We start from the raw sequence: 54,913 nt of genomic DNA on the forward strand, positions 1-54,913 counted from the left end.
CGTAGAGCGTGAAGGCGGTCGGCCCGACGATGGCCCGGCCCGGCTCGACGGAGATGCGAGGGGTGCGCAGCTTGGCGGCCTCGCACTCGCGGCTGACGATCTCGGTGAGCGCCTTGGCGATCTCATGCGGCTCGCGGGGGTCGTCGTCGCTGGTGTACGCGATGCCGAGCCCGCCGCCGAGGTCGATCTCGGGCAGCTCGACGCCGTGCTCGTCGCGGACGTCCTTCAGCAGCCCGACCACCCGGTGGGCGGCGACCTCGAACCCGGACATGTCGAAGATCTGCGAGCCGATGTGGCTGTGGATGCCGACGAGTTCCAGGCTGTCGAGCTGGAGGGCGCGCCGAACGGCCTCGGCGGCCTGCCCGCCGGCCAGCGGGATGCCGAACTTCTGGTCCTCGTGGGCGGTGGCGATGAACTCGTGCGTGTGGGCCTCGACGCCGACCGTGATCCGGATGAGGACCTTCTGCCGCCTGCCCAGCTCCCGGGCGATGTGGGCGACGCGGACGATCTCCTGGAAGGAGTCGAGCACGATGTGGCCCACGCCGGCCTCGACGGCCCGGGTGATCTCGTCGACGGACTTGTTGTTGCCGTGGAAGGCGATGCGCTCGGCGGGCATGCCCGCGGACAGGGCGGTGGCCAGCTCGCCGCCGGAGCAGACGTCGACGTTCAGCCCCTCCTCGTGCAGCCAGCGCACCACGGCACGGGACAGGAACGCCTTGCCGGCGTAGTAGACGTCGGCCTCGGTCCCGAAGGCGCTGCGCCAGGCACGCGCGCGGGCCCGGAAGTCGGCCTCGTCGAGGACGTAGGCCGGGGTGCCGAACTCCTCGGCGAGCCGTGTGACGGGAATCCCGCCGACGGTGACCACACCGTCCTCGTCGCGGGTCACGGTCTGGGCCCAGACCTTGGGGTCGAGCGCGTTGAGGTCGGCGGGCGGGGCGGAGTAGTGGCCCTCGGGGAGGACATCGGCGTGACGGGGCCCGGCGGGGTGTGCGGAACGGCTCATTCTGCGTGCTCTTTCAAAGATGGTCGGGTGCGTCGATGCCGAGCAGGGACAGGCCGCCGGCCAGCACCGTCCCGGCGGCTTCGGCGAGGGCGAGCCGGGCACGGTGGGCGGCCGAGGGTTTCTCCTCCCCGAGGGGCAGCACAGCGGGGAGCAGGGGCAGCGCGGCGTCGGCGACGGCGAGGAGGTGCCGGGCCAGGCGGTCGGGGGTGTCCTGGGCGGTGGCGAGGACGCGGGGGTGGTCGCCGAGCAGGGCGACCAGCGCGTCACCACCGCCCACCGGGCCGGGCTCGGGGTGAAAGCCGAGGTCGGCGGCGTTGCGCGACAGCGCCCGGGTGCGGGCGTGGGCGTACCGAACGCGGAAGAGGGGGTTGGTCTCCCGCTGGACGAGGTGCTCGGGGGTGATCCGGGGCCGGTCGTGCGCGGCGGGGTACAGCAGGGCCCAGCGGGCGGCGTCGCGGCCGAGGGGAAGGGGATCGGCGGGGGCGGGGACGGGGCGCACGGTGAGGTCGACGTCGGCGAGAGCACGGGGCCCGCGGGAGTCGTCGATGTCGACGCCGAGGACGGGCTCCCACTCCGGCGCGGGCGGCCCGTCGTAATGGACGCGGACGAAGTCACCCTGACTGCGCCGCACGCGGCCGATGGCATCCGCGACCACGACGGCACGGACCTCGGCCGGGCACCGGAGCTGGACGATGTTCCCGCTGACCCCCGCGGCGTGGCCGTACCGCCGCCCACGGCTCAGGATCTCCTCGACGAGGTCGGCGGAGGCGGTGCTCTCCAGGCTGAGGTTGAGGAAGCCGGGACCGGTGACGACGACGTCGGTGACGCGGTCCTCGTGGAGCAGTCGCGCGCGGAGGATCTCGGCGACGCGCCGCGGCGGCTGCCCGGCCGCGCCGGCCAGCTGGAGCGCGATGTTGGTGGCGTAGTCGCCACACCCCCCGGGCCCCGGCGGCGTGACCACGGCCCGCTCCGGCACGGTCACGCTCAGCTCCCCCTCGTCGACAGCGCGACGCACGGCGTGCAGCACGGTGCGGGAGAGCTCGACGGGGGTCACGGGGACAAGCGTATGGGAGGAGGGGGGTGGGTAGGCGAGCCGGTTTGGGGGAGGGTCCGGGATGTGGACGCGGGGTGGTGTGCGGCGACTCGGTCCCGCGCGGTACGGCGGGATGATCGACGGCCGGCCCTTACGGGGACGGCTTGCTGATCCTGCCTGGCCCTACGGGTACGGCCTGCCGGTCGACTGCCTGCCCCTACGGGCACGGCGTGCCGGTCGACCACCTGCCCCTACGGGCACGGCCTGCCGATCGACCACCTGCCCCTACAGGCACGGCCTGCCGATCGACCACCTGCCCCTACAGGCACGGCCTGCGGATCGACCACCTGCCCCTACGGTACGGCCGACTGATCGACGGCGGGTGCCTGGGCACCGCCGCCGACGTCGGGACCGGCACCGCCCTGTCGCCCCCGGCTCCGGGCCCGCTCCATCAACTGCCGCACCATACCGACCAGTTCGGCCGGCTCGAAGGGCTTGGCGAGGAAGGCGTCGACGCCCACGTCGAGCCCGGCCTCCACCTCGTACTGGGTGCAGGCACTGACGATGGCGAGGGGCACGTCCCGGGTCCGCGGATCGGCCCGCAGCCGGGAGGCGGTCCTGAGCCCGTCCAGCCGCGGCATGGCCACGTCGAGCGTCACGACGTCGGGCCGCACCTGATGAACGACATCGAGACACTCGGCACCATCAGCCGCGGTCACGACCTCCAGCCCCTCAAGCTCGAGGTTGACCCTGATCAACTGCCGGATGACCTTGTTGTCGTCCACAACAAGCACCCGGCCCGACGCGCCTGGCACAACTCGAGAGTAGGTCGGCCCCGGCCACCGCGTCCCGGTTTTCCCCACTTCCACCCCGCACGAGCGACCCGCACCCCCGCCCCCGGCAGCGGAAACCCGTTCATGACCACCCCGAGGGAGCTGGTAGTGTTCTACCCGTCGCCGCGAGCAACGCGACCGACACGCCCCCGTAGCTCAGGGGATAGAGCAACGGCCTCCGGAGCCGTGTGCGCAGGTTCGAATCCTGCCGGGGGCACCTTGGATGAGGTGCCCAAAGACCCCGCCATCAGCGCTTTCGCTGGGACGGGGTCTTCGCGTGTGTGCAGGTGTGTGCGGTCCGGAGCGGCTGTATGTCAGGGGCCGTGGAATATTCGTGGACTGGCGGCCGGCGACACCGCCCAGGTCAGCGGGCAATCCTCACGTCATGGTCCGAGCTTCCACAAGCGACCGCTGCACGTCACCCACCAGGCCCCGGAGACGCCCGGGCTGCACGCCCTCATGTCCCATCCACTCGTCGAGGCGAGGACGCAGGTGCCGCGCCATGTCCAGCCCGTGGCGACGCAGCACCGAGCGATTGATCGAGATCTCTGCCTGCACCTCTCTTCGGAGATCATCGGTCCAGCCCTGCGCCCGGTCGTCCTCTCCCAGAGGAGCCTTGAGAGTGGCCACAGCTTCATCAAGCACAGCGAGCAGGTCCATGGCCCTCCGAACTCCACAAGGCAGACGCACAGCAGCAGGGAACGGGCCAGAATGCCGAAGGCCCCACCCGCTCATTGCGCAGGTGGGAGCACGGTACCTTCGGCCGGCCTTAGTCAGTTGTTTATTTCCTCCTGGTCATCGCCCTCCCCGAGGAGTTCCGCGATGCGGCGGTCGGCCACGTCCTGGCGAACGTCGAGGCACTTCGCGTACCGGCTCAGCAGCACTTCGACGCTGTTGCCCGCGCGCTCCGCGACCTCGGTGGGGTCGGCGCCGGCGTTGAGCCAGGAGGAGAGGGGAAGAGCGCGGCGGGCCTCAGGTCGTACGGCCGAGCGGCCAGCGGCGCGGCCACCTGTTCCGGTGTGAGCGCCAGGTGCCGGGCTCGCCCCAGACGGGCCAGTACGGTCCAGAGGCGACCACTCCCTCGGGCCGTCTCCGGGCCGTCCGAGGCCGCTCCGCAGTGGTCCGTGACCAAGCATTCCGGAGTGGCCAGCCGCTCACCGCCCTGTGCATACGGTGGTGGAGGGGAGTGTGCGGTACCTAGTGCTCTGCCTTGCCCTCGGCGGCGACTGCCGCGCGGCGCTTCTTCCAGGCTTGGACGGCAGCGGCTGTGACTGCTGCCACCGCGGCTGTGACGAGTTGGGCGGGCAGCTCCGTGAGCAGTCCGTGGACAGCGAGATCGAAGGCGTCTTGAAGGGCGTTCATCGAGTTGGGCTCCTGCAAGGCTGAGGCCGAACGGCCGGATGCGGTGTGGTGACGCCTTTACGCTCCTGGGGTGTATGGGGCCTGGTCTACTTGTTCGGGCCTTGTTCTGGACAAGCCCGGACAAGGGCGGGTTGTTCGCTGGACAAGGGGGTTGCGTGACCAGTGCGGGCAGACGGACTCGTCCGTGGGGGCCTTTGAAAGGGCCATCTGCTGAGGCCAACGCTGTCGCTCGGGTGCTGAGGCAGTGGCTGGATCGGGCAGGGATGCGGGTGGATGACGTGCTGAGGCAACTGACGCCTGAGCACTTCGCTGAGGGACGCGTCCCTGGCCGATCCACGGTGTCTGAGCGTCTGGCCGGTGTCGGGTTGCGGGAAGACTTTGTCCAGGCCATAGCCGATGTCTGCACACGGAGCGCTGCTGACAGAGATCGGCTTCTTGAGCAGGCAGACGCTGCCCGACAGGGCGCGGCCGGGGCTGCGAGCGGTACAGGGGCCGACAGCTCCGCTGGGGAAGCGGAGCTTGTGCTCCTGCAGCAGAGGTCGCTCGCGGTCTCCGACAAGCTGGTTCGGGCGATGGAGCGCGCCGCGCAGCTGGAGCGCGAGCGCAATGATGCCAACCAGATGGTGCTCGTGCTGTTGGCCATGGTGGACAAGTTGCACCGCGACGTCGACGCGCTGGGCCGAGAACGGGACCGGCTGCGTGCCTTCCGTTCCATGGACACCGAGTTGGAGCAGGTGCATGGGCGTCTGGCACGGAGTGAGCAGCAGCGGATAACCGCGGAGACGGAACTGGAACGTGCTCGTGCCGAGCGTCAGAAAGCTGACCAACTCGCCGAGGAGGCTGCCGAACAAGTCCGTCTGCTGGCCGAGGAACTCGAACGCCTCCGCGGTCAGGTGCCGGGCACAGACGAGGATGACTCTGTGCCCGGGCCCACCACGACACCCGATTTACGGGACGCGCTGAGCGGCTCGACCGACGACATTGATCTGGCACTCATCAAGGCCGCGCGTCACTTGGATGACCGTGCCGACCGCCTCGATCAGCTCGCCAGCGAGCTCCACATGGACAACCCGCCGGACAACTCCGCCAGCTCGGACGTTACGGCGGACAACTCCTCGGACGACGGCTTGGACTCCGAAACCGAGAACGCCGCGCCATCCCTGGTGGAGCGAGGTCCGCGCGACTTCGAGGCATTCTGCCGAATGCACTACCCGGCATATCTGGCCTGGGCAAGCACGTATCTGAACAACGCGGTCGATGCCGAAGCCGCAGTCGACTCGGCGCTCGAGGCGCTGCTCAGAATCTGGCCGAGAGTGCTGAAGACGGAGAGCCCAGCGGCATACGCCTGGAAGTTGATGAAGTTCCATACCGTCAGCCTTGCCAAGACCCGAGGCCGGCACGATGCACTCATCGACTCGGCCTTCGAGACTGTCGCGCTGCGCGAGGCGGTTGACCCCGTCGGGCAACTGGAGGAGGCGATCAACCTCTTCCAGGCCATCAAGGAACTTCCCGAACGGCAGCGGGACGTCGTCGTGCTGATCTACCTCCACGGGCACTCGATCCACGATGCCGCCTACCACCTCGGCATCTCTCCTGCGACAGCGCGCCACATCGACTTCCAAGCCCGGCGCGCCATGCAGCGCTACCTGCGACTGGCCGGGGAGTGACATAGATCAAATCCAGGTGTCCAGCCACATCCTGGCCCGCCAGTCGGCGTACGGGATCGTCTGCCCGGTGTAGATCGGGAAGAAGTAGATGAAGTTCCAGGCGATGAGCAGCACGAGCGCGCCTGCGGCCACCGCACCCCGTGTGCGGCGTTTCTCCGTCGCCCCCGGGGGACCCAGCAACGCTGCCAGCATCATCGTCACGGCCAGGCTCAGGTACGGCACGAAGACGACTGCGTAGAAGGAGAAGATCGTGCGGTCCTGGTACAGGAACCAGGGCAGATAGCCGGCAGCCACCGCGCACAGGATGGCTCCGGCGCGCCAGTCGCGGCGCATCGCCCATCGGTAGAGCAGGTACACCAGGGCGCAGCATGCCGTCCACCACAGCAGTGGTGTGCCCAGGGCGAGGATCACCTGTGAGCAGTCTGCGGTCGTGCGGCAGCCGGCCTTGCCGGGTTCCGGCGCGTCGTAGTGGAACAGCACGGGGCGGCCGAGGACCGGCCAGCTCCACGGGTTGGACTCGTACGTGTGGGGAGTGTGCAGTCCCACGTTGAACTGGTAGACCCCGTACTCGTAGTGCCACAGGCTGCGCAGCGGGGCCGGAATCCATGACCCTGTGCCGCCGCGGCCGTCCGCCCGGTGCCGTCCGTAGCCGTTGTCGGACAGGAACCAGCCGGTCCATGTCGCCAGATACGTCAGCACGGTGACCGGAACGAGGGACAGCACCGACCAGCCGAGGTCCCTGCGCAGCACCGCTCGGTAGGGGTGGTGCGCCCCTGCCACGCGGCGGGCGCCGACATCCCACAGCACCGTGAGCGCCAAGAACAAGGCGAGGAAGTACAGGCCGTTCCATTTGGTCGCGGCCGCCAGTCCCAGGAAGAAGCCGGCGGTGAGCCGCCATGGACGCGCTCCCGTCCCGGCGCGGTCGCCGGTGACATGGTTCGGGCGCGTGTGGCCGTCTCCGTCGACCGGTAAGGCTGCCGCGAGCCGGGCCCGTGCCTGGTCCCGGTCGATCAGCAGGCATCCGAACGCCGCCAGGACGAAGAACATGACGATGAGGTCGAGCAGGGCGGTGCGGCTCATCACGTAGTGCAGGCCGTCCAGCGCCATCAGTGCTCCGGCCAGGCAGCCCAGCGCCGTCGAACGGAACAGGCGGCGTCCTGTCCGGCACAGCATCAGCACCGACAGCGTGCCCAGGACCGCCGTCATGAAGCGCCAGCCGAACGGGTTGAGACCGAACATCCACTCGCCCAGGGCGATCACCCACTTGCCCATCGGCGGGTGCGCGACGAAGGAACCGGTGCCGGAGAGCGGGATCACCTGAGGGTCCGCCAGGATCTGGGGATCGGCGATCTCACGGTCCGGCCAGGTGCCCTCGTAGCCGAGCCGCAGCAGGGACCAGGCGTCCTTGGCGTAGTACGTCTCGTCGAACACGACCGCCCGCGGGCTGCCCAGCCGCCAGAAGCGCGTCAGTCCGGCAAGGAGCGCCACCAGCAGCGGCCCGCCCCACCCCGACCACCGAGCCAGCCGTCCCGCCGCTGCCGGGGACAGTCCGAGGGTGCGCCACAGCCGTGAGCCGGGTTCGGGAAACGGCACCGCCAGGCGGTCGCGTGTGGACGTACGAGGCGGCTCCACGTGCCCGAAGCGGCGCAGCCGCAGCTCCCATGAGGTCGGCCGGCGATTCGCCGCCTTCGGCGGCACGTCGGCAGACGCGGGCGTGTTCTCACGGATCACGTGGTCGGCTTCCAAATCGGCGGGAGCAGGGCGAGCCGGGGGGGCGGCTGCCTGGAGGTCGGTGGCGGTCACGCCCGCTCAGGCAGTCCCCGGGCACCGGGACCGCTCGAACCTGGCCAGGGCGCTACCTGGTGGTCGAGGTCCGTGTCGGCATAGGGACCGGCTCGGGGGTCGAGGGGCGGTACGGCATCGGCACCGGCCTGATGGTCGACGTGCAGGTGGGCATCGGCATCGCTGCGGCAGTGGAGCCGGGGCGGGCCGTCGACGGCACCGGCGCCGGTTCGGTCGGCGGCGTGCAGGTGGGCATCGGCATCACTGCGGCGGTGGAGGCGGGGCGCGCCGTCGACGGCATCGGGACCGACCCGGCAGAGGTGACGGGGCGGTGCTGAGGGCCGGTGGGCCCGCCCTGAGCGAAAGAGCTCGGCAGGACCGTCAGTCCGACCGCGAGTCCGGCAAGGGTCAGTGCGGATCCGGTGGCCATCCAGGCGGTCCGGGCCCGCTGCCGGGCGCGCACGCCGGCTTGCAGTCGGCGTCGGTGCCGGTCCTCGTAGGGCGTGTCCTCCTGGCTGTCACGCATCATCCGTGCCAGCTCCTGCTCGAAGTGATCCATGGCTCCTTCTTCACTCCACCGGCTCTGTCGCCTCGGCCAGTAGCTGCCGCAACCGCGCAACGCCGCGTGCCGTGAGTGAACGGGCGGTACCCACTGGACACCCCAGCACCTCCGCGACCTGCCGCTCGGGCAGGTCTTGGTAGTAGCGCAGCACCACAGCGGCCCGCTGCCGCGCCGGCAGGAACGCCAACATGGCCTCCAACCGGGCCCGTTCGTCCACGGCGGCGGTCTCGTCTCCCCGCTCGGGCGGGTCGGGCAGCTGCTCCACGGGGTGCTCACCCCACCAGCGACGCCGTGCCGAGCGAGCCGCGGCACGGGCCAGGACCCTGCGCACATAGGCCTCGGGCGCCTGCTCGGCCACCCTCGGCCAGACGAACCACAGCTTGACAAGCGCCTCCTGCAGCAGATCCTCGGCCCGGTGCCGGTCTCCGCCGGTGAGCAGCCGCGCCAGGTGAAGCAACGCCGACCACCGAGCCGCCACGAACCGGTCGAACTCCTCGGCCCGCAACTCCCCCATCAGCGTCGTCCCTTACCTAGACACGCCCCTACACCCTCAATAAAGGCGCCGGCCCGTGCCCCGCTATGCACCCCGGACGTGTGTCCTGGCTCACAGACTTCACGGCCATCGCTGGAGGTGTCGTGCGTGGGTCGCCGTCAGGGCACGGACCACGGCCCCATCACCGAGGACGAGGTGCGGGCCCTGGACATACTGACGTCCTGTCAGGTGCGGCGGCCGGCGCGGCTCCTCGCGTGGCGGCGGGCCGCCGTCGCCAGGAGGGCGACGCCCGCGCAGCCGTCCCCACTCGGGTACGTGGGCCGCGCGCAGCAGGCCCCCGACGCCGAAGCTCGTGTCCCAGCCGGCCTCCGTGACGGCCGAGCCGAAGCCCTGGATGGTGAGGATCGCGCCGAAGAGCCAGAGGAGGCTCTGGGCCGGGCCGGAGTTACGAGTCCTGGGGTGGTTGGGCATGACGGGATCCCCCTGCGGTGGTGAGTTTTTCCGATGCGGTTGCATCACATCGTGCAACGCGAGGGGATACGATGCAAGTGCATCGGAAAGGGAGGAGGATGGGGCTTGCCCAAGCAGGTCGACTACGAGGAGCGGCGGGCGCGGATCGCCGACGCGGTCTGCGCGCTGATCGCGCGTTCCGGGATGGAGTCCGTCAGCCTCCGGGATGTCGCCGCCGAGGCGGAGGTGTCCATGGGGGCCGTGCAGCGGTGCTTCCGGACCAAGGAGGACATGCTGCTCTTCGCGCTGGAGCATGTCTCGCAGCACGTCAGTGAGCGCGCCGACCAGCGCATCGCCGCGGCCTCGGAGCCACAGGCCGCGGCCACCCTGCTGTGGCACACCCTGACCCAACTCGCCCTGCTGGACGCCGAGTCGAGGGAACAGGCGCATGCCTGGGTGACCTTCGTCGGTCATGCGGCGGCCAGTGAGAGGCTGGGCGCGGTGCTGCGGGAGACGTACGCCAGGCTCCACGACCTCGTCGTGTGGATCGTCCGCTACGGGCAGGACACCGGGGAGATCCCCCGGCACTTCGACGCCGTCCAGGAGACGCGGAGTCTGCTCGCCGTGGCCGACGGGCTCACCGTGCAGGTCCTCGCCGGACATCAGTCACCCGAGACGGCGAGGGACGTGCTGCAGCGTCATGTCCGTCATCTCCTGCAATGACTTCGGCACTTTCGCCCCTTATGCCCCATTGTTCTACCGTGGAGGAGAACGAGGCTGCTCATATCCCCCGCACCGATCATCGAGCCATCGAGGTGACGGCCATGACGGAGACCACTCAGCGCAGTAACGCCGCCGGCGGCAAGGGGGGCCAGGCTCCCCCGGAGGCCCGCGGGAAGACCGAGATCGCGGACGCGGTCGTGGCGAAGATCGCGGGCATGGCGGCCCGGGAGGTACCGGAGATCCACCACCTCGGCGGAGGGATGACCAGGGCCCTCGGTGCCGTGCGTCAGCGCGTGCCCGGTGGGGGCGGTGGGGCCACTGGGGTCACCCAAGGGGTGAAGGTGGAGGTCGGTGAGCGCCAGGCCGCCGTCGACCTCGACGTGGTCGTGGAGTACGGCGCCGCCATCGCCGACACCGCCGCGGACGTCCGGACCAGCGTCGTCGAGGCGGTGGAGCGGATGACCGGTCTGGAGGTCGTGGAGGTCAACATCTCCGTCGACGACGTCCATCTGCCGGACGAGCCGGACGAGGAGTCCGGGCAGGAGGAGCGGCGGGTGGCCTGACGCCCCTGGGGCGGTGCGGCGCTGCGTCAGCCGGGTAGCCGGGGTGCTGGGCTCGAGACGCGGGCGCATCACCGTGCGGTCGCCGTGGCGCACCGGCAGGAGCAGCCGGGGCGGCGGCGTCTCACGGCAGCCCCGCCATCCGCAGCAGCGCCGCCGTGCCCGCCGCCGCCAGTACGACGACGAGGAACGGTGCCCTGCGCCAGGCGAGCACTCCGCCGACCAGGACCCCGAGCGGGCGGGCGGGGCCGGTGAAGGCGTGTCCCTCGGTGAAGGCGGACGTGGCGGCGAGAGCGGCGAGCAGGAGGACCGCCGAGACCTCCAGCAGCTTCTCGGCGCGCTCCGGGAAGCCGATCCTGGCCCGCAGGGCCGGGCCCGCGAGGCGGAGCAGGAAGGTTCCGGCCGCCAGGGCGAGCATCGCCGTCAGCGTCGGGAGCATCGGCAGGGCGTCGCCCGTCTGCTCCGCCGTCATCGCACAGTCCCTTCCCTCGCCCCGGCAGTGGAAAGGGGCAGTGCGGGCGCCGTCATCGCACCGCCCCTTCCTTCGCCCCGGCCGTGGAGAGCGGCAGCGCGGCCAGGGCCGTCAGGACCGGCAGGCCCGTCGGCAGGAACGGGCTGACGGTCAGGGCCAGCGCGGCGCCGGCGAGTGCGGTCCGTCGTAGCGGCCGGGTCGTCAGCGCGGGCAGGATCAGGGCCAGGATCACCGCGGGGAACATGGCGTCCAGCCCGAGGGCGTCGGTGTCCCGTACGACGCTGCCGAGCAGGGCGCCCAGCGCGGCGCCGGCCGGCCAGCAGACCAGGATGCCGAGGCCGCAGAGCCAGTACGCGGCCCGTCCGCGCTCCGGCTCGTCCTGGGCGAGGGCGAAGACGACCGTCTCGTCGTTCATCAGATGCGTGCCGAGCACCTTGCGCCGGCCCCGGCCGAGGACGTCGGGGACCGCCAGCCCGAACGGCAGGTGACGCGCGTTGACCAGCAGCCCGGCCAGCAGCGCCGCGAGCGGGCTGCCGCCGGCGGCGATGATCCCGACGAACAGGATCTCGGACGAGGCGGCCAGGACGAGCGCCCCCATCAGGACGGGGAACCACCAGGGAAAGCCCGAGGTGACCGCGAGGGCGCCGTACGAGACGCCGATCACCCCGACGGCCAGGCAGACCAGCGCTATGTCGCGGGGGAGGGTCCCGTCCAGTGTCAGTGTTCTGCAGAACGAACGCATGTTGTTTACAGTGAACGCCCGGCGTATTGTTCGTCAAGACGAACGCATCGACCACTGGAGCGAACACGCCGTGTCCGACACCGATCCCTCCCCCAAGCCCCCGATCGAGATGATCGCCGCGTCGTTGCGGACGGAGCGCGTCCGGGCCGGGCTCTCCCTCACCGAGGTCGCGCGGCGGGCCGGGCTCGCCAAGTCCACGCTGTCCCAGCTGGAGTCCGGCACCGGGAACCCCAGCCTGGAGACGCTGTGGGCGCTCTGCGTGGCGCTGGAGATCCCCTTCGCCCGGCTGCTGACGGCCCCCCGGCCGCAGGTGCAGGTGATCCGGGCCGGGCAGGGGCCGGCGGTCGGCTCCGAGCAGAGCGACTACCGGGCCACCCTCCTCGCCGCCTCCCCGCCCGGGGCACGGCGGGACGTGTACGGCGTCGCCGCCGAGCCCGGGCCGCGGCGCTCCTCCGCGCCGCACATGCCGGGTGTCGTGGAGCACGTCGTGATCAGCGCGGGCCGGGCCCTGGTGGGCACCGCCGACGAGCCGGTGGAACTGCACCCGGGCGACTACATCTGCTATCCGGCCGACGTCCCGCACGTCTTCCAGGCACTGGAGCCGGGCACGCGGGCGGTGCTCGTCTCCGAGCACCACTGAGCACGGCCCTCGCGGTTCCGGTGCGGCGGCGCGGTCAGGCCGAGCGTTTGCGGGGCGTCGACTTCTTCGCCGTCGACTTCTTCGCGGTGCTCTTCGCGGCCGTCTTCTTCGTCCCCTGCGCCGACTTGGCGGTCGTCTTCTTGGCCGCCGCCGTCTTCTTGGCCGCCGTCTTCTTCGCCGTGGACGTCGACTTCTTGCCGCCGGTCTGCTTGGGGGCCGCGCGGGACGTCTTGCGCTGCGGCAGCGGCTGGACCTCGGCGTGGTCCCCGGCCTCCTCGCCGCGGGACTCACGGGCCGCGCGGACACTGTTCTCCAGGGCCGCCATCAGGTCCAGGACCTTGCCGCCGGCGGCCGGCTCCGGGGCCTGCGGCGGGGCCTCGCCGGCGGCCTTCGCGGCGATGACCTCCTCCACGGCCTCGCGGTACTCGTCGTGCAGGTCCTCCAGGTCGACCTCGCCCAGGGTGTCCATCAGCGCGTCGGCGAGGTCCAGTTCCTTGTCGCGGACCGTGACGTTCGCGTCGGGGGCGACGCCCTCGGGGGCGCGGACCTCGTCCGGCCAGAGCAGACCGTGCATCGCGATGGCGTCGCCGACCACCCGGAGCATGCCGAGACGCTCCCGGCCGCGCAGGGCGAACTTGGCGATGGCCACCTTGTTGCTGCGCTTGAGCGCCTCCCGGAGCAGGGTGTAGGGCTTCGCCGCGGGGGCGCCGCTCGCCTGGAGGTAGTACGCGGCGTCCATCTGGAGCGGGTCGATCCGGTCGGCCGGCACGAAGGCGACGATCTCGATCGTCTTGGCCGTCGGGATGGGCAGGCTGGACAGGTCCTCCTCGGTGATCGGGATGATCGTGCCGTCCGCGTCCTCGTAGCCCTTGCCGATCTCCCCCTGGGTGACCTCGCGGTCCTCCAGCTCGCAGAACTTGCGGTAGCGGATGCGGCCGCCGTCCTCGGTGTGGATCTGGCGGAAGGAGATCGAGTGGCTCTCGGTGGCGTTGACCAGCTTGATCGGAATGCTGACCAGGCCGAACGAGATGGCGCCGTTCCAGATGGATCTCACGTGCAGCACCCTTCCGGTCACGCTCGGGAGTGTTCGTCACGGTTTGCGTGGGATTCTTATCGTATGGCGCCTATCACAGTGGTGGAGGGGCGACGGCTCCCGCTCAGCAATCTGGAGAAGGTGCTGTATCCCGCCACCGGCTTCACCAAGGGCGAGGTGCTGCACTACTACGCGACCGTCGCCGAGGTCCTGCTGCCGCATCTGCGCGACCGGGCGGTGTCCTTCCTGCGGTATCCGGACGGGCCGGACGGGCAGGTGTTCTTCACGAAGAACGTGCCGCCGGGTACACCCGAGTGGGTCACCACCGCCGAGGTGCCGCGGGTGGAGGGGCCGTCGCGGATGGTGCTGGTGCAGGATCTGCCGAGCCTGATGTGGGCGGCCAACCTCGTCGCCGAGTTCCACACCCACCAGTGGCTGGTCGGCACGCCGGACGAGGCCGACCGGATCGTCTTCGACCTCGACCCGGGGGCGCCGGCGAGCATCGTGCAGTGCTGCGAGGTCGCGCTGTGGCTGCGGGAGCGGCTGGCGGCGGACGGCATCGAGGCCTACGCCAAGACCTCCGGGTCGAAGGGCCTGCATCTGCTCGCCGCCGTGCGCGGGGCGTCCTCCGAGCGGGTGTCCGAGTACGCCAAGGAGCTGGCCGTCGAGGCGGAGACGGCCATGCCCCGGCTGGCGCTGCACCGCATGACCAGGAGTCTGCGGCCCGGGAAGGTCTTCGTCGACTGGAGCCAGAACGCCGCCCGCAAGACGACGGCGACCCCCTACACCCTGCGGGCCCGCCCCGAGCCGGCCGTCTCGGCGCCCGTCACCTGGGAGGAGGTCGAGGACTGCGGCGCGCCCGGACGCCTGGACTTCCACGCGCGGGACATCGCTCCCCGGGTGCAGGATTACGGCGACCTGCTGGCTCCCCTGCTGGACGGGGGGCGGGCGGGGCGGCTGCCGTAGCTCTGGGCCGGGGGGACCGGGCCCTGTCGGAGGTGCTGGACGGGGGGACCGGGTCGGGGTAGCGGGCCGGGAATGCCAGACGGGGAGTTACCGGACCGGGGGCGCCAGACAGGTGGTTACCGGCCCGGGGGCCCCGGACGGGGGGTTACCGGGATGGGGGTGCCAGACAGGTGGTTACCGGCCCGGGGGCCCCGGACGGGGGCACCGGGAGAGGCGCTAGACGGGGGGTTACCGGGATGGGGGTGCCAGACAGGTGGTTACCGGCCCGGGGGCCCGGACGGGGGTACCGGGAGGGGCGCTAGAGGGGGGGTTACCGGGATGGGGGCGCCGGACGCGGGTTACCGGCCCGGGGGCCCCGGACGGGGGCACCGGGAGGGGCGCTAGACGGGGGGTTACCGGGATGGGGGCGCCAGACAGGTGGTTACCGGCCCGGGGGCACCGGGAGGGGGCACCGGGAGAGGCGCTAGACGGGGGGTTACCGGGATGGGGGCGCCGGACGCGGGTTACCGGGCCGACGGCGCCGAGCGGGGGGACCGGGCCAAGGGGACCCACCCCGGGATACCGGACAGGCCCGCCTCAAACCCGCCCCCACGTGCTCCGGTCGCGGGCCATCGCGTGGAGGGCCTCGACGTCCGCCGGTTTCAGGACGCCGCCCTGGTGGGACAGGGCCTCCAGGTCCGTGTCGGTCAGGACGCGGACCTCGCGGGGCGGGGCCGGGATCGACACCCTCGCCGGGCCGACCAGGGCGAGCACGGGGCGGACCTCGGCCGTCAGGGCGTAGGAGGCGCGGGCGGCGTCTGAGCGGACGCGGCGGAGCAGGGGGTACGGGTCGCGGCGGCCCAGGGTGACCAGGGGGTCGGCGACCGTCACCCGCTGCCTGCGCGCGTACAGCGTGTGCACGGCGAACAGCCCGCCGGGGCCGATCAGCAGGTGGTGGACGCGGTCGCCGCCGGGGAGCGGGACGGAGTGCAGGGCGTGCCAGCCCGCGCCGTCCAGGCGGTCCAGGGCGTCCCCGACCGCCTGCTCGGCCTCCAGGGCCCGGCGGCGCGGGTCGGCGCGCAGCCGGCGGGCCGGGCCCGGATCGCGGTCGAGGGCGACGAGGAGGGCCTCGCCGGGGCGGTTGGGGGCCAGGTCGTCGTCGGGGTGGAGGGCCAGGCGGGCGAGTTCGGCGGGGGTCGGCACGGGGGGCGGTCCCACCGTCACGGGGCCGGTGATGAAGGGTCCGAGGGCCCGGAGCACCTCGTCCTCGCGGTCCTCGCCGAGCAGGTTGACCCGGGCCGCCTCACGGTCGTACCAGGCGATGTTCCTGCCGTCCGGGAGGCAGACGTACAGCCGCTCCTGACCGTGCCGCCAGGCCGGCACGACACGCAGTCCGTCCATGCACCATCACCCCCGACCATGGGAACAGGCGGGGTGCTGCGGGGGCAAGAACCCGGCTACCTTTGAGAGGAGTTGGGCCTGCCCGGCGGACCCTTCGGGCGGTGATGGTGGGGAGGCTCCGTTGCGTACCCGCAGGAAACCTGACGTGCCGGCTCCCGAGAGCCCGTGGAGCGAGGTCGCCCCCGGCCTGTGGATGGGCGGCCACGAGTACACGGGAGCGTTGGGCCATCCGGAGTTCGCGGTCGTGCGGGACGAGTTCGATCTCGTGCAGACGCTGCTCCGGCTGCCGGGGCACGGCCCCGATCCCGGCGTCCGGCACCACGTCTGGCCGATCCCCGACGGGCCCCTGGACGGGACGCAGCTGGCCGGGGTGATCCGGCTCGCCGAGGCCGCGTGCGAGGCGCTGGACGAGGGCCGCCGGGTCCTGGTCCGCTGCTACCACGGGTACAACCGCTCCGGCCTCGTCGTGGCGCACGCGCTGATCCGCCGGGGCAGCTCCGCCGAGGCGGCGATCCGGCTGATCCGGGACCGCCGCTCGCCCTGGGCACTGCACAACGACCTGTTCGTCGAGTACCTGCGGGCCGGTCTGTCCACGGCCCGGCTGCTGGAGGAACTCACCGAGTGACACAACACGGCAGTGGCCCGCGCAACAGCACGGCAGAGGCCTACCGAGCAGCACGGCACGCACGGCACACGCCCCCACCCGACCGCCCTCTCGCGCAAATGGGACGTCCCCGCGAATAAGGTGTACGCGGCCGGCGGTCGCGCCCGAGCCGCGTGACGACCCACGAACCGCAGGAGTGCAGTGCCCCTCAGCCGCCCTGGAAAGGCAGCCCGCCGCGCCGCGGCCGTCGTCCTGCTGCTGGCGACCGCCGTGGGCTGCGGGGACGCCGGCGGTCTGGAGGGCGCCGGGCCGACCCCGACGGCGGTCGGTCCGGCCCGGCTCTGGCCGGAGCTGACACCGGCGTCGAGCCCGGCCTTCGAGATCGGCGAGGTGAACACCGAGGTGGTCAAGGGGGTGAAGGTCCCCGCCGGCGACGACATCCGCCGGGCGGACCCGGTCGGGATCGTCCGGGCCGAGATCGCCGCGAGCCCCGGCGACTACGACGGGGCGAAGGCGCCCTACCGGGACACCAAGCGGCGGATGGCCGACTGCGTGAAGGGGCCGGAGCACGGGAAGTGCCCGGTCCTCAGGCCGTACTACCGGGATCTGACCGGCGACGGGCGCGACGACCTGACGCTGGGCTTCAGCCTGCTGCCCGGGAAGACGACCGCGGTGCGCGTGTACACCGTCGAGAAGCACCGGCTGGTACAGGTGATGACCTGGGAGGACGCGCTCAGCGGTGTCGAGCTGGCCGGGCGCTCCCTCGTCATCCGCTCGCCGTCGGAGGTCGCCGGCTACGAGTACCGCCTCCAGTGGACCTGGGACCGGGACCAGCGGGCCATGCTCCTCACCCACGACGAGATGCTGCGCACCGGCCCGCGCACCCACGCCCCGCGCCCGTCGGCCTCCCCCTCGCTCTCCCCTTCGGCGGGCACCGGATGAGGCGCAGGCTCCCCCAGTGGTCCGGGACGCTCGCCGTGAAGGCCGCCGCCTTCATCACGGTGATGTGCTGCGCGCTGGCCGCCCTGCTCGGCGTCCTGGTGCACGTGCAGGTGACCAATCAGACCGTCGGCCAGGCCCGGGACCAGGCACTGCAGCGGCTGACGCAGGCGGCCGAGCGGTACGAGGCCGGGGACACGCTCCGGCGGGGCGCCGGGGTGGATCCGCCGGGGCTGCCGCGGCAGCTGCGGGAGCTGGCGGTGGCCGGGGACCGGGGCACGATGGTCGCCGACTTCGCGGGGCGCCCCACGATGTGGGCGGCGGGGCCGGCCGACGGTGACCGGGCGCTGGCCGTGGCGGTCGACTACTCGCAGCAGGCGCGCACCATCGCGGGCCTGGACCGGGCGATCCTGTGGTCGTCGGGGCTGGCGATCGGAGCGACGCTGCTGGTCGGCGCGTTCGCGGTGACGCGGGTGACGCGGCGGCTGCACACCACGGCTCGGGTGGCCCGGCGGATCAGCGCGGGCGACCTGGACGCGCGCGTGAACGACCCCCGCGCGGATCCGCGGACCAGGGTCCCGGCGCGCCCGCAGGACGAGGTGGCCGCGGTCGCCGCCGCGCTGGACTCCATGGCGTCGTCGTTGCAGGGCAAGCTGCTCGCCGAGCAGCGGTTCACCGCGGACGTCGCCCATGAGCTGCGCACGCCGCTGACGGGGCTGCACGCGGCGGCCGAGCTGCTGCCGCCGGGCCGTCCGACCGAGCTGGTGCGGGACCGGGTGGCGGCGCTGCGCACCCTCACCGAGGACCTGCTGGAGATCTCCCGGCTGGACACCGGGCGGGAGCGGCTGGAGCTGGACACCGAGCAGTTGGGTCCGCTGGCCGAGCGGGTGGTGCGCGCGTCGGGGAGCGGCACGGAGGTCGTCGTCGTGCGGGACGTGTGCGTGGAGACGGACCGGCGGCGGCTGGAGCGGGTGCTGGGGAACCTGGTGGCGAACGCGCACAAGCACGGCCGGGGGCCGGTGGTGCTGACCGTGGACGGGCCGGTGGTGACGGTTCGCGACCACGGGGACGGCTTTCCGGAGTACCTGGTGGCGCACGGGCCGCAGCGGTTCCGTACGGAGGGCGGTGCCCGGGGGCACGGGCTGGGGCTGACCATCGCGCGGGGGCAGGCGGAGGTGCTGGGGGCGCGGCTGGAGTTCGCGAACGCGCCGGACGGCGGGGCGGTGGCGACCCTGGAACTGGCGGCGGACTGAGGGCCCGGGCGGCTCCTCCTATGGCCCACTGTGAGGGGCGGCCCCTGGAGAGCACTCCTAATGTGGCGATTAGTCAGCTTCGGCACTTTCGCCCCCACATGGAGGTCATCCCCATGTCCCTGCGCTCCCGTCTCTCCATAGCCACCGCCGCCGGGCTCCTCGCCGCCGCGGCCGCCGTCACACCCGCCACGGCCGCCGCGCACGACGACTGGGACCCGACCGGCGGCAACGGCAACCACCACCACGACCCGAGCGGCGGCAACGGCCACCACCACGACCCGAGCGGCGGGAACGGCCACCACGACCCGCGCCTGTACAAGGGCGTCGTCACGGCGAACACGCTGGCGCTGCGCAGCGCCCCGAACCGCGGCTCGCAGATCATCCGGTACGCCCACAAGGGCGACATCGTCAGGATCTTCTGCAAGACCGGCGGCGAGACCGTGAAGGGCAACCCGCTCTGGTACCTCCTGACGGACGGCACCTGGGCCTGGGGCGCCGCCCGCTACATCGACAACATCGGCCCCGCGCCACGCTGGTGCTGACACTCGGTCCCCCAAAGGCACACAAGACGCACTGTTTGGGTAGGTTCCGGACATGAGCAAGGCCGGAATCACCGTGGCGACGGCGGACCCGCCCGCGCCCGCCGTCCGCCGCCTCCCCCGGCGCCGGGGCATCGAACTCGCCCTCATCGTCCTCGCCGTCCTGCTGTCGGTGTACGGCTACTGCGCCGTGGGCCTCGCCCGGAACGGCACCGTCCCGCCCGGCGCCGCCGGCTACGGCGCCGGGCTCGGTGTGCTCGCGCTGCTGGCGCACCTGGCGGTGCGCCTGCGGGCCCCGCACGCCGACCCCCTCCTCCTCCCGATCGGCGTGCTGCTCAACGGGCTCGGCCTGGTCCTCATCTACCGGCTCGACCTGGAGACCCCGGGCGACCGGGCGGCACCGGCCCAACTGGTGTGGTCGACGCTGGGCGTGGCGCTGTTCATCCTGGTCGTCCTGGTCCTGCGCGACCACCGCGTGCTCCAGCGCTACACCTACGTCTGCGTGGCCGCCGCGCTGGTGCTGCTCACCCTGCCGATCCTGTTCCCGGCGGTGAACGGGGCCCGCATCTGGATCCGGGTCGCCGGGTTCTCCATCCAGCCGGGCGAGTTCGCGAAGGTGCTGCTGGCGGTGTTCTTCGCCGCGTACCTGGCGGCGAACCGCAACGCGCTGGCCTACACCGGGCGCCGCGTCTGGAGGCTCCAGCTGCCCACCGGCCGGGTCCTCGGCCCGATCGTCGCCGTCTGGCTGGTGAGCGTCGGCGTCCTGATCCTGGAACGCGACCTCGGCACCTCGCTGCTCTTCTTCGGCCTGTTCGTGGTCCTCCTCTACGTCGCCACCGGCCGCACCGGCTGGATCGCCGTGGGACTGCTGCTGGCGGCGCTGGGCGCGGTCGCCGTCGGCCGGCTGGAGCCGCACGTGCACGGCAGGATCGAGACGTGGCTGCACCCCTTCGCCTCCATCGAGGCGGGCGAGGGCGCCAACCAGCTCGCCCAGTCGCTGTTCGCCTTCGCCGAGGGCGGCCTCCTCGGCACGGGCCTCGGGCTCGGCCACTCGGTCCTCATCGGCTTCGCCGTGAAGTCGGACTTCATCCTGGCCACGGCGGGCGAGGAACTGGGCTTCGCGGGCCTGTCCGCCGTGTTCCTCCTCTACGGCCTGCTGGTGGAGCGCGGCTACCGGGCGGGCCTCGCGCTGCGCGAGCCGTTCGGCCGGCTGCTCGCCGTCGGGCTCGCCTCGCTCGTGGCGCTCCAGGTGTTCGTCATCGCGGGCGGGGTGACCGGGCTGATCCCGCTGACGGGCATGGCGATGCCGTTCCTGGCGCAGGGCGGCTCCTCGGTGGTCACCAACTGGGCGATCGTGGCGCTGCTGGTCCGGGTGAGCGACTCGGCCCGGCGTCAGTACGACGGGCAGGACGGCCGGTGACCCGGCACATCCGGCACGCCGGCTTCTTCTGCGCCCTGCTGCTGGTGGCCCTGCTGGTGAACGCCGCCCGCGTCCAGGTCGTCCAGGCCCCCGCCTACGACCGCAACCCGGCCAACCGCCGCCCGGACATCGCCCGCTACGAGCAGCCGCGCGGCGACATCCTGGTCGGCGGCCGGCCCGTCACCGGCTCCAAGGACACCCGGGAGCACCTGCGCTACGAACGCACCTACACGGACGGCCCGTTGTACGCCCCGGTCACCGGCTTCGCCTCCCAGCTGTACGGGACGACGCTCCTGGAGCACAGCGAGGACGGCATCCTGTCCGGCTCGGACCCGATGCTCGCGCCGTTCCCGCTGTGGAACGACTTCACGCGGGCGCGGAACTCCGGCGGGGACGTCGTCACCACCCTCGACCCGGCCGCGCAGCGGGCGGCGTACGAGGGGCTCGCCGGGCTCAAGGGCGCGGTCGCGGCCGTGGAACCGTCGACCGGCCGCATCCTGGCGCTGGTGTCCCGCCCGTCCTACGACCCCCAGCCGCTGTCGGGGAACGGTCCTGCGGCGGCCGAGGCGTGGCGGCGGCTGAACGCCGACCGGGACCGGCCGATGCTCAACCGGGCGATCCGGCAGACGTATCCGCCGGGTTCCACCTTCAAGGTCGTCACCCTGGCCGCCGCGCTGGACGCCGGTGTGGTCACGGACCTCGACGCGCCGACCGACTCCCCCGACCCGTACACCCTGCCCGGCACGCGGACCCGTCTGACGAACGCGTCCCGGGGCTGCCGGAACGCCTCCGTGCGGGAGGCCTTCACCCTCTCCTGCAACACGGTGTTCGCCAGGCTCGGCGTGGCGGTCGGCGCGCCGGACCTGACGGCCACGGCCCGCGCCTTCGGCTTCAACAACCCGGCCCTGCGCGTCCCGTTCCCGGTGGCCCGCTCCACCTTCGACACCTCGCTCGACCGGGCGCAGCTCGGGCTGTCGTCGATCGGCCAGTACAACACCCGGGCCACGCCGCTGCAGATGGCGATGGTCGCGGCGGCCGTCGCCAACGGCGGTCAGGTGCGGGAGCCGTACCTGGTGGAGCGCACGACCCGGCCGGGCGGCAGCATCCTCGCGACGGCCGGTTCACGGGCGGTGCGCCAGGCGATGTACCCCTCGACCGCGGTCCGGCTGCGGGCGCTGATGCGGGAGGTGGTCGAGGACGGCACCGGGTGGCGGGCCGCGATCCGCGGCGCCAGGGTGGGCGGCAAGACCGGCACGGCCCAGCACGGCCGCCGCAACTCCGGCACGCCGTACGCCTGGTTCATCTCCTGGGCGCAGGGCGAGCGGGACCTGGCGCCTCGGGTGGCGGTCGCGGTGGTCGTGGAGGACGCGGAGGCGGAGCGGCGGAACATCAGCGGGGGCGGGGACGCGGCGCCGATCGCCCGGGCGGTGATGGAGGCGGTGCTCGCGTCGCGGTGAACCGGAACCCGTGTGCTCAGCGGCGGCGGTTGAGGGCGGTGAGGTCGATGTCGATGGGGAAGGGGACAGTGAGCTCCAGCTTGTCGTGGAAGATGCCGGTCAAGCCGTAGGCCTGGGTCGCGGGGTCGAGTTCGTAGACGTAGACCACCGGGAGTCCCTCGTTCTCCTCGACGCGCCAGTAGTGCGGAATGCCTGCCTGCGCATACTTTCGCGGCTTCACCTCGCGGTCTCGGTCCTCCGAGTCCTCCGAGACGACCTCGACGGCGATGAGGACGTCTTCAGGCCGGTACCAGGTCTGCTGCGGACCCGTATCGGCGTCCGCGCGGAACACCAGGACATCGGGTTCCGGACGATTGCGCTTGTTCAGCTTGATGGTCATCTCGCGGATGACGTCGTACTCTCCCGGCACCTGATCCAGCAGGGTGTTGTCCAGCAGGCGAATGGCACGCGAGTGGAAGTTGGTCTGCGGACTCACGAAGACAAGACTCCCGTCGATCAGCTCCGTGTGCGGAGGCAGGTTCGGAAGCGCGTCGAGGTCGTCCGCCGTCCAGCCACCCTCCGGCGGACGAGGCCACTCGAAGTCGTCGCCCAGCCCGTAGTCGCGTGCGGCGCTCATGATTGCTCCCATGTGCCGGGGTCTGCCTGGCACAGCCAGCGTACCCAGGGGAATATGCCGATTCGCCCGTCGAACGAGTGATCAACCCTCGAGTCGTTGACCGGCTGCGATGGCCCCCTCCACCTCCGCCACCCGCTCCTTCTCCTCCGCGGCGAAGCGCTCCGCGTCCAGCTTCTCGGCGACCTCCTCGTCCTGGGCCATCAGCAGGTCGAGGTCGGAGTCGCCCATCTCCAGCACGCCCATGTCGACGTAGGCCTGCTGGAGGCGTTTGCCCCACAGGCCGATGTCCTTGACGCAGGGGACGATGCGGCTGAACAGCAGTTTGCGGAACAGGGCGAGGAACTCGGACTGCTCGCTGTACTCCTCGGCCTCGGCCTTCGGGATGCCGAAGTTCTCCAGGACCTCGACGCCGCGCAGCCGGTCCCGCATCAGGTAGCAGCCCTCGATGACGAACTCCTCGCGCTCCCTGAGTTCGGCGTCGGTGAGCTGCCGGTAGTAGTCGCGCAGGGCCATCCGTCCGAAGGCCACGTGCCGCGCCTCGTCCTGCATGACGTACGCGAGGATCTGCTTGGGCAGCGGCTTGTCCGTGGTGTCCCTGATCATGCCGAAGGCGGCCAGGGCCAAGCCCTCGATCAGGACCTGCATCCCGAGGTACGGCATGTCCCAGCGCGAGTCGCGCAGGGTGTCGCCCAGCAGGGACTGGAGGTTGTCGTTGATCGGGTACAGCAGCCCGATCTTCTCGTGCAGGAACCGGCCGTAGATCTCCGCGTGCCGGGCCTCGTCCATCGTCTGGGTGGCGGAGTAGAACTTGGCGTCCAGGTCGGGGACCGACTCCACGATCCGGGCGGCGCAGATCATCGCGCCCTGCTCGCCGTGCAGGAACTGGCTGAACTGCCAGGAGGCGTAGTGCCGACGCAGATCGCCCTTGTCCTTGTCCGTCAGCTTCGCCCAGTGCCGGGTCCCGTACAGCGACATGGCCTCGTCCGGAGTGCCCAGCGGATCGTACGGATCCACCTCCAGCTCCCAGTCGATCCGCCGCTGCCCGTCCCACTGCTTGTCCTTGCCCTTCTGGTAGAGGGCCAGGAGACGGTCGCGGCCGTCGTCGTACTCCCAGTTGAAACGGGCTGCGCCGGTCGCCCCCACCTGCCACACGGGTTCGTCCGGCTCCTTGGCGTACACGTCGAAGGTCGGCATGTCCGCAGGCTCACATGAGGTAGACACCCGGTCAACAAGTAGCGCGCAAGGGATTGACGGGCTTGCTGACAGGCAGTCTCATAAGGGGGACGGTGACGTGTGCACAATGAGGTGGGCAGCCATGACGACCCTGACGGAAGCCGACGCGCTCGACGGCCTGCGCGATGCCCTCGGCCTGCTGAAGGACCGGGAGCAGGTGGCCCAGCGGCTCCTCGACTCCTCCGCCAAGCACTCCTTCGATCCCGACAAGGAGCTGGACTGGGACGCGCCCTTCGAGGAGGGCAAGTGGTTCTGGCCGCCGGAGCTGGTGTCGCTCTACGACACGCCGCTGTGGAAGCGGATGAGCGAGGAGCAGCGCATCCTGCTCTCCCAGCACGAGGCGGCGGCGCTGGCCTCGCTGGGCATCTGGTTCGAGATCATCCTGATGCAGCTGCTGGTCCGCCACATCTACGACAAGGCCGCGACCAGCGCGCACGTCCGCTACGCGCTCACCGAGATCGAGGACGAGTGCCGGCACTCCAAGATGTTCGCCCGGCTGATCTCCCAGGGCGGCACGCCCTGGTACCCGGTCAGCCGCGTCCACCAGCACCTCGGCCGCCTCTTCAAAACCATCTCCACCACCCCGGGTTCCTTCACGGCCACCCTGCTCGGTGAGGAGGTCCTCGACTGGATGCAGCGCCTGACGTTCCCCGACGAGCGCGTCCAGCCCCTCATCCGGGGCGTCACCCGCATCCACGTCGTGGAGGAGGCCCGCCACGTCCGCTACGCCCGTGAGGAACTCCGCCGCCAGATGGTGACGGCCCCGAAGTGGTCCCAGGAGTTCACCCGCATCACCTCCGGGGAGTTCGCCCGGGTGTTCTCGGTGGCGTTCGTGAACCCCGAGGTCTACACGAACGTGGGCCTGGACAAGCGGGAGGCCCTCGCCCAGGTCAAGGCCAGCGGCCATCGCCGCGAGGTCATGCAGAACGGCTCGAAGCGCCTGACCGACTTCCTCGACGACATCGGCGTACTGCGCGGCGTAGGCCGACGACTGTGGAAGTCGTCCGGCCTGCTGGCGTAGCCCCCGGTCCCGCCTTCGGCGCCATCAGGGGCGACCTGATCACCGACATGTTCCAGGGCCAGGGACTGGCCGAGCTGACGCCCAAGGAGGCCCGCATCACGGCCATCGGCTTCGAGCACGTCGACGCGCGGTAGCCGGAACCACGACGCGCCCGCACCCGCCGTACCACGGAAGGGGACGTGTCGGGGGGTGTCCGCCCGCAGCGGTTGGCGCGTCAACGCCAGTCAGTCGGTAAATAGGTGCATCGCGCCGTTCCGAGGACGGACACCCCCCGGCGCGGCCCCGACCCACCCCCCGGCGCGAAGGCGAAGACGCGCACCCCCACCGAAGCAGCCACAGGCCGCCGCAGGCACCCCGCTCACCGCTACGCAGCCCCCGACCCGCCGATTACGCTGCCGGACATGACACCAGCCGCCGCCCCCACCCCCGCCTACCGGCGACTCAGCGTCGAGGAACGCCGCAGCCAGCTCCTCACCGCCGCGCTGAACCTCTTCGCGCACCGCGCCCCGGAGGAGGTGTCCCTCGACGACGTGGCGGAGGCGGCCGGGGTGTCGCGGCCCCTGGTGTACCGGTACTTCCCGGGCGGCAAGCAGCAGCTGTACGAGGCCGCCCTCCGCTCCGCCGCCGACGAACTCCAGCACTGCTTCGACGAACCCCGCGAGGGCCCCCTCCTCCCCCGCCTGTCCCGCGCCCTCGACCGCTACCTCACCTTCGTCGACGAGCACGACGCCGGTTTCAGCGCCCTCCTCCAGGGCGGCAGCGTCGTCGAGACCTCCCGCACCACCGCCATCGTCGACGGCGTACGCAGGGCCGCCGCCGAGCACATCCTGAGGCACCTGGACGTCACCGACCCGGGCCCCCGGCTGCGCATGACCATCCGCATGTGGATCACCGCCGTCGAGGCGTCGTCGCTCATCTGGCTCGACGAGGACAAGCAACCCCCGGCCGAGGACCTCCGCGACTGGCTGGTGGAGCAGTTCGTCGCCGTGCTGACCGTGACCGCCCGCCGCGACCCACAGACCGACGCCCTGGTCCGGGCCCTCGCCGAGGATGTCTGACACTGATCCTGTGAAGAGCGAAGACACCCCCTTCGAGGGCGGCCCCATGGACGGCAGGGTCCTGCCCGTCCTGCTCGGCATGACCGGCCACCCGCCCAAGACGTACCGCATCCCCGTCCCGGACCCGGACGGCGGCCCGCCCACGGTCCTGGTGTACCGCCGCGTGCCCCGGGGACCGGGCAGGGTCGGCCTGACCAACCGCTGGAAGTACGAGTACGCCCCGGAAGGCGCCCCGGCCCGCCGCCTGAACTGGCCCTGGTCGAAACCGAACGCCACGCCCCCCGGCAAGCCAGACGCCACGCCGCCCGGCAAGCCGGATGACGCCGACGGGTGACCCCGTTGCGCCGAACCGCGCACACCCGCCGAGCGCGCCGAGCCCACCCGACTGATCCTCACGTTGTCCGGCGGCACACGGCTGCCCAGGCAACGGAGGTGATGGCATGTCAGGAAGGCTGCTTCGTCTGGTCTGCGTCGCGGCGGCGGTGGTCGGCACCGTCGCAGTCCCCCTACCGGCCACGGCCGTTCCCGCACCGGACCCGGAACAGCGCTCCGTCGCCCGCCTCCTGACCGACCTTCAGAAGCTGTACCGGCAGGCGGAACAGGCCACCGAGGCCTACAACGCCACCGAGGAGAAGCTGAAGAAGCAGCGCACCGAGACCGACCGCCTGGACCGCGCCCTCGCCCGCGCCCGCCTCTCCCTGCACGACAGCCGGGGCGCGGCCGGCCGCCTGGCCCGGCAGCAGTACCAGAGCAGCACCGACATCTCCCCGTACGTCCGCCTGCTCCTGGCCCGCGACCCGCAGCACGCGATCGACCAGGGCCATGTGATCGGCCGGCTGGCACGGGAACGGGCCGACACCATCGGCCGGCTGACCGGCCACGAGCGCAGGGCCCACGACCTGGCCCGCGAGGCCCGCAAGGCCCTGGACCGGCAGCTCGCGCTCGCGGAGCGGCGCAAGAAGGAACGGGACGAAGTCCGCAAGCGGCTGCACGACGTGGAGGAACTGCTCGCCTCCCTCACCCCCGACCAGCTCACCGCCGTCGCCGAACTGGAGAAGGAGGGCGTCACGAAGGCGCAGAAGAAACTCCTGGCCTCCGGCGCCCTCGGCGACACCAGCGAGACCAGCGAGACCAGCAGCAAGGGCAAAACAGGCAGCCCCGGCACCGCCGGCAGCCCCGGCACCGCCGGCAGCCCCGGCACCGCCGGCAGCCAGAACAGCCCCCGCCGCCCCACGGCCGAGGGCGGCCGAGCCGTCCGCTACGCCGTGCGGCAGCTCGGCAAGCCGTACGAGTGGGGCGCGGAGGGCCCGAGGTCGTACGACTGCTCGGGCCTGACCTCGCGGGCCTGGGCCGAGGCGGGGGCGCCCATCCCCCGGACCAGCCAGGAGCAGTGGGAACAGCTGGAGCGGATCCCGCTGTCCGAGCTGCGCCCGGGCGACCTGGTGGTGTACTTCCCGGAGGCCACGCACGTGGCGCTGTACCTCGGGGACGGCATGGTCGTCCAGGCACCCCGCCCGGGCGCGAAGGTGAAGGTGTCACCGATCGCGGCCAACCCGGTCCTGGGCGCCGTACGTCCGGACCCGGCCGGGAAGCCCCTGCGGCGCTACGAGCCGCCGGAGCTTCCCGAGGGCGCCACGGACGGGTCGGACGAGGGCTACGAAGGATACGAGGGTCAGGAAGGGCAGGAGGGCTACGCGGCGCCCGCGCCGGAGACCTCGACCAGGTAGGCCTGGGTCTTCTCCGGGTCGTAGAAGTAGTTCTCGAAGTCGGCCGGGTCGTTGAAGCCGTTGGCGAAGCGGTCGGCGACCGGCTGGAGTTCACCGGCGGCGCCGATGAGGTTCAGGATGTGCTCCGGCGGCGGCGCGAGCATCGCGTTGGTCCACTTGGTGACGTGCTGGGCGGTGGCCCAGTAGCGGTCGAAGGTGGCCCGCATCCACTCCTCGTCGAACGGCTTGTCGCCGCGCTCGACGATCGAGGCGAGGTAGGCGGCGGCGCACTTGGACGCGGAGTTGGAGCCCTGGCCGGTGATGGGGTCGTTCGCCACGACGACGTCCGCCACGCCCAGCACGAGCCCGCCGCCGGGGAGGCGGCCGATCGGGTTGCGGACGGTGGGGGCGTAGCGCCCGGCCAGCGTGCCGCCGGCGTCGGTCAGTTCGACCTTGGTGGCCCGCGCGTACTCCCAGGGGACGTACCGCTCCATGAGTTCCAGGGTCAGGGAGAGGTGCTCCGCGGGGTCCTTGACGCCGTTGAAGACGTCGAGCGGGCCGCCGGGTATGCCCTCCCAGAACAGGATGTCGGCGCGGCCGGAGGTGGTCAGGCAGGGCATGACGAACAGTTCGCCGACGCCCGGCACGAGGTTGCAGCGGACCCCTTCGGTGTCCGGGTGCTCCGGGCGCGGGCCCAGGCCGTGGACGTACGACACGGCCAGCGCGCGCTGCGGCTCGCTGTAGGGGGACCGCTCCGGGTCCCGGGCGAACATCTGCACCAGCTCGCCCTTGCCGGCCGCGACCAGCACCAGGTCGTAGGTGCGGGAGAAGTAGTCGAGGTCGCCGACGGCCGCGCCGTGGATGACGAGCTGCCCGCCGCGCTGGGCGAACGTCTCCATCCAGCCGGCCATCTTCACCCGCTGGTCGATCGACTGGGCGTACCCGTCGAGCCGGCCCAGCCAGTCGATCGCACGGGCCGCGGGACCCTCGGCCCAGGAGCCGGGGGCGGCGACCGAGACGCCGAGTCCTTCGATCTTCGGGGCCTGGGACTCCCAGAAGTTCAGCTGGAGATCGCGCTCGTGCTGCAGGGCGGTGTGGAACATGCACTGCGTGGACATGACCCGGCCGGTGCGGATCTCGTCCGCCGTCCGGTTGGACATCAGGGTGACCTCGTACCCCTGCGACTGGAGGCCGAGAGCGATCTGGAGCCCGGACTGACCGGCTCCGACGACGAGTATCTTCCGCATGCGGGGCTGTCCTCTACTCGGGGGTTTCGTCGAGCGCGTGGCCCACCAGGGCCAGGAGGGTCTCGATCACGGAGATCCGGCGACGCGCGTCCATGATCATGACAGGTATGTGTCGCGGGATGGTCAAGGCCTCCCGCACGTCCTCCGGCTCGAACAGCTCGCTGCCGTCGAAGTGGTTGACGGCGACCACATACGGCAGTCCGGAGCTCTCGAAGTAGTCCAGGACCGGGAAGCAGTCCTTCAGACGGCGGGTGTCGGCCATGACGACGGCGCCGATCGCGCCGCGCACGATGTCGTCCCACATGAACCAGAACCGCTGCTGGCCCGGCGTGCCGAACAGGTAGAGCACCAGGTCGTCGTCGAGCGTGATGCGCCCGAAGTCCATGGCCACGGTGGTGGTGGTCTTGCCCGGGGTGGCGGTGAGGTCGTCGTGGGCCTCGCTCGCCTCGGTCATCAGCGCCTCGGTCTGCAGGGGCGTGATCTCCGAGACGGCGGTGACCAGCGTGGTCTTGCCCACGCCGAAGCCGCCCGCCACCACGATCTTCGTGGCGATGGGGGCGCGAGTGCGGTCCGTCTCCCAGGCGTGCATGCTCTCGCCGGGCTGGGCGAACGGGGATGTACCAGAGACGCCGTGAGCGGCGTCAGAGACGACGGAGTCCACTCAGCACCCTTTCCAGCAGAGCGCGGTCCGGGCGGCCCGTGCCGTGGCCGGTGCCCGTTCCGTACACACGGATCTTTCCCTGGTCCGCGAGGTCGCTCAGGAGCACGCGGACCACGCCGAGCGGCATCTTCAGCAGCGCGGCGATCTCGGCCACCGTACGCATCCGGCGGCACAGTTCGACGATGGCCCGCAGCTCCGGCATCACGCGGGTGGAGAGGTGGCCGTTCGTCAGTTCCCTGCGCTCCTCCGGGGCGTCCAGCGCGGCCGTGCTGGCCACGAACGTCTCCACCAGGAGGACGTGGCCGAAGCGGGTGCGGCCGCCGGTGAGCGAGTAGGGGCGGACCCGGGCGGGTTTGCGGTCACCGCCGCGGACCGGGAGCTGGGACTTCGGCGCACTGCTCATCGGGCACTCCCCGTCGTCTGGGACTCCTCCAGGGATTTACGGAGTTCGCTGCGGAGTTCGGGCGTCAGGACGTGTCCGGCGCGGCCGACGAACAGCGCCATGTGGTACGCCACCACGCTCATGTCGCAGTCGGCGGAGCCGTGGACGCCGAGCAGCGAGCCGTCGCTGATGGACATCACGAACAGGCTGCCCTCGTCCATGGCGACCATGGTGTGCCTGACCCCGCCGAAGTCCATCAGCTTGGCGGCGCCGACGGTGAGGCTGCCGATGCCGGAGACGATGGTGGCCAGGTCGGCGGCGGAGCCGCGCGGGCCGGTCTTCTTGGTCCCGCGGGCCTGCAGAGCCTGACGGGCCTGCCGGTTGCGGTGGTCGTCGGAGGACAGCAGGAGCAGTCCGTCGGACGAGACGACCGCGACCGAGAGGATGCCGGGGACCTCTTCGACGAGGTTGGTCAGCAGCCAGTGCAGGTTGCGGGCCTCACTGCTCAGTCCGATCAGTCCGAAGGTACTGGGAGCGGTCAACTGCTTGCCTCCTCGACTGTGCCCCCCGTGGCTTCTTCGGATTCAGCTTGTCCTGGTGTGCCGGTGGCCGGCCGCTTGTGCGAGGCCGTCTGCTCGGCGATCTCCGCCTCCACCTCGCGGTAGCCGGCCTGTGCGCCCTGGCGGAAGCCGCCGAGGCGGCGGCGGAGTGCCTCGGCGTCGACGGATCCGCTGCGCTGGCGGGGCGCGGTGGCCGGAGCGGTGATCTTGGGTGTGCGCTTGGGCAGGCCCTTGTCGGTGACGCGGTCCTCTTCGTCGTCCGGTGCGCGTTCGTGTTCCGCCTCGGCCTCGCCTTCGGCGGTGTCGTTCCCACCCGCACCCCCCGTGCGGGTTTCGTCGTCGGGTGCGACTGACCCCTGTGGGGCGGATTCGCCGTCGCCGGCCGCGGGTTCGTGCCGCGTCGGCTCCGGGTCCTCCTGCGGTATCGGGGCCAGCAGCTCCATCGTGGTCTCGGCGGGGGTCTCCGCCGGTGCCGGTTCCGGGTGCTCGGCGGCCTCCTCCGCCGCCTCCTCGCGTCGTACCGCCTTCTCCGCCAGCGCCACCAGCGGGTCCCCGCCGCTCGTGCGGCCGTGCAGGACATTGGAGTTGGCCTCGGCGTCGGCGCCCGGGAAGGAGAAGGAGTGGGCCGCGCCGGGGACGGGGCCGGAGGCCGGTACGGCCGCGGGCGGGGCGGCGGCGAGGAGGGTGCGGGGCAGCACGACGACCGCCGCGACACCGCCCTGCTTCTGCTCGCGCAACTGGACGCGCGCGCCGTGGCGGTGGGCGAGGCGGGCCACGACGTACAGGCCGAGGCCGAGACCGTCCTCGCCCTCCTGGTCGTACGGCGCCTCCGGGTCGAAGTCGGCCAGGCGGGCGTTGAGGCGCTCCAGCCGGTCCTCGGCCATGCCGATGCCCTCGTCCTGGACGGAGAGCATGACCTCGCCGTTCTCCAGCAGCCAGCCGGAGATCTCGACGGGCAGGTCGGGCGGGGAGAACGAGGTGGCGTTCTCCAGGAGTTCGGCCAGCAGGTGGGAGAGGTCGTCGGCGGCGAACCCGGCGATGTGCGCGTGCGGCGGCAGCGCGGCGATCCGCACCCGCTCGTACCGCTCGATCTCGCTGACCGCGGCACGGACGACGTCCACCAGCGGCACGGGCCCGGCGGCGTGCTGGACGTGCTCGGTGCCGGCGAGGACGAGGAGGTTCTCGCTGTGCCGGCGCATGACCGTGGCGAAGTGGTCGAGCTTGAACAGGGTGGCGAGGCGGTCCGGGTCCTGTTCGCGCTCCTCGAGGTTCTCGATGACGGCGAGTTGCCGCTCGACCAGGCCGAGGGTGCGCAGGGCGAGGTTGACGAACGTGCCGCCGATGGCGGTGCGCAGCCGCTCCAGCTGGGCGGCGGACTCGGCCAGTTCGGCGCGCAGTTCCTCGCGGGCGTCGGCCATCTTCTGGCGCTGGCCGACGAGGTGCTTGCGGTCGCCCTCCAGGGTGGCGATGCGCTCGGTGAGGGCGGCCGCGTGCGCGTGCAGGGCGTTGACGGAGCGGACGACCTGGGCGAACTCGTCGTTGCGGCCGGTGAACTTCACCGGTTCCTCGGCCGCCGGGTCCTCGGCTTCGGCGAGGCGCTTCGAGCCCAGGCGCAGCACCGCGAGCGGGCGGGTCAGGCTGCGCGCCATGCCCGTGGCGACGCCGACGGCGAGCAGCATCAGGGCACCGAGGATCGCGATGCGGATCTCCAGCGCGGTGACGTCGTCGTCGCGCAGGGCCTCCAGGTCCTTGGTGCGGCGGTCGTAGAGGGCGGACTCGACGCCGCGCATCAGGTCGACCCGGGCGGAGAGGGCCGCGTCCAGCCTCTTGGTGCTGGTGGAGAGCTCGCTGCCGGTCAGGGTCGGCTGGTCGGTGAGGGTGGCGAGGTACTTCTCGGCGGAGTTGACCTCGGTGCCGGTGACCGTGTTGTCGAAGGAGGTGCGGGCCGCCTTGGGCGCGGTGTCGCGGAAGTCGGCCAGGGCCGCGTCGGAGCGCAGCCGGGCCTGCTGGGCGGCGGCGCTCAGGGCGTCGCGCTGCCGGGCGTCGGCGCCCGAGGAGGTGGCGGTCTCGGTCGGCAGGCCGGTGACCGGGTCGATGACCGTCTCGGTGCTGCGCGGCACGCTGAGCGCGGCCAGCAGCAGGCCCCGGGCCGCGGCGGCCTGCTGGACGGCGGAGTCCAGCTCGGCCAGCGCGTAGCCGCCGGCGCCGGCGCGGGGCGGCGTCTGCTGCGCCAGTTGCTCGGCGAGCCGGTGGAGTTCGGTGATGGCGGTGGAGTACGCCTGGTGCGCTTCGAGGGCGCTGCTCTTGCCGGTGAGCGCGGCCCGGCGCACGGAGGCGATGGCGTCGAGGTCCGAGCGGAGCGAGGCGGGTGTGTCGGTGTCGGACCGCAGCTCCTCGACCTGCCGGTCCACGCGTTCGCTGTGCTGCTCGGAGGGCGCCTTGGACTTGGGGCGGCCGGCCGCGATGTAGGAGGTGACGTCGTCGCGCTCGTCGGCGAGGGAGTGGGCGAGGGCGAGGGCGTCCTGCGTCTGCTCCGCGAGCGTCACCAGCTCCTGGGAGTCGTGGAGTTGCCGGGAGGCGGCGAGGACGGACGGGGTGCCGGCGCCGGCGATGGCCGCGGCGACCACGGCGACGGCGACGATGAGCCGGTTGCGTACGTGCGTGGGCCGTCCCTTGCCGGTGGGGGTCGTCGGCTCAGCGCCCTGAGCGGGGGCCGTCTGCTTGCCTGTGCGACGAGGCCGCGTCTTCTGCACCGGTGCTCGCATTCCTGACTCGTGAACCCTTGGGCCCGGGTGACGCTCCGTCAACTGGCGCGTACTCCCGGTACACTTCCCGACCCTCCCAGCGCCGGTGGGCAGCGCACGCGCATCACCTGGCCCGCCACCCGAAGGAGTGAACCCCGGAGGGGAGTTGAGGGGCAAGTTCCGCAGGCCCTTGCAGTCGCCTTGTGCGGCAGGCCGGTTGGACGCCGGGGGCGGGCGGTGGCAATATTCGCCACCACGCCTTCCCGGAACAAAGCATTCCAGCCCAAACCAGGCGTCTGACCTGCGCGGGTGCGCCGGTCCGGCAACCATTGCCAGCCTTTTGCGGACCTTGTGAAGGGCTCGTGCAGACTGGCTGGATGCGTACTGAACTCGCCTCGGAGCCCGGGGACGCCGACCGCCCGAATGAGGACTTCGCCAGTGTCGGGCTTCCGGCCTCAGGACAGGGTGGTTCGGTGGTCGTCCTGGACGGGGTCACCCCGCCGAAGGGCGGGACGGGCTGTCTGCATTCCGTCCCCTGGTTCACCGCACGCCTCGGTGGAGCCCTGACCGAACTGACCGTTTCACTCCCGGATGTTCCTCTGCTCGACGCCTTGTCCCGCGCCATCGCGCGTACCGCCGAGGCACACGCGGAAACCTGTGACCTTTCTCACCCCCGTACACCTCAGGCCACGGTGGTCCTGGCCCGGTGGAATCCGGCCACGGTGGAGTACCTGGTCCTGTCGGACTCGGCCCTGCTGCTGGAGTCCCCCGACGGCGCGGTGACCGCGCTGCTGGACGACCGGCTGGCCCGGCTGCCGCGCTCGGCCCTGGCCACGGACGCGCTGGTGGACGCGACGCTGCGGAACAAGGAGGGCGGCTTCTTCACGGCGGCCGCCGATCCCGCCGTGGCCCGGCGCGCGGTGACCGGAACCCTGCCCCGCCGCGAGGTGCGTGCCCTGGCCGCCCTGACGGACGGGGCGACCCGCTGGGTGGAGAAGTTCCAGGAGGGCGACTGGGCGGACTGCTTCCGCCTGCTGCGCAAGGAGGGACCGCAGGCGCTCGTGGACCGGGTGCGGACGCTGGAACGGGCGGATTCCGCCGCCACGTTCCTCGGCCGCGGCAAGCGGCACGACGACGCGACGGTCGTGTACGCCGAGCTCTGACGGTCGTGTACGCCGAGCTCTGAGGACCCGCTACTTCTCCATGCCGCGGTTGAGCTGGTGCAGCAGCCGGGCCAGTTCCGTGACCTCGTGGGTGTCCCAGTCGGCCAGGCGGCCGGCGTACCGGGCGCGGCGGGCCTCGCGGACCCGGCGAACGCGGTCGTGGCCCTCCTGGGTGAGGGCGACCAGCCAGGCGCGGCCGTCGGCGGGGTCGGGCTCGCGCGCGACCAGCCCGAGTTCCTCCAGGGCGCGCAACTGGCGGGACATCGTCGCCTTGCCGACCCCGATGTAGGCGGCGAGGGCGGTGGCCCGCTGCTTGCCGCACTCGTCCAGCCGGACCAGCAGCCCGTAGGCGGACGACTCCAGGTCGGGATGGACCTCGCGGGCCATCTCGCCCTGGCTGGCCCGGGCCCGCCGCAGCAGCACGGTCAGCTCCCGCTCCAGCGCCAGGAAGGCAGGCTGATCCACAGCGCTCCCGGCCGCACCGGCAGCTCGGTGTCCGTCGTCCTTGCCGTCCTCGTGCACGTCAGTCCCTGCCTCGGTCGTCGCCCGCACGGAGAGTTCCCGTACTGGGATTTTCCGCCACCTGCTGTCATCGCCGCAGTTCGGCAAGTATTCCGCAGGTCACGGGGTGCGTGTACACAGGGCCGCCACATGGTGAAGGCCCGGGCCTCCCTCACGAGAACCCGGGCCTTCCCGACCGGCCGCGCCCTCCCCCAGTGCCTAAAGCCTGGGAGCTGCCCCCATCGCCGCGACCGGAACCTCGGGCGCGGCCCCGTTCGTCGCCGGGGACAGCGCCAGTTCCAGGACCTGGCGGACGTCGGTCACGGCGTGGACGTCGAGCTTGTCCAGCACCTCGGCCGGGACGTCGTCCAGGTCGGGCTCGTTGCGCTTGGGGATGATCACCGTGGTGACGCCCGCCCGGTGCGCCGCGAGCAGCTTCTGCTTCACGCCGCCGATCGGCAGGACCCGCCCGGTCAGCGAGACCTCGCCGGTCATCGCCACGTCCGTGCGGACCAGTCGGCCGGAGAGCAGGGACGCGAGGGCCGTGGTCATCGTGATGCCCGCGCTCGGGCCGTCCTTGGGAACCGCGCCCGCCGGGAAGTGGATGTGCACGCCCCGGTCCTTCAGATCGCCCACCGGCAGTTCCAGCTCGGCGCCGTGGGAGCGCAGGAAGCTGAGCGCGATCTGCGCGGACTCCTTCATCACATCGCCCAGCTGACCGGTCAGGGTCAGCCCGGCCGCGCCCGTCTCCGGGTCGGCCAGCGACGCCTCGACGTAGAGCACGTCACCGCCCGCTCCGGTCACCGCGAGGCCCGTGGCCACGCCCGGCACGGACGTCCGCCGCTCGGCCGGCTCCTGGGCGGACTCGGGCACGTGGTGCGGCCGCCCGATCAGGTCGCGCAGATCACCGTCGGTGACGGTGAACGGGAGCTCCCGCTCGCCCAGTTCGTGCTGGGCCGCGACCTTGCGCAGCAGCCGTGCGACGGACCGCTCCAGGTTGCGGACGCCGGCCTCGCGCGTGTACTCGCCGGCGAGCTTGCGCAGCGCGCTCTCGTCGAGGGTCACCTCGTCCTTGTCGAGGCCGGCCCGCTCCAGCTGGCGCGGGAGCAGGTGGTCACGGGCGATGACGACCTTCTCGTCCTCGGTGTAGCCGTCGAGGCGGACGATCTCCATCCGGTCGGCCAGGGCCTCCGGGATGGCCTCCAGGACGTTGGCGGTGGCGAGGAAGACCACGTCCGACAGGTCCAGCTCGACCTCCAGGTAGTGGTCCCGGAAGGTGTGGTTCTGCGCCGGGTCGAGCACTTCGAGGAGGGCGGCGGCCGGGTCGCCCCGGAAGTCCGAGCCGACCTTGTCGATCTCGTCGAGCAGCACGACCGGGTTCATGGACCCGGCCTCCTTGATGGCGCGGACGACGCGGCCGGGCAGCGCGCCGACGTAGGTGCGCCGGTGGCCTCGGATCTCGGCCTCGTCGCGCACGCCGCCGAGGGCGACGCGGACGAACTTGCGGCCCATGGCGTGGGCGACGGACTCGCCGAGGGAGGTCTTGCCGACGCCGGGCGGTCCGACGAGCGCGAGCACGGCACCGCCGCGCCGCCCGCCGACGACGCGCAGTCCCCGGTCGTTGCGCCGCTTGCGCACCGCCAGGTACTCGGTGATGCGCTCCTTGACGTCCTCGAGACCGGAGTGCTCGGCGTCCAGGACCGCCTTGGCGCCCTGGATGTCGTAGGCGTCCTCGGTGCGCTCGTTCCACGGCATCTCCAGGACCGTGTCGAGCCAGGTGCGGATCCAGGAGCCCTCGGGCGACTGGTCGGAGGACCGCTCCAGCTTGTCGACCTCTTTGAGGGCGGCCTCGCGGACCTTCTCGGGCAGGTCGGCGGCCTCCACCCGGGCGCGGTAGTCGTCGGACTCCTCGCCCTCCTGCTCGCCGTTCAGCTCGCGCAGCTCCTTGCGGACCGCTTCGAGCTGGCGCCGCAGCAGGAACTCGCGCTGCTGCTTGTCGACGCCCTCCTGGACGTCCTTGGCGATGGTCTCGGCCACGTCCTGCTCGGCGAGGTGGTCGCGCAGCTGCTGCGTGGCGAGCTTGAGCCGGGCCACCGGGTCGGTGGTCTCCAGCAGTTCGACCTTCTGGTCGGTGGTCAGGAACGGCGAGTAGCCGGAGTTGTCGGCCAGCGCCGACACGTCGTCGATGGCCTGGACCCGGTCGACGATCTGCCAGGCGCCGCGCTTGCGCAGCCAGGCGGTGGCGAGGGCCTTGTACTCCTTGACCAGTTCGGCGACCTGCCCGGGCAGCGGCTCCGGCACGGTCTCGTCGACGCTGGTGCCCTCGACCCAGAGGGCCGCGCCGGGTCCCGTGGTCCCCGCACCGATCCTCACCCGGCCCCGGCCGCGGATCAGCGCGCCCGGGTCGCCGTCGGCGAGCCGGCCGACCTGCTCGACGGTGCCGAGGACACCGGTGTGCGCGTACGTCCCGTCGATGCGTGGCACCAGGAGTACCCGGGGCTTTCCGGGCGTTGTCCGAGCGGCGGCCTGTGCGGCCTCCACGGCGGCACGGACCTCGGAGTCGCTCAGGTCCAGCGGGACCACCATCCCGGGCAGCACGACCTCACCGTCGAGCGGCAGCACGGGCAGGGTGAGCGGTGTGGACGTCGAAGCCATGATCTCCCCTTCGGCAGTCAAGTTGAGCTATGCCGACTCAATGCTTGGCGGCGACGGGATGTTCCCGGACAGGCGTTCGCTGTGAGCGATCACCGGTGACGCTGAGGACGAGACACCGCGTACAGTCACCCGAGTAATAGATCAAGTGACCATCTACCCATTACAGGGGACAATCGTGGACCGGATCGTGCAGGCGTGGGTGGACGGGTGGATCGTGTCCCGTGGAGCGGCCGATCCGGTCCCCCAGCCCTGGGGCTGCACCATCGACGTGGGGGCGAACGGCCACGTCACACGGCATGTGTTCGGCGCGACCGGTGACGCTCTCGACGAGGCCTCCGTCCGCAAGGTGGCCGAGTCGGTGACCGGGGCCGGGGTGTGGCTGAAGGTGTTCCGGGACCCGTCCGTGGTCTCCGGCTGGCTGGGCGACGACTGGTGGATCGACCCCGAGCCCGGCTACCTGATGACGGTCCCGCTGACGGCGGACGCCGCTCCGGACGCTCCCGAGGGCTACCGGCTGCGCAGCTGGTCGCGGGGCGGGGTGACGCGCGTGCTGGTCGCCGCGCCGGACGGTTCCCTGGCGGCGCGCGGCCAGATCGCCCCGACGGGCGCGACCGCCGTCGTCGACCAGATCGAGACGGCCCCCGAGCACCGCCGCAGGGGGCTCGGCGGTGTCGTCATGCGGACGCTGCAGAGCGCCGCCGTCCAACAGGGGGCCCGCACCGGCGTCCTGGCCGGAACGCCCGCGGGCCGAGGGCTCTACGAGGCACTGGGCTGGGAGGTGGTGGCCCTGCTGACCAGCGCGAAGCACGTCCCGCCGGCTTCCGGCACGGCCTGAACCGATCCGCGCTCAGCGTCCCGCCCGGGCCAGGCGCGTCGCGTACCACCGGCGGACCAGCGGCCAGGTCGCGACACCGATGGCCAGGGCGATCAGGTGCCCCCAGTTCGTCATCGGGTCGGTGAAGGCGAGCAGGTCCTGGAGCAGCATCCCGGCGAAGCCGGCCAGCAGCGGCACGCGCAGCCAGAGCGGCAGCAGCCCGGCCAGGGCGCCGGTGCCGGCCGCGACGCCGAAGCTGATGCCGTAGTCGAGGCGGTGCAGGGAGCTGTCGGGGAGCTGCCCGGCCAGGACGGCGAGTCCCACCGGGACCTCGGTCGCCAGGGTGGCGAGGACGTGCCCGAGCAGGAAGACACCGGCCGTGCGCAGGCCGCCGATCCGCCGTTCCAGCGCGGTCAGCACCAGCACGAAGGCGATGGCGAACGGCGAGGCCACCCCGCCCGCGACCCACAGCGCGCTGCCCACCAGCACCAGCTCCGGCGTCCGCACCAGGTGCGCCACGTCCGTGCTGGAGCCCTGGAGCAGGGCGTGCACCAGGGCCGGGTCGGCGTGCGCGGCGATCAGCGAGGTGACACCGAGCAGGGCCGCGTACGCGCAGGTGAACGGCGTGCCCGTGGGGGTGGGCAGCAGCCGCCAGGGCCGCAGCGCCCGGAGTCCGGCCCGGGGCGTTCGCGAGGGCGGGGAGTCCGGCACCGCCGGGACCGCGGTCTGGCGTGCCCGCTGCCGCGGCACCCCGTCCAGCAGGACCGACGTGTCGTACCCGGGCGCGTCCGCCGGCGGGGGTGCGGCCTCCTCGCCGGGCGGCGCGGCGCGTTCCACCACGGGCGCTCCTTCCGTCCCGCACAGCCTTCGTGCCCGACCGCCCCACTGTCTGTGACCCGGGCCACGCGAGAGCCGATTCACAGCAACCCGACAGCCCTGTCCCGCGTCCGCCGCCGGCCGCGCGGAAATTCCCGGCGTGCGAACTCCGCCCCCTGCCAGGATGTTCCCATGCCCACCCCGAACGACCTTCCCGATGTCCTGGACCGTCGCGAGGGCCCGCACGGCGAAGTCGTGCTGCGGCGCCGGCCCGGTGACCGGCTGGAGATCATCGCGAACGGCTGCTTCCTGATGGACACCTCCGACGGCCGCTCGGAGCGGCGGCTGGTCGACGCGGCACTGGACGCCCTGCCCGGCCGGACCCGCCCCGACCTGCTGATCGGCGGACTCGGCGTCGGCTTCTCCCTCGCGCACGCGGCGGCGGACCCGCGCTGGGGGCGGATCGCGGTGGTGGAACGCGAGCCCGCGATCGTCGAATGGCACCGTGACGGCCCGCTCTCCACGATCTCCGCCGAGGCCCTCGCCGACCCCCGCACGGAAATCGTCGAAGCCGATCTCGTCGCATACGTCAATGAGACATCCGCCACGTACGACGCGCTGTGCCTCGACATCGACAACGGCCCCGACTGGACCGTCACGGAAGGCAACGCACATCTCTACGGCAAAGCCGGACTGACCGCCTGCGCACGGGTGTTGAAGCCCGGCGGGGTACTCGCCGTCTGGTCCGCCCAGCCGTCTCCGGAATTCGAAGAAACCTTGCGGAATGCCGGGTTCCAACAGGTGCGTACCGAAGAGATCCCGGTTGCCCGGGGCGTTCCGGACGTCGTGCACCTCGCCATCAGCCCTGGATAGCAAAGGTGTGCTGACTCCCCGTACGCTGCTCCTCTGACGCCGATCATTCAAGCGTCAATCGCAACCATGCGCAGGCATAGCCAGTCATGAGGAATCACCCCACTGATTCCGGAAAGCACACCCCAGGGGCGGGCGATGGAGCAGACACACACCTCCCACAACGGTTCGGCGACGGCTACCCCGGGCGCGCAGCGCCGGGTCCTGGTGGTCGAGGACGACGCGACGATCGTGGACGCCATCGCGACCCGCCTGCGAGCCGAGGGATTCCTCGTGCAAACAGCGGGTGACGGTCCGGCCGCCGTCGACACGGCCGAGGCCTGGCAGCCCGACCTGCTGATCCTCGACATCATGCTGCCCGGCTTCGACGGCCTGGAGGTCTGCCGGCGCGTGCAGGCCGCCCGCCCGGTGCCGGTGCTGATGCTCACCGCGCGCGACGACGAGACCGACATGCTGGTCGGGCTCGGCGTCGGCGCCGACGACTACATGACGAAGCCCTTCTCGATGCGGGAGTTGGCGGCGCGCGTGCACGTGCTGCTGCGCCGCGTGGAGCGGGCCGCGCTGGCCGCCGCGACGCCGCGCAGCGGCATCCTGCGCCTGGGCGAACTGGAGATCGACCACGCGCAGCGCCGGGTGCGGGTGCGGAGTGAGGATGTTCACCTCACGCCCACCGAGTTCGACCTCCTGGTGTGCCTGGCCAACACCCCGCGCGCGGTCCTCTCCCGCGAGCAGCTGCTCGCCGAGGTCTGGGACTGGGCGGACGCCTCCGGCACCCGCACGGTCGACAGCCACATCAAGGCGCTGCGCCGGAAGATCGGCGCCGAGCGGATCCGTACGGTGCACGGCGTCGGTTACGCCCTGGAGACCCCGACGCCATGAGCGGCGGGCCGGCCGCACGGAGAAACCCCGGGGAGCCGGAACCCTGGGGCGGGGTGAGCCCGTTCTCGATCAAGACCAAGCTGGGCGCGCTGGTCGTCATCTCGGTGCTGATCACCACCGGTCTGTCGGTGATCGCGGTGCACACGAAGACGGAGCTGCGCTTCATCACGGTCTTCTCGATGATCGCCACGCTTCTCATTACGCAGTTCGTGGCCCATTCGCTCACCGCCCCGCTGGACGAGATGACGGCCGTGGCCCGGTCCATCTCGCAGGGCGACTACACCCGCCGGGTGCGGGAGAACCGCCGTGACGAACTGGGCGACCTGGCCGTGACGATCAACGCCATGGCCGACGAGCTGGAGGCCCAGGACCGCCAGCGCAAGGAGCTGGTGGCGAACGTCTCGCACGAGCTGCGCACGCCCATCGCGGGTCTGCGCGCGGTGCTGGAGAACATCGTCGACGGCGTCACGCAGGCCGACCCGGAGACGATGCGCACGGCCCTGAAGCAGACCGAGCGCCTCGGCCGGCTGGTGGAGACGCTGCTGGACCTGTCCCGCCTGGACAACGGCGTCGTGCCGCTGAAGAAACGGCGGTTCGAGGTGTGGCCGTACCTGTCCGGCGTGCTGAAGGAGGCCAACATGGTCGCCTCCGTGCGCGCGGGCATCGCCACCGGTTCGGGCAGTCACACGCGCACGGACGTCCATCTGCACCTCGACGTCCATCCGCCGGAGTTGACCGCGCACGCCGATCCGGAGCGCATCCACCAGGTCGTCGCCAACCTCATCGACAACGCGGTCAAGCACAGCCCGCCGCACGGCCGGGTGACGGTCAAGGCGCGGCGCGGCGCGCTGCCGGAGTCGCTGGAGCTGGAGGTCCTGGACGAGGGCCCCGGCATTCCGAAGTCGGAGTGGCACCGCGTCTTCGAGCGGTTCAACCGGGGCAGCGCCAAACGGCCGCAGGGGCCGGGCAGCGACGGCGGCACGGGCCTCGGCCTGGCGATCGCCCGCTGGGCGGTGGATCTGCACGGCGGGCGGATCGGAGTGGCCGAATCCGAGCGGGGTTGCCGGATTCTTGTCACTCTTCCAGGAGAGCCATCCGTGCCAAGTTGACGTAAAGTTCGAAGCGGAGCCACAAGATCCACCGGCGTCCGCGCTGACGGACACGTGTGATCAGGCACAGGCCCGCGCCATCGGCGTCCGGGGCTTTGCCCCGCCCTTCCCTCCTTAAGCGGAACTACGCTTGTTTCCCGCCATTTCAAGGCCCGAAACACAGTCTGAGATGTGACTTACACGACGTTGAACGGGCCCGACCTGACCTTCCCGGCCCGGGAGGCGTAGCCTTGATTCCCGCTGTCCATCATCTTGTGAAGCGGAAGAGGGCGGTTGCCGCCGTGTCGCCACAGTCCCCCAGTAACTCGAGCATCTCGACCGAGACCGACCAAGCGGGCAAGAACCCCGCCGCGTCGTTCGGTGCCAACGAGTGGCTCGTCGACGAGATCTATCAGCAGTACCTCCAGGACCCGAATTCGGTAGACCGAGCCTGGTGGGACTTCTTCGCCGACTACAAGCCGGGCGCCGCTGGCGCGCCGGCTCCGGCGGGTACCGCGGCCGCGGGGGCCGCGGGCACCACCACCGCTCAGCCGGCCGCGCAGGCCGCTCCCGCCCAGGCCCCCGCCCCGGCGGCCGAGAAGCCCGCCGCCGAGAAGCCCGCCGCCGCGCAGGCCCCGGCTCCGGCCCAGGCGAAGCCCGCCGCGCAGGCCCCGGCCCAGGCCGCCGCTCCCGCGAAGGCCGCCCCGGCCCCCGCGAAGCCGGCCGCTCCCGCGAAGACGGCCGAGCCCGCCGCCGAGGCCCCCTCGGGCCCCGAGCAGGTCGTGCTGCGCGGCCCCGCCGCCGCGGTCGCGAAGAACATGGACGCCTCCCTGGAACTGCCCACGGCCACGTCCGTGCGCGCGGTCCCGGTGAAGCTGCTGTTCGACAACCGCATCGTCATCAACAACCACCTCAAGCGGGCGCGCGGCGGGAAGATCTCCTTCACGCACCTCATCGGCTACGCCATGGTCCAGGCGATCAAGGCCATGCCGGCGATGAACTACTCGTTCGCGAAGGTGGACGGCAAGCCGACCCTGGTCAAGCCGGACCACGTCAACCTCGGTCTCGCCATCGACCTGGTCAAGCCGAACGGCGACCGCCAGCTCGTCGTCGCGGCGATCAAGAAGGCCGAGACGCTGAACTTCTTCGAGTTCTGGCAGGCCTACGAGGACATCGTCCGCCGCGCCCGCGACGGCAAGCTGACGATGGACGACTTCACCGGAGTCACGGTCTCCCTGACCAACCCCGGCGGCCTCGGCACGGTCCACTCGGTGCCGCGCCTGATGCCCGGCCAGTCCGTGATCATGGGCGTCGGCTCCATGGACTACCCGGCGGAGTTCCAGGGCACCAGCCAGGACACCCTGAACAAGCTCGGCATCTCGAAGGTCATGACGCTCACGTCGACCTACGACCACCGGGTCATCCAGGGCGCCGCCTCCGGCGAGTTCCTCCGCCAGGTCGCGAACCTGCTGCTCGGCGAGAACGGCTTCTACGACGACATCTTCGAGGCGCTGCGCATCCCCTACGAGCCGGTCCGCTGGCTCAAGGACATCGACGCCAGCCACGACGACGACGTCACCAAGGCCGCCCGCGTCTTCGAGCTGATCCACTCCTACCGGGTCCGCGGCCACGTCATGGCCGACACCGACCCGCTGGAGTACCAGCAGCGCAAGCACCCCGACCTGGACATCACCGAGCACGGCCTCACGCTCTGGGACCTGGAGCGCGAGTTCGCCGTCGGCGGTTTCGCCGGCAAGTCGATGATGAAGCTGCGCGACATCCTCGGCGTCCTGCGCGACTCGTACTGCCGCACCACCGGCATCGAGTTCATGCACATCCAGGACCCCAAGCAGCGCAAGTGGATCCAGGACCGCGTGGAGCGCCCGCACTCCAAGCCGGAGCGCGAGGAGCAGCTGCGCATCCTGCGCCGCCTGAACGCGGCCGAGGCGTTCGAGACCTTCCTGCAGACGAAGTACGTCGGCCAGAAGCGCTTCTCCCTGGAGGGCGGCGAGTCCGTCATCCCGCTGCTCGACGCGGTGCTCGACTCCGCTGCCGAGTCGCGCCTGGACGAGGTCGTCATCGGCATGGCCCACCGCGGCCGTCTGAACGTCCTCGCCAACATCGTCGGCAAGTCGTACGCCCAGATCTTCCGCGAGTTCGAGGGCAACCTCGACCCGAAGTCGATGCACGGCTCCGGTGACGTGAAGTACCACCTGGGCGCCGAGGGCACCTTCACGGGCCTCGACGGCGAGCAGATCAAGGTCTCCCTGGTCGCGAACCCCTCGCACCTGGAGGCGGTGGACCCGGTCCTGGAGGGCGTCTCGCGCGCCAAGCAGGACATCATCAACAAGGGCGGCACGGACTTCACGGTCCTGCCGGTGGCGATCCACGGCGACGCGGCCTTCGCGGGCCAGGGCGTGGTGGCCGAGACCCTGAACATGTCGCAGCTGCGCGGCTACCGCACCGGCGGCACGGTCCACATCGTCATCAACAACCAGGTCGGCTTCACCGCGGCCCCCGAGTCCTCGCGCTCCTCCATGTACGCGACGGACGTGGCCCGGATGATCGAGGCCCCGATCTTCCACGTCAACGGCGACGACCCCGAGGCCGTCGTCCGCGTGGCGCGACTCGCCTTCGAGTTCCGCCAGGCGTTCAACAAGGACGTGGTGATCGACCTCATCTGCTACCGCCGCCGCGGTCACAACGAGTCGGACAACCCGGCCTTCACCCAGCCGCTGATGTACGACCTGATCGACAAGAAGCGCTCGGTGCGCAAGCTGTACACCGAGTCCCTGATCGGTCGCGGCGACATCACCCTGGAAGAGGCCGAGCAGGCGCTCCAGGACTACCAGGGCCAGCTGGAGAAGGTCTTCACGGAGGTCCGCGAGGCCACCTCGCAGCCGTCCGCCGTGGAGCCCTCCGACCCGCAGGCCGAGTTCCCGGTCGCCGTGAACACCGCGGTGACCTCGGAGGTCGTCAAGCGGATCGCCGAGTCCCAGGTCAACATCCCCGACCACATCACCGTCCACCCGCGTCTGCTGCCGCAGCTGCAGCGCCGGGCGGCGATGGTCGAGGACGGCACGATCGACTGGGGCATGGGCGAGACCCTCGCGATCGGCTCCCTCCTGCTGGAGGGCGTCCCGGTCCGCCTGGCCGGCCAGGACTCGCAGCGCGGTACGTTCGGCCAGCGCCACGCGGTCATCATCGACCGCACCACGGGCGACGAGTACACGCCGCTGCAGTACCTCTCCGAGGACCAGGCGCGGCTCAACGTCTACAACTCCCTCCTCTCCGAGTACGCGGCGATGGGCTTCGAGTACGGCTACTCGCTGGCCCGCCCGAACGCGCTCGTGATGTGGGAGGCGCAGTTCGGCGACTTCGTCAACGGCGCGCAGACGGTCGTGGACGAGTTCATCTCCTCGGCCGAGCAGAAGTGGGCCCAGACCTCCGGCGTCGTCCTGCTCCTGCCGCACGGCTACGAGGGCCAGGGCCCGGACCACTCCTCGGCCCGCCCGGAGCGGTTCCTGCAGCTCTGCGCCCAGAACAACATGACGGTCGCCATGCCGACGTCGCCGTCGAACTACTTCCACCTCCTGCGGTGGCAGGTGCACAACCCGCACCACAAGCCGCTGGTGGTCTTCACGCCGAAGTCGATGCTGCGCCTGAAGGCGGCGGCGGCGAAGGCGGAGGAGTTCACGACCGGGCAGTTCCAGCCGGTCATTGGCGACGCGTCGGTCGACCCGGCCGCGGTCAGGAAGGTCGTCTTCTGCGCCGGCAAGGTCTACTACGACCTGGAGGCCGAGCGGCAGAAGCGCGGTGTGACGGACACGGCGATCATCCGCATCGAGCGCCTGTACCCGCTGCCGGGTACCGAGCTCCAGGCGGAGATCAAGAAGTACCCGAACGCCGAGAAGTACCTGTGGGCCCAGGAGGAGCCGGCGAACCAGGGTGCCTGGCCGTTCATCGCGCTCAACCTGATCGACCACCTCGACCTGGCGGTCGGCGCGGACATCCCCGCCGGCGAGCGCCTGCGCCGCATCTCGCGTCCGCACAGCTCGTCCCCGGCCGTGGGTTCCGCGAAGCGGCACCAGGCCGAGCAGGAGCAGTTGGTGCGGGAGGTGTTCGAGGCGTGAGCCTCTGAGCACCGGTCCGCCGCAGGGTCCGGCCCCGCCGCCTCGTTCGAGGTGGCGGGGCCGGACCCGTTCTCAGGGCACCGAGAGCAGGTCCGGTGTCGGGTGGATGTCCGGCGGGTCGTAGTACAGCGCGAGGTTGCGGGCCCACACGGCGTCCGGACCGGCCGCTTCGGGATCGGCTCCGCTCGCCCGCAGGTCCCGCAGGGTGCCGGAAGAAAGCACTGTTCCAGGTCAGCGTGACCGAGATCGCCGCCTTGGCCTCGCCGTCCGCGAGCAGGGCGACGGCCTTGCCGGGCTTCACCGCCAGTCCGACGCCGAAGGCGGCGCTGACCTGGTCCGGCCGCACGTCACGGGCCGCCCGCAGGACGGCGGCGCCGACTCCGCCGACCAGTTCGTTCGGCTCCCGCGCGGGTGGGGGAAAGCGCGCGGTACGGCCGGGGCACCGGGCCGCATAACCTGGAGAGGTACGAAACGCGGCCCCAGGCCCAGCCCCAGGAGAACACCCGTGTACTTCACCGACCGAGGCATCGAGGAACTCGAGAAGCGGCGCGGCGAGGAGGAGATCACCTTCGAGTGGCTCGCCGAGCAACTGCGCACGTTCGTCGATCTCAACCCCGACTTCGAGGTACCGGTGGAGCGACTGGCGACGTGGCTGGCGCGGTTGGATGACGAGGACGACGAGTAGGGGACGAGTAGGGGACGAGTTGGGGGTGGCGGGGTCGGGGGGGGCGACCTGGTCGGGCATCGGCCCGGTGCCCGACCCCTTCATGTGCCGCGGCCGGGCCCGGGGTTGACGTGTGCCGACTGAGTTGGGCGCCGACTGGGCCGGGTGGCTGGCAGGTCGGGTGTCGGCCTGGCCGGATGCCGACGTGGCCCGGTGCCGGCCGCGCCCGGTGATCCGCAACCCCCGGTGATCCGCAGCCCCCGGTGATCCGCAGCCCCCGATGATCCGCAGCCCCCGATGATCCGCAGCCACCGGTGATCCGCATCCCCCGGTGATCCGCAGCGCCGGATGACCGGCCCTCGGCCCTCCGCCGAGGCGCCGCAGGCGTCAGTCGCGCGGATGCGCGAGGCCGTAGGCCAGTCCCCACGCACCGTGGGCCAGGAGCAGTGCCCCGGTCATGAGCCAGCCGCCGCTGTGCCGCCGCAGCCCCCACGCCACGAGCGGTACGCCCGCGGCCAGCTGCGCGAGGGCCAGGGCACGGGCCCGGGGGCCGCCGGTCCAGGGCATCCAGGGGCCGAGGCGGCTGTGCTCGACGGTGCCGCGTTCGGCGACCGCCTCCCGCCAGCCCGGCCACTCGACCGGGAGGCTGTCCGGCTGGAGCCGCGCGGCTTCCCGGAGGCGCTGGGCGGGTTCCCCGGGTGCCAGCCCGGGCGGCAGTGAGACGCCCACGCGCGCGAGGACCGCGAGCAGACCGCGCAGGCGGGTACGGGCGTCGGCCGCGGTGTCGGGTTTCGTGAGCTGGTCGAGAGCCTGGAGGTCCAGGACGGGGTCGAGACCCACGCGCGCGGCGAAGGTCCGCATCGCCTCGTCCTCCCCCGCCGGGACACCGCTGGTGAGCCAGACGAACCCGACCGGGCGGCGGAAGCCGGACGCCAGCGTGTAGCCCGCGTGGTCGGCGTCCCACCAGAGGGCGAGGACGGGCCAGGGCGCACCGACGGCGAGGGCCGTGGCCCAGCCGGTGACGACACGGTCGACGGGCTCGGCGCCGTCGCGCCAGGGCCGGCCCTCGGGGACGAGCACGCTCCAGTCGTCGCCCGCCCGGGTGAGCTGCATGGGTTCGCGCAGCAGGTGGGCGACGGGGGCGACGGCCCCGGGCGCCGCCCGGCACAGCAGCAGTGCCCCGGGCCCGGGACCTGCGGAGGCGGCTTCCGTCATGGTCACACGCTAGGGCGAATCACCCACCTTTGAGCACTTTTGGCGGCCCAGTCATCCCCAAAACGGGTGTCTTGACTTTCCGGGCCCGCGATATATCGTGATTGAAGCAGACGCGATATGGCGCGTCGAGTCGGGGAGGTCTGCACCATGTCCGAGTGGTCCGTCACGGAACCGAGGAAGCTCACCTTCGACGAGCCCGTGAGCACACTCCACGTACGCCTCGTCAACGGAACGGTGAACGTGGTGGGCACGGACGAGGGTTCCGCCCGCCTGGAGATCTCGGAGATCGAGGGCCCTCCCCTGGTGGTGACACAGCAGGACGGCACCCTCACGGTCGCCTACGAGGACCTGCCCTGGAAGGGCTTCCTCACCTGGCTGGACCGCAAGGGCTGGCGCCGCAGCGCGGTGGTCTCCCTGGCCGTCCCGGCCGGGACCCGGGTGGAGGTGGGTGTGGTCGGCGCGGCAGCCGTGGTCTCCGGGATCGACGGCCCGTCGACGATCAAGGGGGTCACGGGCGACACCACCCTCGTGGGCCTCTCCGGCCCGGTTCGCGCCAAGACCGTCTCCGGCAGCCTGGAGGCCCAGGACGTGACCGGCGACCTCCGGTTCCAGTCCGTCTCCGGCGACCTCACGGTGGTCGAGGGCTCCGGCCCCTCCGTGCAGGCCGACTCGGTCAGCGGCTCCATGATCGTCGACCTCGACCCGGACGGCCCCACGGACGTGCGGCTGAACAGCGTCTCGGGCGAGATCGCGATCCGGCTCCCCCACCGGGCGGACGCGGAGGTCGAGGCCAACACGGCGAGCGGTGCCATCTCCAACGCCTTCGACGGCCTGCGGGTGCGCGGCCAGTGGGGCGCCCACAAGATCACCGGCCGCCTCGGCGCGGGCACCGGCAAGCTGCGGGCCACCACCGTCTCCGGCTCCATCGCCCTGCTGCGCCGACCGGCCGACGAGGACGAGGCCGACGCACCCCGGGAGGCACGCCCCGCCACCGATACACCCCAGGACGCACACCCCGGCACCGACGACCCAGCGGCACCCCCGGACAGCAGCCCGCGGGACGACTCGGGAGACAATTCCGTCTCCGGCCCGGGCGATGGCGCCACCAGCGCCCCGGCCGACGGCACGACCGACAAGAAGGTGCTCTGACATGCCCCCCGTCTTCGCCCATGGCCGCCTCCGGCTCTACCTGCTGAAGCTGCTGGACGAGGCTCCCCGACACGGCTACGAGGTGATCCGCCTCCTGGAGGAGCGCTTCCAGGGGCTGTACGCACCGTCGGCGGGCACGGTCTACCCGCGCCTGGCCAAGCTGGAGGCGGAGGGCCTGGTCACCCACACCACCGAGGGCGGCCGCAAGGTGTACTCGATCACGGACGCGGGCCGCGCCGAACTGGCCGACCGCAGCGGCGAGCTGGCCGACCTGGAGCTGGAGATCCGGGAGTCGGTCGCGGAGCTGGCCGCCGAGATCCAGGCCGACGTACGCGGAGCCGCGGGCGACCTGCGCCGCGAGATGCGCGCCGCGGCGACCGAAGCCCGCCGGGGCAACGGCACCGGACCCCCCGGCGCGGAGGGCACCCCGTACGGCGACTTCTCCTCGTACGGCGACAAGGAGACCTGGCGCATCGCCAAGGAGGAGATGCGCCGCGCCCGGCAGGAGTGGAAGGAGCAGGCCCGGCGCGCCAAGGACGAGAGCCGCCGCGCCCGCGAGGAAGCCCAGCGGGCCCGCCGCCAGGCGAAGGAGGCCCAGGAGCAGGCCCGCGCCCAGGCCCAGGAGCAGGTGCAGCGCATCGCCCGCCGGGTCCAGGAACAGGTGCAGGACCACTTCGCCCGCGGCGACTGGCCGACGGGCCTGCGCGAGGGCCTGAGCGAACTGGCCAAGGAGATGGGCGAGTTCGGCAAGGACTACGGCAAGGAGTTCGGCTTCGACTGGACCGGCACGGGCAGCGGCACGGCGGCGGGCAAGCCGGCACCGGAGCCGGCCGGCTCACAGCCCGCGGAGGGCTTCCCAGCCTCCTACGAACCGGCCTGGGCCCACGAGGACGCCGCAGACTCCACCGGCGACCCCGCCCGCGACCTCGACCGCCTCCTCGACCGCTTCCGGGACGACATCCGCGACGCGGCCCGCGACCACGGCGTCACCTCCGACCAGCTGCGTGACGCCCGCCGCCACCTGTCGACGGCGGCGGCCCACATAGGGGCGCTCCTGCGCACCCCGAAGCAGTAGGAGACCCCGGCTCATCCGGCCTTGGCCTCGCCACCGCCGCCGTACAGCACCCGCACCAGGGACTCGTACGTCACCCCGTGGTCGGCGAGGACCTCGGCCGGCACGCCGGGGCGCATGGTCAGGGCGAGCAGGATGTGCTCGTCACCGATGTGCCGGTCCCGCTGCGCGAGAGCCACCCGCAGCGACCTCTCCAGCACGTCCTTGGCGCCCCGCCCGAAGGAGGAACGTCCCGACCACCACCGCTTGTCCGTGCGGTCGCCGGACATCGCCCCGACCCCGTGCACCTCCTCCACCCGGGCGACGATCTCCGCCACGTCGATCCCCAGCCCGGCGAGCGCGTCGCTCTCGGCCCGGGACAGCCCGGCCCGCCTCCGCGCCTCGCGCAGCGCCTCCCGCACGGACTCCTTGCCCTCACCGAGCCCCGAAGCCGCGAGTGCGAAGGCCCCACGACTGCCGTCCCGATCGAGGACGGCGAGCAGCAGATGCTCCGGCTCCACACACTGCCCGCCCCCACCACCCCCCTCCACGTACTCGAACGCGCTCTTCACCACATCCCGGGCATCTTTCGTGAACCGCTCGAACATCAATGCCTCCCGTACTTCTTGTGCACGGCCTGCCTGCTCACACCGAGTTCGCCGGCGATCTCCTGCCACGACCAGCCCTGGTTGCGCGCATTGCGCACCTGAACGGCTTCCAGTTGCTCCAGCAGCCTGCGCAGCGCGGCGACGGCCCGCAGGCCGACCCGCGGATCACGGTCACCGGCACGCTCGGCCAGATCGGTTGCTTCGGTCATGACGTCAACCTACGTTGACAAACCCCGTGTGTCAACCACAGTTGACACGCCAACGGCCGGCCCGAATCCGGACCGGCCGTTCGACTCACACACACCGCACCTCAGGGATTGGTCAGCACGACCTTCCCGAACTGCTCACCCGAAGCGAGCCGCTCGAAGCCCTCACGCGCACGGTCCATGGGCAGGACCTCGTCGATGACGGGCCGCACACCGGTGGCGGCACAGAAAGCAAGAAGATCCTCCAGCTCGTCCTTGGTCCCCATGGTGGACCCGACGACCTTGAGCTCCAGGAAGAAGATCCGGGTCAGCTCGGCGTGCGAGGGCCGGTCGCCACTGGTGGCACCGGAAATCACCAGAGTGCCGCCGGGCTTCAGCGACTTCACGGAATGCGACCAGGTGGCGGCACCCACGGTCTCGATCACGGCGTCGACCCGCTGCGGCAGCCGCGCCCCGGCCTCCAGCGCCTCCACGGCCCCCAGCTCCAGGGCCCGCTTCCGCTTGGCCTCGTCCCGGCTGGTGGCGAAGACCCGGAGCCCGGCGGCCTTCCCCAGCACGATGGCGGCCGTGGCGACACCACCGCCGGCGCCCTGCACCAGCACCGAGTCACCGGGCCGCACCCCCGCGTTGGTGAACAGCATCCGGTACGCGGTCAGCCAGGCCGTGGGCAGACAGGCGGCCTCCTCGAAGGAGAGCTCCTTGGGCTTGGGCAGGATGTTCCAGGTCGGCACGGCGACCTGCTCCGCGAAGGTGCCCTGGTAGCGCTCGGTCAGGATGGAACGGGGTTCCTTCGGGCCGACCCCGTGCCCGCTCTGTCCGATCACGGAGTGCAGGACGACCTCGTTGCCGTCCTCGTCGACACCGGCGGCGTCACAGCCGAGGATCATCGGCAGCTTGTCCTCTGCGAGGCCTACACCGCGCAGGGACCAGAGGTCGTGGTGGTTGAGGGAGGCGGCCTTGACCGTGACGGCGCTCCAGCCGGGGCGGACCTCGGGAGCCGGGCGCTCCCCCAACTCCAGGCCGGACAGCGGCTGGTCGCGGTCGATTCGGGCGGCGTAGACAGCGAACATGACCTTGACGATAGGTTCCCCGACGAACCGAAGGAACCATACGGGCCTGTGAGACACACCCTCTTGCCAGGAGCGGGACACCGCTGCTGAGGCCGGGTGGGCCCGCAGCTAGGGCGGCTGAGCGGCAGCCACGACGCGCCCGCACCCGCCGGACCACGGAAGGGGACGTGTCGGGGGGTGTCCGCCCGCAGCGGTTGGCGCGTCAACGCCAGTCAGTCGGTAAGTAGGTCCATCGCGCCGTTCCGAGGACGGACACCCCCCGGCGCGGCCCCGACCCACCCCCCGGCGTCAGGCGAAGACGCGCACCCCCACCACCCGCACAGGCCCCCCGGAACCACCCGAACAGCCGATCCCCCCGGCAAAGAAATGACCCCGCCCGAACCAGCCCGGACGGGGCCACCTCACACAACAACCGGCAACGTCAGCGCCGAGCCACACCCTCGGCCCGAGCAGCCGCCGCCACCGCCGCCGTCACCGCAGGCGCGACCCGCTCGTCGAACGGCGACGGGATGACGTAGTCGGCCGCGAGGTCGTCCCCGACCACGGCCGCCAGCGCCTCCGCGGCGGCCAGCTTCATCCCCTCGGTGATCCGGGAGGCCCGCACCTGCAGCGCCCCCGCGAAGATCCCCGGAAACGCCAGCACGTTGTTGATCTGGTTCGGGAAGTCCGACCGCCCGGTGGCGACCACCGCCGCGTACTTGTGCGCGACCTCGGGATGCACCTCCGGGTTCGGGTTCGCCATGGCGAAGACGAACGCACCCTCGGCCATGGACGCGACCGCGGACTCCGGCACGGTCCCTCCCGAGACCCCGATGAACACATCGGCCCCGGCCAGCGCCGCCTCCAGCGACCCGCTGATCCCCGCCTTGTTCGTGAACCCGGCCAGCTCCCGCTTCACCGGCGTGAGGTCGTCCCGGTCCGCCGACACGACACCCTTGCGGTCGGCCACCGCGACATCCCCGATCCCGGCCTCGACCAGCATCTTCGCGATGGCGACACCCGCCGCACCAGCGCCGGAGATGACGGCCCGCAGGTCCCCGACCGCCCGCCCGCTCAGCCGCGCGGCGTTCCGCAGGGCGGCCAGCGTCACGACCGCCGTACCGTGCTGGTCGTCGTGGAAGACCGGAATGTCCAGCCGCTCCTGCAGCTTCCGCTCGATCTCGAAGCACCGCGGCGCCGAGATGTCCTCCAGGTTGACCCCGCCGAACGACGGCGCGAGCCGCACCACCGTCTCGACGATCTCGTCGACGTCCGTGCAGTTCAGCGCGATGGGGACCGCGTCCACGCCGCCGAACTGCTTGAACAGAATCGCCTTGCCCTCCATCACGGGGAGGGAGGCCTCGGGCCCGATGTCACCGAGCCCCAGCACGGCCGTACCGTCCGTCACGACGGCGACGACCGACGACTTCCACGTGTAGTCGTGCACCAGCTCCGGCTGCTCGGCGATCGCGCTGCACACCTTCGCGACGCCGGGCGTGTACGCCAGGGACAGGTCGTCCTTGTCACGGACCGGCACGGTGGCCTGCACGGCCATCTTGCCGCCGCGGTGCAGCGCGAACGCCGGGTCGAAGGAGTCGAGGGGCTCCGCACCGCCCTCGCCGCCCGTATCTCCGGTCTTGCTCTCGCTGCGAGGATTGACGATCTCCGCTGCCACTTGGTTCTACCCCTTAGATCTTCTTCGGTTTGAGGGTGGCCACTCCTGGTGAGGGGTGGGCGGGACCGCGTACGGCCATGGTCGTGCTGTGTACGTGATACGTACGGGCGCGTACGCGACGGGCGCGCCGCACACGCGCCCTGAGCCCCGGATGAGGGGTGTAAAGACCCTTCTTACCGGACGGACGCCGCCGACGACGAGTCCATAACGCGAAGGTCACATGCCGGCGCCCTGACTCTTCGTCCAAAATCAGGACAAGGCCTGGACAAACCATCGACAACCGCTCATGCGTCGGCGAAGCCCTCGGCCCCCGTCTCGAAATCCCGGGATATGCCGAAGATCTTCCGGCCGGAAGGAATGATTCCCACAGAAGGTCCGGCCGTGATGTACCGGAGTGGTGCGGTTCGGGGGTCGCCCGTTATCCGATTTTGACATGGCTGGCCCCCAGAATGGCGCAGTCCGAATGGCAAGATGCCGTAATCACACGAGGTCGCGACACTCGAAGACGTGTGTTCTCGTCGACCCACGGCACTGCCGAACCTCGGCAGTCCACGGCACTGCCGACCCCTCGGCAGTCCACGGCACTGCCGGCACCGCCGGCAGTCCAGGCGCTGCCGAACCCATCGGCGGCGTCCCGCCCCATCGGCAACTCCACCCATCCGCCGGAGGAACCCACCATGACCGCAAGCTCCACCCGTCGTACGACCGCCGCCCGCTCCCGGCTAGCAGCGGTCGGTGCGATCGCGGTCGCAGGCGCGCTGATGCTCACCGGCTGCGGTGACCAGACCAAGGACAACGGGTCCAGCGACACGGCGGCCTCGGCCCCGCTCGCCGACAAGTTGCCCAAGGCCATCCGCGACAAGGGCGTCATCAAGGTCGGTTCCGACATCGCCTACGCCCCGGTCGAGTTCAAGGACAGCTCGGGCAAGACGGTCGGCATCGACCCGGACCTCGCCGCCGCCATGGGCAAGCAGCTCGGGGTCGACTTCCAGTTCGAGAACGGCACCTTCGACACGCTGATCACGGGTCTGCGCTCCAAGCGGTACGACATCGCCATGTCCGCGATGACCGACACCAAGGACCGCCAGGAGGGCATCGACTCCGACACCGGCAAGAAGGTCGGCGAGGGCGTCGACTTCGTGGACTACTTCACCGCCGGTGTCTCGATCTACACCAAGAAGGGCGACGACCAGGGCATCAAGACCTGGTCCGACCTGTGCGGCAAGAAGATCGTGC

The 54,913-nt window shown here is 71.6% G+C and carries 55 protein-coding genes, 1 tRNA gene and 2 pseudogenes (2 of these 58 only partly in view); 28 read left to right on the plus strand and 30 right to left on the minus strand.

Features of this window, described 5'->3' with window-relative positions:
• The 3 genes from lysA to ABZ386_RS23355 form a co-directional block, all read right to left on the minus strand.
• Nucleotides 1-1,003: the 5' portion of a diaminopimelate decarboxylase gene (gene lysA, locus ABZ386_RS23345; RefSeq protein ID WP_351342437.1), read on the minus strand. The gene continues 389 nt to the left of window position 1, outside the view; 1,003 of the gene's 1,392 nt are visible here — the first part of the coding sequence; its start codon is at nucleotides 1,001-1,003; the stop codon falls past the left edge of the window.
• Nucleotides 1,004-1,016: 13 nt separating this feature from the next.
• Entirely contained in the window at nucleotides 1,017-2,057 is a 1,041-nt protein-coding gene (gene nrtL / locus ABZ386_RS23350; protein WP_358965721.1) for an ArgS-related anticodon-binding protein NrtL, read from the minus strand.
• A 332-nt stretch (nucleotides 2,058-2,389) separates the two neighbouring features.
• Nucleotides 2,390-2,899 (minus strand): response regulator, encoded by a 510-nt coding sequence (locus tag ABZ386_RS23355; protein WP_351342433.1) that lies wholly within the window; start codon nucleotides 2,897-2,899, stop codon nucleotides 2,390-2,392.
• 115 nt (nucleotides 2,900-3,014) lie between these two features.
• Between ABZ386_RS23355 and ABZ386_RS23360 the strand changes: the two genes are divergently transcribed.
• Nucleotides 3,015-3,086: transfer RNA gene (locus ABZ386_RS23360), tRNA-Arg, on the plus strand.
• Nucleotides 3,087-3,247: 161 nt separating this feature from the next.
• Here the strand turns inward: ABZ386_RS23360 and ABZ386_RS23365 are convergent.
• From ABZ386_RS23365 to ABZ386_RS23375, 3 genes and pseudogenes are all read right to left on the minus strand, one after another.
• Complete coding sequence (locus ABZ386_RS23365; protein ID WP_358965723.1) at nucleotides 3,248-3,529, minus strand: hypothetical protein; 282 nt, start codon at nucleotides 3,527-3,529, stop codon at nucleotides 3,248-3,250.
• Nucleotides 3,530-3,642: 113 nt separating this feature from the next.
• Nucleotides 3,643-3,946, minus strand: a pseudogene (locus ABZ386_RS23370) (site-specific integrase); the annotation flags it as partial.
• A gap of 120 nt (nucleotides 3,947-4,066) precedes the next feature.
• The gene (locus ABZ386_RS23375; RefSeq protein WP_356523889.1) at nucleotides 4,067-4,231 is read right to left on the minus strand and encodes a hypothetical protein; all 165 of its coding nucleotides are present in this window, start codon (nucleotides 4,229-4,231) and stop codon (nucleotides 4,067-4,069) included.
• Nucleotides 4,232-4,752: 521 nt separating this feature from the next.
• On the opposite strand from ABZ386_RS23375, the gene ABZ386_RS23380 reads away from it, so the two are divergent.
• Complete coding sequence (locus ABZ386_RS23380) at nucleotides 4,753-5,898, plus strand: sigma-70 family RNA polymerase sigma factor (RefSeq protein ID WP_355717751.1); 1,146 nt, start codon at nucleotides 4,753-4,755, stop codon at nucleotides 5,896-5,898.
• Between the two features lie 6 nt (nucleotides 5,899-5,904).
• Here ABZ386_RS23380 and ABZ386_RS23385 read toward each other — a convergent pair whose 3' ends face one another.
• Nucleotides 5,905-7,596, minus strand: coding sequence for a phospholipid carrier-dependent glycosyltransferase (locus ABZ386_RS23385; RefSeq protein ID WP_358965828.1), 1,692 nt, complete (start codon nucleotides 7,594-7,596; stop codon nucleotides 5,905-5,907).
• Nucleotides 7,597-7,760: 164 nt separating this feature from the next.
• Between ABZ386_RS23385 and ABZ386_RS23390 the strand changes: the two genes are divergently transcribed.
• Nucleotides 7,761-8,018, plus strand: coding sequence for a hypothetical protein (locus tag ABZ386_RS23390; RefSeq protein WP_358965726.1), 258 nt, complete (start codon nucleotides 7,761-7,763; stop codon nucleotides 8,016-8,018).
• A 231-nt stretch (nucleotides 8,019-8,249) separates the two neighbouring features.
• Here ABZ386_RS23390 and ABZ386_RS23395 read toward each other — a convergent pair whose 3' ends face one another.
• Nucleotides 8,250-8,756 carry a SigE family RNA polymerase sigma factor gene (locus ABZ386_RS23395; protein ID WP_351342411.1) on the minus strand — a complete coding sequence of 169 codons (507 nt, stop codon included), beginning with the start codon at nucleotides 8,754-8,756 and terminating at the stop codon, nucleotides 8,250-8,252.
• Between the two features lie 99 nt (nucleotides 8,757-8,855).
• On the minus strand, nucleotides 8,856-9,206 hold the full coding sequence (locus ABZ386_RS23400; protein ID WP_358965728.1) for a hypothetical protein: 351 nt from the start codon (nucleotides 9,204-9,206) through the stop codon (nucleotides 8,856-8,858).
• Nucleotides 9,207-9,311: 105 nt separating this feature from the next.
• Here ABZ386_RS23400 and ABZ386_RS23405 point away from each other — a divergent pair, with 105 nt between their 5' ends.
• Nucleotides 9,312-9,908: a TetR/AcrR family transcriptional regulator gene (locus tag ABZ386_RS23405; RefSeq protein WP_358965730.1), complete on the plus strand. Its 597-nt coding sequence runs from the start codon at nucleotides 9,312-9,314 to the stop codon at nucleotides 9,906-9,908.
• A 101-nt stretch (nucleotides 9,909-10,009) separates the two neighbouring features.
• Nucleotides 10,010-10,471: an Asp23/Gls24 family envelope stress response protein gene (locus ABZ386_RS23410; RefSeq protein ID WP_351342405.1), complete on the plus strand. Its 462-nt coding sequence runs from the start codon at nucleotides 10,010-10,012 to the stop codon at nucleotides 10,469-10,471.
• Nucleotides 10,472-10,592: 121 nt separating this feature from the next.
• Here ABZ386_RS23410 and ABZ386_RS23415 read toward each other — a convergent pair whose 3' ends face one another.
• Entirely contained in the window at nucleotides 10,593-10,940 is a 348-nt protein-coding gene (locus ABZ386_RS23415) for an AzlD domain-containing protein (protein WP_232840603.1), read from the minus strand.
• A gap of 52 nt (nucleotides 10,941-10,992) precedes the next feature.
• Nucleotides 10,993-11,682, minus strand: a complete 690-nt coding sequence (locus ABZ386_RS23420) for an AzlC family ABC transporter permease (protein WP_351342402.1) — start codon at nucleotides 11,680-11,682, stop codon at nucleotides 10,993-10,995.
• A 109-nt stretch (nucleotides 11,683-11,791) separates the two neighbouring features.
• Here ABZ386_RS23420 and ABZ386_RS23425 point away from each other — a divergent pair, with 109 nt between their 5' ends.
• Entirely contained in the window at nucleotides 11,792-12,322 is a 531-nt protein-coding gene (locus tag ABZ386_RS23425; RefSeq protein ID WP_358965830.1) for an XRE family transcriptional regulator, read from the plus strand.
• Between the two features lie 34 nt (nucleotides 12,323-12,356).
• Here the strand turns inward: ABZ386_RS23425 and ABZ386_RS23430 are convergent, their stop codons facing one another.
• The gene (locus tag ABZ386_RS23430; RefSeq protein ID WP_351342609.1) at nucleotides 12,357-13,385 is read right to left on the minus strand and encodes a Ku protein; all 1,029 of its coding nucleotides are present in this window, start codon (nucleotides 13,383-13,385) and stop codon (nucleotides 12,357-12,359) included.
• Between the two features lie 54 nt (nucleotides 13,386-13,439).
• Between ABZ386_RS23430 and ligD the strand changes: the two genes are divergently transcribed.
• Nucleotides 13,440-14,321: a non-homologous end-joining DNA ligase gene (gene ligD / locus ABZ386_RS23435; protein WP_358965732.1), complete on the plus strand. Its 882-nt coding sequence runs from the start codon at nucleotides 13,440-13,442 to the stop codon at nucleotides 14,319-14,321.
• 576 nt (nucleotides 14,322-14,897) lie between these two features.
• Here the strand turns inward: ligD and ABZ386_RS23440 are convergent.
• Entirely contained in the window at nucleotides 14,898-15,701 is an 804-nt protein-coding gene (locus ABZ386_RS23440) for a nuclease-related domain-containing protein (protein ID WP_356501871.1), read from the minus strand.
• 121 nt (nucleotides 15,702-15,822) lie between these two features.
• Between ABZ386_RS23440 and ABZ386_RS23445 the strand changes: the two genes are divergently transcribed.
• From ABZ386_RS23445 to ABZ386_RS23470, 6 genes are all read left to right on the plus strand, one after another.
• On the plus strand, nucleotides 15,823-16,326 hold the full coding sequence (locus tag ABZ386_RS23445) for a dual specificity protein phosphatase family protein (RefSeq protein WP_351342396.1): 504 nt from the start codon (nucleotides 15,823-15,825) through the stop codon (nucleotides 16,324-16,326).
• Between the two features lie 180 nt (nucleotides 16,327-16,506).
• Nucleotides 16,507-17,247, plus strand: a complete 741-nt coding sequence (locus tag ABZ386_RS23450) for a hypothetical protein (RefSeq protein ID WP_358965734.1) — start codon at nucleotides 16,507-16,509, stop codon at nucleotides 17,245-17,247.
• Nucleotides 17,244-18,497 (plus strand): HAMP domain-containing sensor histidine kinase, encoded by a 1,254-nt coding sequence (locus ABZ386_RS23455; RefSeq protein ID WP_356523906.1) that lies wholly within the window; start codon nucleotides 17,244-17,246, stop codon nucleotides 18,495-18,497. Before ABZ386_RS23450 ends, ABZ386_RS23455 begins: the two co-directional genes overlap by 4 nt.
• 113 nt (nucleotides 18,498-18,610) lie before the next feature.
• Complete coding sequence (locus ABZ386_RS23460; protein WP_351342390.1) at nucleotides 18,611-19,039, plus strand: SH3 domain-containing protein; 429 nt, start codon at nucleotides 18,611-18,613, stop codon at nucleotides 19,037-19,039.
• 52 nt (nucleotides 19,040-19,091) lie between these two features.
• A complete protein-coding gene (locus ABZ386_RS23465) occupies nucleotides 19,092-20,456 on the plus strand; it encodes an FtsW/RodA/SpoVE family cell cycle protein (protein ID WP_351342388.1) in 1,365 nt (454 codons plus the stop codon).
• Nucleotides 20,453-21,913, plus strand: a complete 1,461-nt coding sequence (locus tag ABZ386_RS23470; protein WP_351342386.1) for a penicillin-binding transpeptidase domain-containing protein — start codon at nucleotides 20,453-20,455, stop codon at nucleotides 21,911-21,913. Before ABZ386_RS23465 ends, ABZ386_RS23470 begins: the two co-directional genes overlap by 4 nt.
• A 16-nt stretch (nucleotides 21,914-21,929) precedes the next feature.
• On the opposite strand, the gene ABZ386_RS23475 is transcribed toward ABZ386_RS23470, so the two are convergent.
• Nucleotides 21,930-22,529: a Uma2 family endonuclease gene (locus tag ABZ386_RS23475; protein ID WP_358965735.1), complete on the minus strand. Its 600-nt coding sequence runs from the start codon at nucleotides 22,527-22,529 to the stop codon at nucleotides 21,930-21,932.
• An 81-nt stretch (nucleotides 22,530-22,610) separates the two neighbouring features.
• Nucleotides 22,611-23,723 (minus strand): ferritin-like domain-containing protein, encoded by a 1,113-nt coding sequence (locus tag ABZ386_RS23480; RefSeq protein WP_356615304.1) that lies wholly within the window; start codon nucleotides 23,721-23,723, stop codon nucleotides 22,611-22,613.
• Nucleotides 23,724-23,844: 121 nt separating this feature from the next.
• Here ABZ386_RS23480 and ABZ386_RS23485 point away from each other — a divergent pair, with 121 nt between their 5' ends.
• The 5 genes from ABZ386_RS23485 to ABZ386_RS23505 all read left to right on the plus strand — a co-directional run bounded on the left by ABZ386_RS23485 (nucleotide 23,845) and on the right by ABZ386_RS23505 (nucleotide 27,568).
• Nucleotides 23,845-24,783, plus strand: coding sequence for a diiron oxygenase (locus ABZ386_RS23485; RefSeq protein ID WP_358839143.1), 939 nt, complete (start codon nucleotides 23,845-23,847; stop codon nucleotides 24,781-24,783).
• Entirely contained in the window at nucleotides 24,756-24,917 is a 162-nt protein-coding gene (locus ABZ386_RS23490) for a hypothetical protein (protein ID WP_351342379.1), read from the plus strand. Before ABZ386_RS23485 ends, ABZ386_RS23490 begins: the two co-directional genes overlap by 28 nt.
• A gap of 267 nt (nucleotides 24,918-25,184) precedes the next feature.
• Nucleotides 25,185-25,841 (plus strand): helix-turn-helix domain-containing protein, encoded by a 657-nt coding sequence (locus ABZ386_RS23495; RefSeq protein ID WP_351342377.1) that lies wholly within the window; start codon nucleotides 25,185-25,187, stop codon nucleotides 25,839-25,841.
• Between the two features lie 10 nt (nucleotides 25,842-25,851).
• The gene (locus ABZ386_RS23500; RefSeq protein ID WP_351342375.1) at nucleotides 25,852-26,175 is read left to right on the plus strand and encodes a hypothetical protein; all 324 of its coding nucleotides are present in this window, start codon (nucleotides 25,852-25,854) and stop codon (nucleotides 26,173-26,175) included.
• 106 nt (nucleotides 26,176-26,281) lie between these two features.
• Entirely contained in the window at nucleotides 26,282-27,568 is a 1,287-nt protein-coding gene (locus ABZ386_RS23505; protein ID WP_358965738.1) for an NlpC/P60 family protein, read from the plus strand.
• Here ABZ386_RS23505 and ABZ386_RS23510 read toward each other — a convergent pair.
• From ABZ386_RS23510 to ABZ386_RS23530, 5 genes are read right to left on the minus strand one after another with little or no spacing between them, the layout of a single operon-like run.
• Nucleotides 27,532-28,794, minus strand: coding sequence for a styrene monooxygenase/indole monooxygenase family protein (locus ABZ386_RS23510; protein ID WP_355720923.1), 1,263 nt, complete (start codon nucleotides 28,792-28,794; stop codon nucleotides 27,532-27,534). The two genes, ABZ386_RS23505 and ABZ386_RS23510, sit on opposite strands and share 37 nt — an antisense overlap.
• A 13-nt stretch (nucleotides 28,795-28,807) precedes the next feature.
• Nucleotides 28,808-29,455: an ATP/GTP-binding protein gene (locus tag ABZ386_RS23515; protein ID WP_351342369.1), complete on the minus strand. Its 648-nt coding sequence runs from the start codon at nucleotides 29,453-29,455 to the stop codon at nucleotides 28,808-28,810.
• Nucleotides 29,436-29,858, minus strand: a complete 423-nt coding sequence (locus ABZ386_RS23520) for a DUF742 domain-containing protein (protein WP_114255268.1) — start codon at nucleotides 29,856-29,858, stop codon at nucleotides 29,436-29,438. The genes ABZ386_RS23515 and ABZ386_RS23520 overlap by 20 nt, the downstream gene beginning before the upstream one ends.
• A complete protein-coding gene (locus tag ABZ386_RS23525) occupies nucleotides 29,855-30,379 on the minus strand; it encodes a roadblock/LC7 domain-containing protein (RefSeq protein ID WP_351342366.1) in 525 nt (174 codons plus the stop codon). The genes ABZ386_RS23520 and ABZ386_RS23525 overlap by 4 nt, the downstream gene beginning before the upstream one ends.
• The gene (locus tag ABZ386_RS23530) at nucleotides 30,376-33,150 is read right to left on the minus strand and encodes a nitrate- and nitrite sensing domain-containing protein (RefSeq protein WP_358965740.1); all 2,775 of its coding nucleotides are present in this window, start codon (nucleotides 33,148-33,150) and stop codon (nucleotides 30,376-30,378) included. Before ABZ386_RS23530 ends, ABZ386_RS23525 begins: the two co-directional genes overlap by 4 nt.
• A gap of 368 nt (nucleotides 33,151-33,518) precedes the next feature.
• Between ABZ386_RS23530 and ABZ386_RS23535 the strand changes: the two genes are divergently transcribed.
• Entirely contained in the window at nucleotides 33,519-34,304 is a 786-nt protein-coding gene (locus tag ABZ386_RS23535) for a protein phosphatase 2C domain-containing protein (protein WP_356615295.1), read from the plus strand.
• 30 nt (nucleotides 34,305-34,334) lie between these two features.
• Here ABZ386_RS23535 and ABZ386_RS23540 read toward each other — a convergent pair whose 3' ends face one another.
• Both ABZ386_RS23540 and lon read right to left on the minus strand, forming a co-directional pair.
• Nucleotides 34,335-34,826: a MarR family transcriptional regulator gene (locus ABZ386_RS23540; RefSeq protein WP_114255265.1), complete on the minus strand. Its 492-nt coding sequence runs from the start codon at nucleotides 34,824-34,826 to the stop codon at nucleotides 34,335-34,337.
• Nucleotides 34,827-35,024: 198 nt separating this feature from the next.
• On the minus strand, nucleotides 35,025-37,460 hold the full coding sequence (gene lon / locus ABZ386_RS23545; RefSeq protein WP_356615293.1) for an endopeptidase La: 2,436 nt from the start codon (nucleotides 37,458-37,460) through the stop codon (nucleotides 35,025-35,027).
• A 175-nt stretch (nucleotides 37,461-37,635) separates the two neighbouring features.
• Here lon and ABZ386_RS23550 point away from each other — a divergent pair, with 175 nt between their 5' ends.
• Complete coding sequence (locus ABZ386_RS23550) at nucleotides 37,636-38,295, plus strand: GNAT family N-acetyltransferase (RefSeq protein WP_356615292.1); 660 nt, start codon at nucleotides 37,636-37,638, stop codon at nucleotides 38,293-38,295.
• A gap of 12 nt (nucleotides 38,296-38,307) precedes the next feature.
• Here the strand turns inward: ABZ386_RS23550 and ABZ386_RS23555 are convergent, their stop codons facing one another.
• On the minus strand, nucleotides 38,308-38,985 hold the full coding sequence (locus tag ABZ386_RS23555; RefSeq protein ID WP_351342607.1) for a rhomboid-like protein: 678 nt from the start codon (nucleotides 38,983-38,985) through the stop codon (nucleotides 38,308-38,310).
• Between the two features lie 297 nt (nucleotides 38,986-39,282).
• Between ABZ386_RS23555 and ABZ386_RS23560 the strand changes: the two genes are divergently transcribed.
• The 4 genes from ABZ386_RS23560 to ABZ386_RS23575 all read left to right on the plus strand — a co-directional run bounded on the left by ABZ386_RS23560 (nucleotide 39,283) and on the right by ABZ386_RS23575 (nucleotide 46,060).
• Nucleotides 39,283-39,963: a spermidine synthase gene (locus ABZ386_RS23560; RefSeq protein ID WP_355723235.1), complete on the plus strand. Its 681-nt coding sequence runs from the start codon at nucleotides 39,283-39,285 to the stop codon at nucleotides 39,961-39,963.
• A 135-nt stretch (nucleotides 39,964-40,098) separates the two neighbouring features.
• Complete coding sequence (locus tag ABZ386_RS23565) at nucleotides 40,099-40,839, plus strand: response regulator transcription factor (protein WP_010040369.1); 741 nt, start codon at nucleotides 40,099-40,101, stop codon at nucleotides 40,837-40,839.
• On the plus strand, nucleotides 40,836-41,948 hold the full coding sequence (locus ABZ386_RS23570; RefSeq protein WP_114255261.1) for an ATP-binding protein: 1,113 nt from the start codon (nucleotides 40,836-40,838) through the stop codon (nucleotides 41,946-41,948). Before ABZ386_RS23565 ends, ABZ386_RS23570 begins: the two co-directional genes overlap by 4 nt.
• Nucleotides 41,949-42,229: 281 nt before the next feature.
• Nucleotides 42,230-46,060 (plus strand): multifunctional oxoglutarate decarboxylase/oxoglutarate dehydrogenase thiamine pyrophosphate-binding subunit/dihydrolipoyllysine-residue succinyltransferase subunit, encoded by a 3,831-nt coding sequence (locus ABZ386_RS23575; RefSeq protein ID WP_358965743.1) that lies wholly within the window; start codon nucleotides 42,230-42,232, stop codon nucleotides 46,058-46,060.
• A 72-nt stretch (nucleotides 46,061-46,132) separates the two neighbouring features.
• Here the strand turns inward: ABZ386_RS23575 and ABZ386_RS23580 are convergent, their stop codons facing one another.
• Nucleotides 46,133-46,282 (minus strand): hypothetical protein, encoded by a 150-nt coding sequence (locus ABZ386_RS23580; protein WP_355726880.1) that lies wholly within the window; start codon nucleotides 46,280-46,282, stop codon nucleotides 46,133-46,135.
• A gap of 16 nt (nucleotides 46,283-46,298) precedes the next feature.
• A pseudogene (locus tag ABZ386_RS23585) lies at nucleotides 46,299-46,649 on the minus strand (CU044_2847 family protein); the annotation flags it as partial.
• On the opposite strand from ABZ386_RS23585, the gene ABZ386_RS23590 reads away from it, so the two are divergent.
• Nucleotides 46,566-46,745 carry a DUF6104 family protein gene (locus ABZ386_RS23590; RefSeq protein WP_028420339.1) on the plus strand — a complete coding sequence of 60 codons (180 nt, stop codon included), beginning with the start codon at nucleotides 46,566-46,568 and terminating at the stop codon, nucleotides 46,743-46,745. The pseudogene ABZ386_RS23585 and the gene ABZ386_RS23590 overlap by 84 nt on opposite strands.
• A gap of 366 nt (nucleotides 46,746-47,111) precedes the next feature.
• Here ABZ386_RS23590 and ABZ386_RS23595 read toward each other — a convergent pair whose 3' ends face one another.
• On the minus strand, nucleotides 47,112-47,939 hold the full coding sequence (locus ABZ386_RS23595; RefSeq protein ID WP_356501890.1) for a hypothetical protein: 828 nt from the start codon (nucleotides 47,937-47,939) through the stop codon (nucleotides 47,112-47,114).
• A 147-nt stretch (nucleotides 47,940-48,086) separates the two neighbouring features.
• Here ABZ386_RS23595 and ABZ386_RS23600 point away from each other — a divergent pair, with 147 nt between their 5' ends.
• Nucleotides 48,087-49,088 carry a DUF4097 family beta strand repeat-containing protein gene (locus ABZ386_RS23600; RefSeq protein ID WP_358965744.1) on the plus strand — a complete coding sequence of 334 codons (1,002 nt, stop codon included), beginning with the start codon at nucleotides 48,087-48,089 and terminating at the stop codon, nucleotides 49,086-49,088.
• Nucleotide 49,089: 1 nt separating this feature from the next.
• The gene (locus ABZ386_RS23605; protein WP_355717653.1) at nucleotides 49,090-50,163 is read left to right on the plus strand and encodes a PadR family transcriptional regulator; all 1,074 of its coding nucleotides are present in this window, start codon (nucleotides 49,090-49,092) and stop codon (nucleotides 50,161-50,163) included.
• 11 nt (nucleotides 50,164-50,174) lie between these two features.
• Here ABZ386_RS23605 and ABZ386_RS23610 read toward each other — a convergent pair whose 3' ends face one another.
• The 4 genes from ABZ386_RS23610 to ABZ386_RS23625 all read right to left on the minus strand — a co-directional run bounded on the left by ABZ386_RS23610 (nucleotide 50,175) and on the right by ABZ386_RS23625 (nucleotide 53,677).
• Nucleotides 50,175-50,747: a Clp protease N-terminal domain-containing protein gene (locus ABZ386_RS23610; RefSeq protein ID WP_351342343.1), complete on the minus strand. Its 573-nt coding sequence runs from the start codon at nucleotides 50,745-50,747 to the stop codon at nucleotides 50,175-50,177.
• Nucleotides 50,747-50,956 carry an HTH domain-containing protein gene (locus ABZ386_RS23615; protein ID WP_031103307.1) on the minus strand — a complete coding sequence of 70 codons (210 nt, stop codon included), beginning with the start codon at nucleotides 50,954-50,956 and terminating at the stop codon, nucleotides 50,747-50,749. Before ABZ386_RS23615 ends, ABZ386_RS23610 begins: the two co-directional genes overlap by 1 nt.
• Before the next feature lie 101 nt (nucleotides 50,957-51,057).
• The gene (locus ABZ386_RS23620; protein WP_355717660.1) at nucleotides 51,058-52,023 is read right to left on the minus strand and encodes a zinc-binding dehydrogenase; all 966 of its coding nucleotides are present in this window, start codon (nucleotides 52,021-52,023) and stop codon (nucleotides 51,058-51,060) included.
• A gap of 421 nt (nucleotides 52,024-52,444) precedes the next feature.
• Nucleotides 52,445-53,677 (minus strand): NADP-dependent malic enzyme, encoded by a 1,233-nt coding sequence (locus tag ABZ386_RS23625; RefSeq protein WP_114255255.1) that lies wholly within the window; start codon nucleotides 53,675-53,677, stop codon nucleotides 52,445-52,447.
• A gap of 677 nt (nucleotides 53,678-54,354) precedes the next feature.
• Between ABZ386_RS23625 and ABZ386_RS23630 the strand changes: the two genes are divergently transcribed.
• Nucleotides 54,355-54,913 carry the 5' portion of an ABC transporter substrate-binding protein gene (locus ABZ386_RS23630; protein ID WP_114255253.1) on the plus strand. 392 nt of this gene lie beyond the right edge of the window, so 559 of the gene's 951 nt are visible here — the first part of the coding sequence; the start codon lies at nucleotides 54,355-54,357; its stop codon lies beyond the right edge, outside the window.

This window comes from Streptomyces sp. NPDC006140, assembly GCF_040628815.1.
Lineage (GTDB): Bacteria > Actinomycetota > Actinomycetes > Streptomycetales > Streptomycetaceae > Streptomyces.

What these genes read in the sequence shown, in the direction of transcription:
- ABZ386_RS23365 (WP_358965723.1), bottom strand. Translation starts at nt 3,529, where the DNA reads ATGGACCTGCTCGCTGTGCTTGATGAAGCTGTGGCCACTCTCAAGGCT.
- ABZ386_RS23375 (WP_356523889.1), bottom strand. Translation starts at nt 4,231, where the DNA reads ATGAACGCCCTTCAAGACGCCTTCGATCTCGCTGTCCACGGACTGCTC.
- ABZ386_RS23395 (WP_351342411.1), bottom strand. Translation starts at nt 8,756, where the DNA reads ATGGGGGAGTTGCGGGCCGAGGAGTTCGACCGGTTCGTGGCGGCTCGG.
- ABZ386_RS23400 (WP_358965728.1), bottom strand. Translation starts at nt 9,206, where the DNA reads ATGCCCAACCACCCCAGGACTCGTAACTCCGGCCCGGCCCAGAGCCTC.
- ABZ386_RS23410 (WP_351342405.1), top strand. Translation starts at nt 10,010, where the DNA reads ATGACGGAGACCACTCAGCGCAGTAACGCCGCCGGCGGCAAGGGGGGC.
- ABZ386_RS23415 (WP_232840603.1), bottom strand. Translation starts at nt 10,940, where the DNA reads ATGACGGCGGAGCAGACGGGCGACGCCCTGCCGATGCTCCCGACGCTG.
- ABZ386_RS23420 (WP_351342402.1), bottom strand. Translation starts at nt 11,682, where the DNA reads ATGCGTTCGTTCTGCAGAACACTGACACTGGACGGGACCCTCCCCCGC.
- ABZ386_RS23425 (WP_358965830.1), top strand. Translation starts at nt 11,792, where the DNA reads ATGATCGCCGCGTCGTTGCGGACGGAGCGCGTCCGGGCCGGGCTCTCC.
- ligD (WP_358965732.1), top strand. Translation starts at nt 13,440, where the DNA reads ATGGCGCCTATCACAGTGGTGGAGGGGCGACGGCTCCCGCTCAGCAAT.
- ABZ386_RS23440 (WP_356501871.1), bottom strand. Translation starts at nt 15,701, where the DNA reads ATGGACGGACTGCGTGTCGTGCCGGCCTGGCGGCACGGTCAGGAGCGG.
- ABZ386_RS23455 (WP_356523906.1), top strand. Translation starts at nt 17,244, where the DNA reads ATGAGGCGCAGGCTCCCCCAGTGGTCCGGGACGCTCGCCGTGAAGGCC.
- ABZ386_RS23460 (WP_351342390.1), top strand. Translation starts at nt 18,611, where the DNA reads ATGTCCCTGCGCTCCCGTCTCTCCATAGCCACCGCCGCCGGGCTCCTC.
- ABZ386_RS23465 (WP_351342388.1), top strand. Translation starts at nt 19,092, where the DNA reads ATGAGCAAGGCCGGAATCACCGTGGCGACGGCGGACCCGCCCGCGCCC.
- ABZ386_RS23475 (WP_358965735.1), bottom strand. Translation starts at nt 22,529, where the DNA reads ATGAGCGCCGCACGCGACTACGGGCTGGGCGACGACTTCGAGTGGCCT.
- ABZ386_RS23480 (WP_356615304.1), bottom strand. Translation starts at nt 23,723, where the DNA reads ATGCCGACCTTCGACGTGTACGCCAAGGAGCCGGACGAACCCGTGTGG.
- ABZ386_RS23485 (WP_358839143.1), top strand. Translation starts at nt 23,845, where the DNA reads ATGACGACCCTGACGGAAGCCGACGCGCTCGACGGCCTGCGCGATGCC.
- ABZ386_RS23495 (WP_351342377.1), top strand. Translation starts at nt 25,185, where the DNA reads ATGACACCAGCCGCCGCCCCCACCCCCGCCTACCGGCGACTCAGCGTC.
- ABZ386_RS23505 (WP_358965738.1), top strand. Translation starts at nt 26,282, where the DNA reads ATGTCAGGAAGGCTGCTTCGTCTGGTCTGCGTCGCGGCGGCGGTGGTC.
- ABZ386_RS23510 (WP_355720923.1), bottom strand. Translation starts at nt 28,794, where the DNA reads ATGCGGAAGATACTCGTCGTCGGAGCCGGTCAGTCCGGGCTCCAGATC.
- ABZ386_RS23520 (WP_114255268.1), bottom strand. Translation starts at nt 29,858, where the DNA reads ATGAGCAGTGCGCCGAAGTCCCAGCTCCCGGTCCGCGGCGGTGACCGC.
- ABZ386_RS23535 (WP_356615295.1), top strand. Translation starts at nt 33,519, where the DNA reads ATGCGTACTGAACTCGCCTCGGAGCCCGGGGACGCCGACCGCCCGAAT.
- lon (WP_356615293.1), bottom strand. Translation starts at nt 37,460, where the DNA reads ATGGCTTCGACGTCCACACCGCTCACCCTGCCCGTGCTGCCGCTCGAC.
- ABZ386_RS23560 (WP_355723235.1), top strand. Translation starts at nt 39,283, where the DNA reads ATGCCCACCCCGAACGACCTTCCCGATGTCCTGGACCGTCGCGAGGGC.
- ABZ386_RS23565 (WP_010040369.1), top strand. Translation starts at nt 40,099, where the DNA reads ATGGAGCAGACACACACCTCCCACAACGGTTCGGCGACGGCTACCCCG.
- ABZ386_RS23570 (WP_114255261.1), top strand. Translation starts at nt 40,836, where the DNA reads ATGAGCGGCGGGCCGGCCGCACGGAGAAACCCCGGGGAGCCGGAACCC.
- ABZ386_RS23595 (WP_356501890.1), bottom strand. Translation starts at nt 47,939, where the DNA reads ATGACGGAAGCCGCCTCCGCAGGTCCCGGGCCCGGGGCACTGCTGCTG.
- ABZ386_RS23600 (WP_358965744.1), top strand. Translation starts at nt 48,087, where the DNA reads ATGTCCGAGTGGTCCGTCACGGAACCGAGGAAGCTCACCTTCGACGAG.
- ABZ386_RS23605 (WP_355717653.1), top strand. Translation starts at nt 49,090, where the DNA reads ATGCCCCCCGTCTTCGCCCATGGCCGCCTCCGGCTCTACCTGCTGAAG.
- ABZ386_RS23610 (WP_351342343.1), bottom strand. Translation starts at nt 50,747, where the DNA reads ATGTTCGAGCGGTTCACGAAAGATGCCCGGGATGTGGTGAAGAGCGCG.
- ABZ386_RS23615 (WP_031103307.1), bottom strand. Translation starts at nt 50,956, where the DNA reads ATGACCGAAGCAACCGATCTGGCCGAGCGTGCCGGTGACCGTGATCCG.
- ABZ386_RS23620 (WP_355717660.1), bottom strand. Translation starts at nt 52,023, where the DNA reads ATGTTCGCTGTCTACGCCGCCCGAATCGACCGCGACCAGCCGCTGTCC.